General features: G+C 56.5%; 53 protein-coding genes, 1 pseudogene and 1 riboswitch (2 of these 55 cut by a window edge). Of the genes and pseudogenes, 27 read left to right on the forward strand and 27 right to left on the reverse strand.

Going from position 1 to position 57,671, the window contains the following annotated elements; all coding sequences use genetic code 11:
- Together C1N64_RS20465 and C1N64_RS20470 are read right to left on the reverse strand one after the other, a co-directional pair.
- A protein-coding gene (locus tag C1N64_RS20465) for an aminotransferase-like domain-containing protein (RefSeq protein ID WP_054633191.1) crosses the window boundary here: on the reverse strand, positions 1–694 show its start. The gene continues 713 nt to the left of window position 1, outside the view; 694 of the gene's 1,407 nt are visible here — the first part of the coding sequence; it begins with the start codon at positions 692–694; its stop codon lies beyond the left edge, outside the window.
- A 72-nt stretch (positions 695–766) separates the two neighbouring features.
- The gene (locus C1N64_RS20470; protein WP_006118157.1) at positions 767–2,863 is read right to left on the reverse strand and encodes a putative bifunctional diguanylate cyclase/phosphodiesterase; all 2,097 of its coding nucleotides are present in this window, start codon (positions 2,861–2,863) and stop codon (positions 767–769) included.
- Between the two features lie 638 nt (positions 2,864–3,501).
- On the opposite strand from C1N64_RS20470, the gene C1N64_RS20475 reads away from it, so the two are divergent.
- From C1N64_RS20475 to C1N64_RS20495, 5 genes are read left to right on the forward strand one after another with little or no spacing between them, the layout of a single operon-like run.
- Positions 3,502–4,068 carry a spore coat protein U domain-containing protein gene (locus tag C1N64_RS20475; RefSeq protein WP_006118158.1) on the forward strand — a complete coding sequence of 189 codons (567 nt, stop codon included), beginning with the start codon at positions 3,502–3,504 and terminating at the stop codon, positions 4,066–4,068.
- A 24-nt stretch (positions 4,069–4,092) separates the two neighbouring features.
- Complete coding sequence (locus tag C1N64_RS20480) at positions 4,093–4,614, forward strand: Csu type fimbrial protein (RefSeq protein WP_006118159.1); 522 nt, start codon at positions 4,093–4,095, stop codon at positions 4,612–4,614.
- Positions 4,615–4,632: 18 nt separating this feature from the next.
- The gene (locus C1N64_RS20485) at positions 4,633–5,331 is read left to right on the forward strand and encodes a fimbrial biogenesis chaperone (protein ID WP_394515163.1); all 699 of its coding nucleotides are present in this window, start codon (positions 4,633–4,635) and stop codon (positions 5,329–5,331) included.
- A 6-nt stretch (positions 5,332–5,337) separates the two neighbouring features.
- The gene (locus C1N64_RS20490) at positions 5,338–7,785 is read left to right on the forward strand and encodes a fimbria/pilus outer membrane usher protein (protein ID WP_394515164.1); all 2,448 of its coding nucleotides are present in this window, start codon (positions 5,338–5,340) and stop codon (positions 7,783–7,785) included.
- The gene (locus tag C1N64_RS20495; RefSeq protein ID WP_033739775.1) at positions 7,782–8,756 is read left to right on the forward strand and encodes a Csu type fimbrial protein; all 975 of its coding nucleotides are present in this window, start codon (positions 7,782–7,784) and stop codon (positions 8,754–8,756) included. Before C1N64_RS20490 ends, C1N64_RS20495 begins: the two co-directional genes overlap by 4 nt.
- Here C1N64_RS20495 and C1N64_RS20500 read toward each other — a convergent pair.
- On the reverse strand, positions 8,753–10,075 hold the full coding sequence (locus tag C1N64_RS20500) for an MFS transporter (protein ID WP_394515165.1): 1,323 nt from the start codon (positions 10,073–10,075) through the stop codon (positions 8,753–8,755). The genes C1N64_RS20495 and C1N64_RS20500 overlap by 4 nt on opposite strands.
- A 52-nt stretch (positions 10,076–10,127) precedes the next feature.
- Between C1N64_RS20500 and C1N64_RS20505 the strand changes: the two genes are divergently transcribed.
- A complete protein-coding gene (locus tag C1N64_RS20505; RefSeq protein WP_255421309.1) occupies positions 10,128–10,262 on the forward strand; it encodes a hypothetical protein in 135 nt (44 codons plus the stop codon).
- Positions 10,263–10,390: 128 nt separating this feature from the next.
- Here C1N64_RS20505 and exbD read toward each other — a convergent pair whose 3' ends face one another.
- Positions 10,391–10,813: a TonB system transport protein ExbD gene (gene exbD, locus C1N64_RS20510; RefSeq protein WP_006118163.1), complete on the reverse strand. Its 423-nt coding sequence runs from the start codon at positions 10,811–10,813 to the stop codon at positions 10,391–10,393.
- A 5-nt stretch (positions 10,814–10,818) separates the two neighbouring features.
- On the reverse strand, positions 10,819–11,544 hold the full coding sequence (exbB, locus tag C1N64_RS20515) for a tol-pal system-associated acyl-CoA thioesterase (protein WP_199227862.1): 726 nt from the start codon (positions 11,542–11,544) through the stop codon (positions 10,819–10,821).
- A gap of 695 nt (positions 11,545–12,239) precedes the next feature.
- Here exbB and C1N64_RS20520 point away from each other — a divergent pair.
- Positions 12,240–12,755 (forward strand): hypothetical protein, encoded by a 516-nt coding sequence (locus C1N64_RS20520; RefSeq protein ID WP_226375859.1) that lies wholly within the window; start codon positions 12,240–12,242, stop codon positions 12,753–12,755.
- Between the two features lie 15 nt (positions 12,756–12,770).
- Here the strand turns inward: C1N64_RS20520 and C1N64_RS20525 are convergent, their stop codons facing one another.
- Positions 12,771–14,147, reverse strand: coding sequence for an MFS transporter (locus tag C1N64_RS20525; RefSeq protein ID WP_039342179.1), 1,377 nt, complete (start codon positions 14,145–14,147; stop codon positions 12,771–12,773).
- Positions 14,148–14,426: 279 nt separating this feature from the next.
- Positions 14,427–16,319 (reverse strand): bifunctional sugar phosphate isomerase/epimerase/4-hydroxyphenylpyruvate dioxygenase family protein, encoded by a 1,893-nt coding sequence (locus C1N64_RS20530; protein ID WP_162285896.1) that lies wholly within the window; start codon positions 16,317–16,319, stop codon positions 14,427–14,429.
- Between the two features lie 233 nt (positions 16,320–16,552).
- On the opposite strand from C1N64_RS20530, the gene pcaH reads away from it, so the two are divergent.
- From pcaH to C1N64_RS20545, 3 genes are read left to right on the forward strand one after another with little or no spacing between them, the layout of a single operon-like run.
- Positions 16,553–17,293: a protocatechuate 3,4-dioxygenase subunit beta gene (pcaH, locus tag C1N64_RS20535; protein ID WP_033739780.1), complete on the forward strand. Its 741-nt coding sequence runs from the start codon at positions 16,553–16,555 to the stop codon at positions 17,291–17,293.
- A complete protein-coding gene (gene pcaG / locus C1N64_RS20540; protein ID WP_033739781.1) occupies positions 17,290–17,910 on the forward strand; it encodes a protocatechuate 3,4-dioxygenase subunit alpha in 621 nt (206 codons plus the stop codon). Before pcaH ends, pcaG begins: the two co-directional genes overlap by 4 nt.
- Before the next feature lie 60 nt (positions 17,911–17,970).
- Positions 17,971–18,903 (forward strand): LysR substrate-binding domain-containing protein, encoded by a 933-nt coding sequence (locus C1N64_RS20545; protein ID WP_367143638.1) that lies wholly within the window; start codon positions 17,971–17,973, stop codon positions 18,901–18,903.
- 9 nt (positions 18,904–18,912) lie between these two features.
- Here C1N64_RS20545 and pcaC read toward each other — a convergent pair whose 3' ends face one another.
- From pcaC to C1N64_RS20575, 6 genes and pseudogenes are all read right to left on the reverse strand, one after another.
- The gene (pcaC, locus tag C1N64_RS20550) at positions 18,913–19,299 is read right to left on the reverse strand and encodes a 4-carboxymuconolactone decarboxylase (RefSeq protein ID WP_206536933.1); all 387 of its coding nucleotides are present in this window, start codon (positions 19,297–19,299) and stop codon (positions 18,913–18,915) included.
- A pseudogene (gene pcaD, locus C1N64_RS20555) lies at positions 19,300–20,055 on the reverse strand (3-oxoadipate enol-lactonase); the annotation flags it as partial.
- Positions 20,052–21,392, reverse strand: coding sequence for a 3-carboxy-cis,cis-muconate cycloisomerase (locus C1N64_RS20560; RefSeq protein ID WP_039342170.1), 1,341 nt, complete (start codon positions 21,390–21,392; stop codon positions 20,052–20,054). The gene C1N64_RS20560 and the pseudogene pcaD, both read right to left, overlap by 4 nt.
- Positions 21,393–21,395: 3 nt before the next feature.
- Positions 21,396–22,598, reverse strand: a complete 1,203-nt coding sequence (gene pcaF / locus C1N64_RS20565; RefSeq protein WP_394515166.1) for a 3-oxoadipyl-CoA thiolase — start codon at positions 22,596–22,598, stop codon at positions 21,396–21,398.
- 10 nt (positions 22,599–22,608) lie between these two features.
- Complete coding sequence (locus C1N64_RS20570; RefSeq protein ID WP_033739788.1) at positions 22,609–23,265, reverse strand: 3-oxoacid CoA-transferase subunit B; 657 nt, start codon at positions 23,263–23,265, stop codon at positions 22,609–22,611.
- Between the two features lie 10 nt (positions 23,266–23,275).
- On the reverse strand, positions 23,276–23,965 hold the full coding sequence (locus C1N64_RS20575) for a 3-oxoacid CoA-transferase subunit A (protein ID WP_054633141.1): 690 nt from the start codon (positions 23,963–23,965) through the stop codon (positions 23,276–23,278).
- A 186-nt stretch (positions 23,966–24,151) separates the two neighbouring features.
- On the opposite strand from C1N64_RS20575, the gene C1N64_RS20580 reads away from it, so the two are divergent.
- The 3 genes from C1N64_RS20580 to C1N64_RS20590 all read left to right on the forward strand — a co-directional run bounded on the left by C1N64_RS20580 (position 24,152) and on the right by C1N64_RS20590 (position 27,105).
- A complete protein-coding gene (locus tag C1N64_RS20580; protein WP_039342159.1) occupies positions 24,152–24,958 on the forward strand; it encodes an IclR family transcriptional regulator domain-containing protein in 807 nt (268 codons plus the stop codon).
- Between the two features lie 78 nt (positions 24,959–25,036).
- Complete coding sequence (gene metC, locus C1N64_RS20585; RefSeq protein ID WP_058708795.1) at positions 25,037–26,227, forward strand: cystathionine beta-lyase; 1,191 nt, start codon at positions 25,037–25,039, stop codon at positions 26,225–26,227.
- A 218-nt stretch (positions 26,228–26,445) separates the two neighbouring features.
- On the forward strand, positions 26,446–27,105 hold the full coding sequence (locus C1N64_RS20590; RefSeq protein WP_006118175.1) for a DedA family protein: 660 nt from the start codon (positions 26,446–26,448) through the stop codon (positions 27,103–27,105).
- A gap of 11 nt (positions 27,106–27,116) precedes the next feature.
- Here the strand turns inward: C1N64_RS20590 and C1N64_RS20595 are convergent, their stop codons facing one another.
- The gene (locus C1N64_RS20595) at positions 27,117–28,025 is read right to left on the reverse strand and encodes an AraC family transcriptional regulator (RefSeq protein WP_033739797.1); all 909 of its coding nucleotides are present in this window, start codon (positions 28,023–28,025) and stop codon (positions 27,117–27,119) included.
- A 193-nt stretch (positions 28,026–28,218) separates the two neighbouring features.
- On the opposite strand from C1N64_RS20595, the gene dkgA reads away from it, so the two are divergent.
- Both dkgA and C1N64_RS20605 read left to right on the forward strand, forming a co-directional pair.
- A complete protein-coding gene (dkgA, locus tag C1N64_RS20600; protein WP_006118176.1) occupies positions 28,219–29,046 on the forward strand; it encodes a 2,5-didehydrogluconate reductase DkgA in 828 nt (275 codons plus the stop codon).
- 478 nt (positions 29,047–29,524) lie between these two features.
- Entirely contained in the window at positions 29,525–30,457 is a 933-nt protein-coding gene (locus tag C1N64_RS20605) for a flagellin N-terminal helical domain-containing protein (RefSeq protein ID WP_058708794.1), read from the forward strand.
- Between the two features lie 44 nt (positions 30,458–30,501).
- On the opposite strand, the gene ftsP is transcribed toward C1N64_RS20605, so the two are convergent.
- From ftsP to parC, 3 genes are all read right to left on the reverse strand, one after another.
- Entirely contained in the window at positions 30,502–31,932 is a 1,431-nt protein-coding gene (gene ftsP / locus C1N64_RS20610) for a cell division protein FtsP (RefSeq protein ID WP_039342152.1), read from the reverse strand.
- 146 nt (positions 31,933–32,078) lie between these two features.
- A complete protein-coding gene (locus C1N64_RS20615) occupies positions 32,079–32,816 on the reverse strand; it encodes a 1-acylglycerol-3-phosphate O-acyltransferase (protein ID WP_039342149.1) in 738 nt (245 codons plus the stop codon).
- A 45-nt stretch (positions 32,817–32,861) separates the two neighbouring features.
- Entirely contained in the window at positions 32,862–35,135 is a 2,274-nt protein-coding gene (gene parC, locus C1N64_RS20620; RefSeq protein ID WP_033739803.1) for a DNA topoisomerase IV subunit A, read from the reverse strand.
- A 392-nt stretch (positions 35,136–35,527) separates the two neighbouring features.
- On the opposite strand from parC, the gene C1N64_RS20625 reads away from it, so the two are divergent.
- The 6 genes from C1N64_RS20625 (at position 35,528) to C1N64_RS20650 (ending at position 40,825) form a co-directional block, all read left to right on the forward strand.
- Positions 35,528–37,090, forward strand: a complete 1,563-nt coding sequence (locus C1N64_RS20625; protein ID WP_110268408.1) for a BglG family transcription antiterminator — start codon at positions 35,528–35,530, stop codon at positions 37,088–37,090.
- 18 nt (positions 37,091–37,108) lie between these two features.
- The gene (locus C1N64_RS20630) at positions 37,109–37,579 is read left to right on the forward strand and encodes a PTS sugar transporter subunit IIA (RefSeq protein WP_033739808.1); all 471 of its coding nucleotides are present in this window, start codon (positions 37,109–37,111) and stop codon (positions 37,577–37,579) included.
- 20 nt (positions 37,580–37,599) lie between these two features.
- Positions 37,600–37,914 (forward strand): PTS fructose transporter subunit IIB, encoded by a 315-nt coding sequence (locus C1N64_RS20635; RefSeq protein WP_006118182.1) that lies wholly within the window; start codon positions 37,600–37,602, stop codon positions 37,912–37,914.
- 11 nt (positions 37,915–37,925) lie between these two features.
- Positions 37,926–39,017, forward strand: a complete 1,092-nt coding sequence (locus C1N64_RS20640) for a PTS fructose transporter subunit IIC (protein WP_058702274.1) — start codon at positions 37,926–37,928, stop codon at positions 39,015–39,017.
- 9 nt (positions 39,018–39,026) lie between these two features.
- Positions 39,027–39,878 (forward strand): class II fructose-bisphosphate aldolase, encoded by an 852-nt coding sequence (locus C1N64_RS20645; RefSeq protein ID WP_033739812.1) that lies wholly within the window; start codon positions 39,027–39,029, stop codon positions 39,876–39,878.
- Positions 39,879–39,964: 86 nt separating this feature from the next.
- Positions 39,965–40,825 carry a ketose-bisphosphate aldolase gene (locus tag C1N64_RS20650; RefSeq protein WP_006118185.1) on the forward strand — a complete coding sequence of 287 codons (861 nt, stop codon included), beginning with the start codon at positions 39,965–39,967 and terminating at the stop codon, positions 40,823–40,825.
- Positions 40,826–41,112: 287 nt separating this feature from the next.
- Here C1N64_RS20650 and C1N64_RS20655 read toward each other — a convergent pair whose 3' ends face one another.
- On the reverse strand, positions 41,113–41,862 hold the full coding sequence (locus C1N64_RS20655) for a transporter substrate-binding domain-containing protein (RefSeq protein ID WP_394515167.1): 750 nt from the start codon (positions 41,860–41,862) through the stop codon (positions 41,113–41,115).
- Between the two features lie 177 nt (positions 41,863–42,039).
- Between C1N64_RS20655 and C1N64_RS20660 the strand changes: the two genes are divergently transcribed.
- Together C1N64_RS20660 and C1N64_RS20665 are read left to right on the forward strand one after the other, a co-directional pair.
- Complete coding sequence (locus tag C1N64_RS20660) at positions 42,040–42,621, forward strand: NAD(P)H-dependent oxidoreductase (protein ID WP_033739814.1); 582 nt, start codon at positions 42,040–42,042, stop codon at positions 42,619–42,621.
- A gap of 31 nt (positions 42,622–42,652) precedes the next feature.
- Positions 42,653–42,961 carry a putative quinol monooxygenase gene (locus tag C1N64_RS20665; protein ID WP_033739815.1) on the forward strand — a complete coding sequence of 103 codons (309 nt, stop codon included), beginning with the start codon at positions 42,653–42,655 and terminating at the stop codon, positions 42,959–42,961.
- Positions 42,962–43,025: 64 nt separating this feature from the next.
- Here C1N64_RS20665 and parE read toward each other — a convergent pair whose 3' ends face one another.
- From parE to nudF, 5 genes are read right to left on the reverse strand one after another with little or no spacing between them, the layout of a single operon-like run.
- Positions 43,026–44,921, reverse strand: coding sequence for a DNA topoisomerase IV subunit B (gene parE, locus C1N64_RS20670; RefSeq protein ID WP_006118187.1), 1,896 nt, complete (start codon positions 44,919–44,921; stop codon positions 43,026–43,028).
- 48 nt (positions 44,922–44,969) lie between these two features.
- Entirely contained in the window at positions 44,970–45,551 is a 582-nt protein-coding gene (gene yqiA / locus C1N64_RS20675; RefSeq protein ID WP_033739817.1) for an esterase YqiA, read from the reverse strand.
- A gap of 3 nt (positions 45,552–45,554) precedes the next feature.
- Complete coding sequence (gene cpdA, locus C1N64_RS20680; RefSeq protein ID WP_006118190.1) at positions 45,555–46,382, reverse strand: 3',5'-cyclic-AMP phosphodiesterase; 828 nt, start codon at positions 46,380–46,382, stop codon at positions 45,555–45,557.
- A 42-nt stretch (positions 46,383–46,424) separates the two neighbouring features.
- Positions 46,425–46,850, reverse strand: a complete 426-nt coding sequence (locus C1N64_RS20685) for a DUF1249 family protein (RefSeq protein ID WP_006118191.1) — start codon at positions 46,848–46,850, stop codon at positions 46,425–46,427.
- Complete coding sequence (nudF, locus tag C1N64_RS20690) at positions 46,847–47,482, reverse strand: ADP-ribose diphosphatase (protein ID WP_033739821.1); 636 nt, start codon at positions 47,480–47,482, stop codon at positions 46,847–46,849. The genes C1N64_RS20685 and nudF overlap by 4 nt, the downstream gene beginning before the upstream one ends.
- Positions 47,483–47,693: 211 nt before the next feature.
- Here nudF and tolC point away from each other — a divergent pair, with 211 nt between their 5' ends.
- From tolC to C1N64_RS20705, 3 genes are all read left to right on the forward strand, one after another.
- Positions 47,694–49,166: an outer membrane channel protein TolC gene (gene tolC / locus C1N64_RS20695; protein ID WP_006118193.1), complete on the forward strand. Its 1,473-nt coding sequence runs from the start codon at positions 47,694–47,696 to the stop codon at positions 49,164–49,166.
- A gap of 142 nt (positions 49,167–49,308) precedes the next feature.
- Positions 49,309–49,977: a DUF1190 family protein gene (locus C1N64_RS20700; RefSeq protein ID WP_033739822.1), complete on the forward strand. Its 669-nt coding sequence runs from the start codon at positions 49,309–49,311 to the stop codon at positions 49,975–49,977.
- A gap of 8 nt (positions 49,978–49,985) precedes the next feature.
- The gene (locus C1N64_RS20705) at positions 49,986–51,146 is read left to right on the forward strand and encodes a glutathionylspermidine synthase family protein (RefSeq protein ID WP_006118195.1); all 1,161 of its coding nucleotides are present in this window, start codon (positions 49,986–49,988) and stop codon (positions 51,144–51,146) included.
- A 40-nt stretch (positions 51,147–51,186) separates the two neighbouring features.
- Here the strand turns inward: C1N64_RS20705 and ygiD are convergent, their stop codons facing one another.
- Entirely contained in the window at positions 51,187–51,969 is a 783-nt protein-coding gene (gene ygiD / locus C1N64_RS20710) for a 4,5-DOPA-extradiol-dioxygenase (protein WP_205953679.1), read from the reverse strand.
- Between the two features lie 182 nt (positions 51,970–52,151).
- Complete coding sequence (gene ribB, locus C1N64_RS20715; RefSeq protein ID WP_006118197.1) at positions 52,152–52,808, reverse strand: 3,4-dihydroxy-2-butanone-4-phosphate synthase; 657 nt, start codon at positions 52,806–52,808, stop codon at positions 52,152–52,154.
- Between the two features lie 110 nt (positions 52,809–52,918).
- Positions 52,919–53,067: riboswitch (FMN riboswitch) on the reverse strand.
- Between the two features lie 171 nt (positions 53,068–53,238).
- Here ribB and C1N64_RS20720 point away from each other — a divergent pair.
- Positions 53,239–53,577, forward strand: coding sequence for a ubiquinone biosynthesis accessory factor UbiK (locus C1N64_RS20720; protein ID WP_006118198.1), 339 nt, complete (start codon positions 53,239–53,241; stop codon positions 53,575–53,577).
- A gap of 38 nt (positions 53,578–53,615) precedes the next feature.
- On the opposite strand, the gene hldE is transcribed toward C1N64_RS20720, so the two are convergent.
- Together hldE and glnE are read right to left on the reverse strand one after the other, a co-directional pair.
- Positions 53,616–55,040, reverse strand: coding sequence for a bifunctional D-glycero-beta-D-manno-heptose-7-phosphate kinase/D-glycero-beta-D-manno-heptose 1-phosphate adenylyltransferase HldE (hldE, locus tag C1N64_RS20725; protein ID WP_033739825.1), 1,425 nt, complete (start codon positions 55,038–55,040; stop codon positions 53,616–53,618).
- Between the two features lie 61 nt (positions 55,041–55,101).
- On the reverse strand, positions 55,102–57,671 hold the 3' portion of the coding sequence (gene glnE / locus C1N64_RS20730; protein WP_367143637.1) for a bifunctional [glutamate--ammonia ligase]-adenylyl-L-tyrosine phosphorylase/[glutamate--ammonia-ligase] adenylyltransferase. The gene runs 283 nt beyond the window's last position; 2,570 of the gene's 2,853 nt are visible here — the last part of the coding sequence; its start codon lies off the right edge, out of view; the stop codon is at positions 55,102–55,104.

Genomic DNA, 57,671 nt, shown 5'->3' on the forward strand with positions numbered 1-57,671 from the left:
GCGCGTCTTCAAGCTGTTGCAGGTCGATGCCGTGCTGGGTATCGCTCGGGATCGCCAGCGCCTTGAGCTTAAGGCGCTCAATGGCCTGCAGGGCACCATAAAAACTGGGCTGTTCGATCACCACATAGTCACCCGGTTCGGTGAGCGATTGCAGGCTGAGGTTCAGGGCTTCCAGTGCGCCGCTGGTTATCACGATTTCGTCGGGCGACAAGGTGATGCCCTGGCGGGCATAGCGCTGAGCCAGGAGCTGGCGCAATGTCGCGTTGCCCGGCGGCAGGTTATGCAGCGCATCCGTGGGCGTGAGCTGATGCGAGACATTTGCCAGCGAACGCATCAGCGGACGTTGCGGGAACAGCGCCGGATCGGGAAAAGCTGAGCCAAACGGCACAATGGCGGGATCGCGCGAGGCCTGTAACACATCGAACACGAAGTCATTAATATCGACCCGTTCGCTGATGGCAACGCTGAGCGGCGCGGCGGCAAGGGCACGGGGCGCGACGTAATAGCCTGACTGCGGACGCGAAACGATCCAGCCCTGACTTTCCAGCAGTTCGTAGGCGTGCAGCACCGTCATCAGGCTCAGCCCCTGACGCGCGACTTGCTGGCGCAGCGACGGGAGCCGGGTACCCGGCGGCCAGATACCGGCTTCTATTTGCTGCTGAATGTCATCCATTAATCGCTGATATTTCGCCACGGCCTGTCGCTCCTGATGCAGAGGCGCCACTTTAGCATGTTGATCAGCGCTAACAAAAATCCCTGGCGGGCCTTACACTTCCAGTGCGGCAGGCTCAGTAGCGTGCGGGCCGACAAACTCCTTCAGCTCATCGATCCGATCGGGTGGCAGCGGTTTACCGAGCAAATAGCCCTGCAGCGTATTACAGCCAAGCTGGGTCAGAAACGCTTGCTGTTCCGACGTTTCCACGCCCTCTGCCACGACCTTTAACTGCAAAGACTGCGCCAGTGCCACAATGGCCGACACAATGGTGGCATCTTCAGAATGATGCTCCAGTTCGTTGACGAAGGCGCGGTCAATTTTCAGCTCACTTGCAGGCAGGCGTTTAAGATACAACAGGCTGGAATAGCCGGTACCAAAATCATCAATCGAGGCTTTCACGCCCAACTGCGTCAGTTCGGTCAGAATCCGCACGCTTTCATCGGGATTACGCATGGCGGTGGTTTCGGTCACCTCCAGCGTCAACAGCTCCGCCGGAATCTGGTGTGTCGCCAGTGCCAGCTTAACGGTGTCGATCAGATTGCTTTGCTCAAACTGCAGCGCCGACAGGTTGACCGCGACTGACCACGTCTGATGGCCCTGCAGGTGCCACTGATGCAGCTGGCGACAGGCTTCGTTAATGACCCATCCCCCAATATTCACAATCATGCCAGTTTTTTCCGCTATCGGCAGAAAGCGATCCGGCGACAGCAGGCCATGCTGGGGATGCTGCCAGCGCAGCAACGCTTCGAAGCCCAGAATCGGGCCGTGTGGTGCGCAGTACTTGGGTTGATAAAACAGGCGCAGTTCATCATTGTCCAGCGCATGCCAGAGGTCGTTGTTCAACTGTAACTGGCTCTGTGCCAGCAGATTCATAGAAGGCTGGAAAAAGGTGTAACCGTTTCGGCCATTGTTTTTGGTGTGGTACATCGCGGCATCGGCATTAAACATCAGCTCGCGCTCATCCTCGCCATCACCGGGATAGACAACAATGCCAATGCTCAGTGACACCACCAGATCGTAACGCGAAATGGGGAACGGGCGGTCAACGGCCTTAACCAGCTGATCGGCGACCGCCGCCGCATCATTCGGCTCGGTAATTTCAATCAGCAGTACAAACTCGTCGCCGCCCAGACGTGCCAGCGTGTAGTAGCCTTTCATCTGGTCACTCATTCTTTTGGTGACGCTGATCAACAGGCTGTCACCGATGTGGTGACCAAAGGCATCGTTTACGGCCTTGAAGCCATCAAGGTCCATAAACATCAGCGCAAACTGCGTGCTTTCACGATTCGCTTTATTGATGGCCTGCTCAAGGCGATCTTCGAGCAGAATACGGTTTGGCAACCGGGTCAGGTTGTCGTGCAGCGCCAGTTGTGCCAGCTCACGGTTGGCTTCAGCCAGCGAGCTGGCCAGGATCGAGGTGCGCGCCTGCATACGGGCATCCAGCATGGAGACCAGCAGCGTAATCCCCAGTATGGCGAGGGTTACTACCGTGACGACAATCGCCAGCCAGTTGCTGTTGACGCCGGATGACATCGTGTGGCTCCCCATCGGGAACTCCGCCGCCATCATGCCGGTATAGTGCATGCCGGCAATCGCGGCCCCCATTACGATAGAGGCACACAGCCGCAAGGCGGCAATTCGCCCCTGTGGGCCTTCGCGCAGTTTAAAAGCCAGCCACAGTGCGGCCACCGAGGCCACAAGGGCAACAATGACTGAAGCCGCGACCCAGCCCCAGTTCCAGCGAATACCCGGTGAAAGCATCAGCGCGGCCATGCCGGTGTAGTGCATCGCGACAATGCCGCAGCCCAGGACAATCGCGCCGCCCAGCAAGCGGAACAGCGGCAGGTTGCCCTGGCAAACCAGCCACAAGGCGAAGATGGATGCGCACACCGCAATGCCGGCGGACAGCGCCGTCAGCGAGGCGTCGTAACTCATCATCATGTTCAGGTCCATGGACAGCATGCCAATGAAGTGCATGGCCCAAATCCCTATCCCCATGGCAAAGCCACCGCCAAAGAGCCACGCCAGGGCCACTTTACCGGTTGAGGTCGCAACCCGTCCCGCCATATCCAGCGCGGTGAATGAAGCCAGCATCGCCACTAAGACCGAAATGACGACAATGAATGAGTTGTATGAGGCCACTAACATAGTGATTTCCGAATAGCGCCGAACACGCCGCTGTTAAAGAGATGATGAAAAGGAATTTTCGCCTTGTTACCCTTTTATCGGCGCGGGAAACGACTAAATTAGGCTTTTTTAATAGCGCTTTCCGATACCTGCAAGCGTCCGGCTCAATCAATTCTTTTAGCTGGCATATGAGCCGCCGTTTTGCTGCCTGACCACAACGTTATGCCTGCACTGACGACCTTTACCGCACGGGCAGACAGCAGCTATTCAAAGATAGCGCATCTGCCGCTTTTCAGCCTCACATCCCGCATGCGCTTCTTTCTCATACCAAACTGACGGAGACATAACAGCGACACCACAGACAGGCAAAACAGTTCTGCGGCTCTGCGTCTTCAGCCCGTGATCGCCTGTCGATTCGCCGTTGCGGCAGGCAATGTAACAAAATAATAAAAAATTTATCGATGAGTTTCGCCACTTTGCCTGCGCTGATGTATAGTAAAAAAAAAATAATATAAATCAGCACCCCTTTTTTCTGGGGCGCTGGAGAGAGTGACGGCAGGTTGCTGTTATCTGGCGATTTAATGTTATTTTTTCGAGGTTTTTGCATTATACCATCAGGTGAAAAAGCACTGACCCTAAATAATCAGTAAGGAATGGTTATGAAATTCAAGCTTTTTCTGTTAGCTGCCGGTGTTGCTACCACCCTGCCGTCCGCGACGTTTGCTGCCACTACCACGGGTGCAATTAACGCTACGCTAACATTAACCACGGGATGTCTGGTGAACGGCCAGTCGGCCACCTCTGGCGTCAACTTCGGTTCGTTGAACTTCGGTAGCAGCGCAGCCACCTTTGGTACGTTGAACGCTACGCTGGTCGGCGCGGCGGGTAACGGCATCTATGTGCGCTGTACGACCGGCCAAACGTTTAACGTTCAGGTGACCAGCAGTAACGCAGCACCGGGAACCGTCTACGGTACCGTTTCTTCTGCGCCACGCTACCTGGTGCTGGGCGCCGATAATACTCAAGGCATCGCTTATACCCTCTACAGCGATGCGTCCTTTACGACCGCCATCGCCAACAACACGAATATTGCGCCCAGCGGGACGACCGATCCGACCCTCGGCACCAATTACGCGATCTATGGACGTGTGGTAGGCGGCGGATTTAATCCGGTGATCCCGGCCGGGACTTATACCGACACGATTAACGTTGCCGTGAACTATTAAGTGCCTGTGTTGGCGTAGATGCAGATGACGGTAAGACGGTCACCTGTTTCGTTCACCGCTGGCGGGTTGCTGCTGATCGTGTGTATGAATGGGTGGAGCATTACGACCAGCTCCACAACATTCCAGGTTTCAGCGTCAATCGTGGCAGGTTGCGTGATCTCCGGCACCAATACGGGGATCTTCGGCACGCTCAATTTTGGCACCCAGTCGGGGCTGGCCAGTAGCAGCGTCAGCGCCAGCTATGTACAAAGTTCCACGATTAACCTGGCCTGCACGCCGGGTACGACGCTGAGTATGACCATCAACGGCGGCAGCAATTACACCACGGCCCGTAACCTGAAGCTGGCGAACAATACCAACACGATTCCTTATTACCTCTACAGCAATGCTGCACACACCACGCCGATTCCGGTGAACACAGCCGTGCCATTGAGTTACAGCAACGCGAACAACATTACGTTACCTATTTACGGCTTGCTGCAATTACCCGGTCCGACAAGCGCCGGGGTTTATTCTGACACCCTCAGCGTCACGCTGACCTGGTGATGAAAAAGGAGCTTTACCATGCCATCCCTGCGTGCCCTGTTTTTTCTGTTCGCTTTTCTGGTGTTGCCTCAGGCTCAGGGTGCAAATTCCGTAATGATTTGGCCCATCGATCCGGCCATCGATCCGGAAGATAAGGCCAGTGAACTGTGGCTGGAAAACCGAGGCAATACTACCACGCTGATGCAGGTGCGCATTTTTGCCTGGCAGCAAACGAACAACCAGGAGCAGTATCAGACCCAGCAGCAGATTGTTGCCAGTCCCCCGTTAGTGCGCATTGAACCGGGGCAAAAGCAACTGGTCCGTCTGATTAAACAGATCCCGCCTGCCACAGGACAGGAGATGGCCTATCGCGTTGTGCTGGATGAAATCCCCACGCCACGTGCCGTTGGCGATAATCAGGCCGGGCTCAATTTTCAGATGCGCTATTCGGTGCCGCTCTTTGTCTATGGCAACGGTCTGGTGCGCGACAATGCAAAACCCGCCCTGAGCTGGCGTCAGGTGAACGCGGGCGGTAAGCGCTACCTGGAACTGACGAATCGCGGTAACGGCCATGCCCGACTCAGCAATGTCACCATTGGTGGCCAGCGGCTCGGCAACGGCCTCTATGGTTATGTGCTGGCGAACAGCACACAGCGCTTTCCGCTCAGATCCGCCGTCAGCGGTGAACTGCGCGCAGAGACCAACACCGGACAGTGGCGCAGCGCCGCGGCGCAGTAAATCGCAATGAAGCCGTATTCCCCGCATCCCGTTGCGCTCGCCATTGCGAGTCTGTGTTGTCTGGTGCCCACGTTTGTGTGGGCAGAAACGTTTACGTCGCTTCCCCCGCCGCCGCCCGTTGACAACGGGGCCACGGGCCAGCGCTATATGCTGGAGTTGGTGGTGAATCAGCTGTCACGTGGCGATATTGTGCCCGTGGAGCAACAAAACGGCCACTTCCTGGTGCGGGCAGGCGACTTACAACGCGCGGGAATCCCGGCGGAGAAGATTCAGGGGCAACAGCAGGTCGATGTGAATCAGCTCGCCGGGGTCAACGTGGAGTACGACGATCGCCGTCAGCGCCTGTTGCTGACCGTGCCGCCCGGCTGGCTGCCTGAACAGACCATTGGTGAGAAAAGGAACGGGTCGCGCTTCCCCGGACGTGTGAGTACCGGGGCGCTGTTCAATTACGATCTCTATGCCACGCGCACCGATGTGGCAGGCACGCGTCTGGCCGCCTTTAATGAGCTGCGCGTGTTTGGTCCCGCCGGGCACTTCTCCAGCAATGGCGTTTTACAGCAGCAGCTGGAAGGACAGAATCGCTACCAGAATGACGGCTACATTCGCTACGACACCTGGTGGAGCAATGAAGATGAAAACGCCATCCTGAGCTGGCGGGTTGGGGACCTGACTACCGATGCGCTGTCATGGAGCAGCAGCGTGCGGCTTGGCGGCATCCAGATTGCCCGCGACTTTAGCGTGCGGCCGGATCTGATCACCTATCCCTTGCCTGCCTTTTTTGGCCAGGCGGCGGTGCCGTCAACGGTGGATCTGTTTGTCAATGGCTACCGCTCTACTCAGGCGAATGTCCAGCCTGGCCCCTGGTCGCTCACTAACGTGCCTTTCGTTAACGGTGCCGGTGACGCCGTGATTACAACAACGGATGCGGTGGGCCGTCAGGTCGTCACGACGCTGCCGTTCTATGTGTCCAGTAACTTGCTCAAGCCAGGCCTGTCTGACTACGCCTTTTCAGCCGGTGCGCTTCGGCAAAATTACGGCATCAAAAACGCCGATTACGGTGCGGCCGCGATGAGCGGCTCGTGGCGCTATGGCCTGACAGACTGGCTCACACTGGAAACCCATGGTGAAGGGAGCCGCGATTTGGCCATGGGCGGCGCAGGTGCTCTGTTTAAAGTCGGCAGTTGGGGCGTGATCAACGGAGCCGCCGCACAGAGCCACCTGGACAGCGAGTCGGGCAATCAGTACAGCTGGGGTTATCAATACAACACCAGCCGTTTCAGCCTGGGCACTCAGCATACGGTGCGCAGCGCGGGCTTTGGCAACCTGGCGTTGGTGAGTAGCCAGAGCAACGCCCTCTATGCAGATAACCGCTACAGCCTGGCACGGCGCACGGCGCAGTACACCGCCAGCGTGTCGCTCAATCGCTATGGCAGTCTGGGCGCGGCCTGGATCGACATTGCCAGCGGCGATAACCAGCGTACCCGCCTGTGGAACCTCTCCTGGAGTAAAAATTTGTGGGGCAATGCCAGCCTGTATGTCTCCGCCAGCCGCGACAGAGAGCAGGGAGAATGGAGCGGCGCAGTCTCGCTGGTGATTCCGTTTGGTGAAAACAGTAATGCTTCCCTGAGCGTCGAACGCGATCAACAGGGTCAACAAAGCCAGCGGGCGTATTTATCCCGCGCCATGCCCAGCGATGGCGGATTCGCCTGGGATGCCTCCTGGGCGAACCAGGGCGGCAACAGTGGCGACTATCGCCAGGGCAGTCTGCGTTACCGCAATAACAAGATCGATACCTCTGCCGGCTTCTACGGCGATGACGACAACCTCACCCAGTGGGCCGATGTGTCCGGCTCGGTGGTGTTAATGGACAGCCAGGTGTTTGCCGCTAACACCATTAACGATGCGTTTGTGGTGGTGAAAACCCATTACCCTGACGTGAATGTGCGCTATGAAAATCAGTCGATGGGACGCACTGACCGCCAGGGCTATCTGCTGGTGCCGTCGATCAGCAGCTACTATCCCGCTAAATACGACATCGATACGCTCGATCTGCCCGCCGATATGACGGTGCCCAACGTCGAGCAGCGCTTTGCCGTTAAACGGCAAAGTGGGTTTTTGCTGAACTTCCCGGTCGAGCGGTTGCGCGCCGCCAGCGTGATACTGCATGACGGTCAGGATAAGCCGCTGCCCGTGTCCAGCCAGGTGATTCGGCCGGGACGGGCTACGGGCTATGTGGGTTGGGACGGTATTGTCTGGATGGAAGAACTGGGTGCCACCAATCCCATCCGCGTGATCGCCCCTGATGGTCGCGCCTGCGAAACGATCCTGACGTTGCCTGGCGGTCAGCCGCAGGCACTCAAAACGTATGGCCCGCTTACCTGCCCGTTGCCGCCGCTCCCCAGAGGCGCATCCGTGCCTAATCCCGATAACGCCACTGCCGGAATCACCCCATGAAAACGCTAATGTTGCTGCTTTGCCTGCTGCTGTTACCCTCGCTGAGTTACGCCGCCTGTGCTCTGCCCGCCTCCAGCGCCAGCTTTGGCAGTGTGACCACCTTTGTGGCTAACACCACGGTCAGTAGCACCTCGACCAATGCTGACGTCAACTGCGGGGCCGGCAGCGCGCTGTCGCTGCTGAGCAATAACCAGATCACCTTTCAGCTGACCAGCGCCAGCAACGCCAATGGGACGCGCGGCATCCTCAAACGGAGCGGCGATACCGGCAGCGACAACATTCCGGTGCGGTTATGTACCGACAGCGCCTGTGCCAGTGAGCTCACCATTGGCGGACCTGCGTTTGTCTACAACTCCGCCACCTTAATCAACCTGGCGGGATTGCTGGGTAGTCTCAACTTTGCCATTCCGGTCTATTTGCGCACCCTCACCGGGCAAACCGTGGCCGCCGGGACCTACACGGTGACGCTGAATATGACGGTCACCTACAACATCTGTACCAGCGTTTCGGCTGTTGGCCTGTGTCTCACACCGCAAACCGGCAGCGGCGTCATTCCCATTACTGTTACCGTGGTGCTCAGCAACGACTGTACCGCCATCACCGCGCCCAATATCAGCTTTGGCAGCGCACCGCTGGTCGCCAGTTTTGGCAGCGTGTCACAAACCATCAATGTCCTGTGCAGTAAAGGCAGCACCTATACAGTGGGGTTAAGCAACGGCAATAACGCGGTAAGCAGCGTACGTAATATGGCGAGTGGGACGAACCAACTGAGTTACGAGATTTATAAAGGAACGACCAGTAATCGCTGGGGACCGAGTGGCACGGAACGGGTAAGCAGCACGGCGGCGGATACCGTCAGTACCGATGGGCTGACGCGCAGCTACAACTACACTGCGCGTGTCCTCACCACCCAAAATACGCCGCCTGCAGGGAATTATACCGACAGCGTCGTGGTGGATATCGCGTTTTAGAGCGGCGCGCTGACGGGGGTTCCGCTATGCCGGGCGCGATACTGTTTCACCATGCGGCCAATCAGTAATGTCCCGATTAATCCACAAATGGCCGCAAAGGTCAGCCACGCGCCGGGCATCGCCTTATCGCCGCTGGCGTGGATCAGATAGCTGGAAACGGCGGGCGTGAAGCCACCGAACAGCGCCGTGGCCAGGCTGTAAGCCAGCGAGAAACCGGCGGCACGCACCTCAGCGGGCATAATTTCTGCCAGATAAACCACCATCGCGCCGTTGTAGCTGGCGTACAGGAAGGAGAGCCAGAGCTCCGCCGCCAGCAGGTGGCCGAAGCTCGGCGCGCCAACCATCCAGTGCAGCACAGGCCAGGCGGTGGCAATCATCAATACCGTAAACGTCAGCAGCAGCGGACGACGACCTACGCGGTCAGACAGCGCGCCCATCACCGGGAGCCAGAACAGGTTGGAAATCCCCACAAACAGCGTCACCATAAAGGCCTGTTTGTCACTCATCATTAATACGGTCTTGCCGAAGGTTGGCGTGAACGCGGTGATCATGTAAAACATCACCGTGGTGGTCACCACCATCAGCATACCGGCTAGCACCAGTGCCCAGTTGCTGGCGACGGAACGCATAATGTCGGTCATTGATGGATGGTGTTTACGCTGACTAAAGGCTTCGGTCTCTTCCAGCATGCGACGAATATAGAACAGGAAAGGGACGATCAGGCAGCCCACGACAAACGGAATACGCCAGCCCCATTCGGTCACCTCATCATGTGAGAGTAGATGATTCAGCCCCAGCCCCAGCAGAGCCGCGAAGATCACCGCGATTTGCTGGCTACCGGACTGCCAGCTGACAAAGAACCCTTTACGCCCTTTCGGTGCCACTTCGGCCAGATAAACCGAAACGCCGCCCAGTTCTACCCCGGCAGAAAAACCCTGCAATAAGCGACCAAGTAAAATGAGTATCGGTGCGGCGGCACCCAGGGTGGCATAACCCGGGACCAGTGCGATAGTCAGCGTGCCTAACGCCATCAGCCCAAGCGTTAACAGCAGTCCTTTACGACGGCCATGATGGTCAATGTACGCTCCCAGAATAATCGCCCCCAGAGGACGCATCAGAAAGCCGGCACCGAAGGTCATCAGTGTCAGCATTAACGAGGAGAAGGGATCGTCTCCGGGGAAAAAGGTTTTGGAAATGGCCGTGGCGTAGTAGCCAAACACCATAAAATCGTACATTTCAAGGAAGTTACCGCTGGTAACATTGAAAATGGTTCTGGCCGCACCTTTTGGCGACTTTTGTAAAGTTTCACTTTGGCTCATAACTGCTTCCTTGGTTTTTTATCCCTTTTAGCCTGCCAGAGGTGAGATTAATGTGACCTCCATCACCATTGCACTTTACAAACTCTCTGGTTTAAGTAACAAGAAATTAACAGAAGGGTTACAGCAGCATAACTGCCTGCTCGGCGCAGGATTTGCCAGACAAGATGTGGCAAAAATTCAGGCATAAAAAAAGCGCGTCGGGCTGAACGCGCTGTCTTACAAAACAAGGGATAAACGGATGAAGGAGAAACAGGCGAAACGCACTCAATGCAAGGCTGTGCAGGACGGGTTTAGCCTGCGCATATCAACGACGCGTTATTTTTTTACCGTTTCCATCCCCATCAGGCCGATCTTGAGATAACCCGCCGTGCGCAGTTCATCCATCACGCTCATCAGGGTTTCATAATCGACCGATTTGTCGGCCTGGAAGAAAATGGTGGTATCTTTGTTGCCTTGCGTCTGCTGCATCAACACGTTGATAAGCGCGTCCTTGTTCACCTGATCGTTACCTACGTAAAGCTGCTTATCGGCTTTAATCGAGAGATAGACCGGTTTTTCCGGACGCGGTTGCGGCGCACTGGTGGACGCGGGCAGATTCACACGCACATCCACCGTTGCCAGGGGCGCAGCCACCATAAAGATAATCAGCAGTACCAGCATCACGTCGATAAACGGCGTGACGTTGATTTCATGCATTTCACCATCGGTTTCTGAGCTGTCGTTAAATCGCATTGCCATAACGCTTACCCCAGACGCAGTTTTTGCGCGGCGGCAGGACGGCTGACCTCAGGCTGAGCCAGGTTTCCCAGGTCGATATCGCGACTTTGCAGCAGCATGACCTGCGCGGCAACGTCGCCTAAGGAGGCTTTGTAATTAGCGATCATACGGGCAAACACGTTATAAATCACAACCGCCGGAATCGCCGCGACTAAACCAATGGCCGTCGCCAGCAGCGCTTCGGCGATACCCGGTGCCACGACCGCCAGGTTAGTCGTCTGGGTTTTGGCAATACCGATAAAGCTGTTCATGATGCCCCAGACGGTACCAAACAGGCCGACGAAGGGGGCCACCGAGCCAATCGTGGCCAGGAAGCCATTCCCGCGCCCCGCATGACGGCAGAATGCCGCAACCCGACGCTCAAGACGAAACGCAGTGCGTTCTTTAATGCCGCCGGTTTCTTCAACGCCTGCGGACAGGTCCAGCTCGTTTTGCGCATCATGTAACAGCACCGCGCTGTGGCTGGCCGCATGGAAGCTCTGGGCCGCGCGCGCGGCATCATTGAGACTGCGGGCTTCGCCTAATGCCAGCTGTTCACGCTTCAGGCGACGTCTGGCGGCGCTCAGCTCAGCGTACTTCCCGAAGAAAATGGCCCAGGTCACGACCGAGGCCAGTAACAGACCGATCATGACAACCTTCACCACAATATCGGCATGCTGATACATGCCCCACACGGAAAGGTCCGCTTGCATTAAATCACTGGCTACCACGCTGCTTCTCCAACTTCATATACAGGATGCGGAATAAGGGCAAATGATAGCAAAAATCAATCGAATTGATAGTGGTTCTCATTAGTATTTACAATCAAATAGCTGGACATCGCTGGAAGAAGGGATAACGCGTAGCCGTATCTGTCGCACCGCGTTGTCTGTATCCGGACAGTATGCAACGCAGCGATGAGGGCGGTCAGAAACTGCCTGGTCGATGGCTGATGCGCATGGAGAGTGAGTTGATCCGCAGCCCGCCCTGCTGAGCACGCTAACCGCAGACGCAGGGAAAGTGTTTTGTGGCGTTTAATAAGCCATCGGGCGTCATAATGGCGCGAGAAAAATAATTTTATCCGGTCCAGCATCAATCTGAATTTTCATTGTCAGATAAGCCAGCACGTAAAACATTGAGGCCGCCAGTCAGGGTTTGCCTGTTGTAAGTGGCCGTTGCGCAAACATAATGAAAACAGCCGATGAGTAACCTCTTTATCGCCAGCCTGATGACGTTTTTTCGTCGAATAAAGCAGCAGGGCCGCTGTGCTTCACATAACAGGATCGCTGCCTGCAATCGCCACGCTGATCGGCAATCCGTCCGGGCCCATCCGGAAGATGCGTCACTGAGTGCCGGCGCGCGCCGGTCCTCTTTGGTATCTGTACCAGGCGCTGAGGACTCGCCACAAATGCCGGGACGCCCAGCCTCTCTCTGGCTGTCGCGCGTCTTCCTGCTTATCTCACTGCTGTTGCCGGGATCGGGCATGGTTTCACCCTGTTCAGGGGCGTGCTATGCCGCGACGAACACCTTGATTACGTTGCACTTCTTCAGGCGCTGCTATGAATCGGGCAAGCCCTCATCCGGTATGGTGAAGTGTTTCAGTCGTCAGCTCCGCACGGTCGCGCTCATTCGCTTTATTCATGCTTCACGCAATGCGGCACCGCCGGGCAAACTGAAGCGTTTTCACTATGCGCATCACGCCGGTAAAAAGTCCGTCCGGCCGCCATTCCGTGCAGACAGCGGGGAAGCGCCAACACCGGTAAGTACGTCAACCTCCCCCCTGTTCCAGCCTGATACCTTACTGCGTCAGCGCCCTGCGCAACCGCAGCCGCCCTGCCTGAGTCAGGCAGACAACGCGGCACAGCAAAATCTGTTTGTGCCGCAACGGGACATGGACGCGGGCTTACTGCCCTGTCTGCATTGACCGCGGCTGGGCAGGTTAATGGATATCCCCCGGGCTGACGCCCCAGCGGGAGACGGTGCCGCTGTCCGCGCGCTGACGCTGCTGATAGCGTCCTTTCGCCGCAATCATTGCCACCGTCAGCAAGGCCGGAATCGCTAATACCGCGAAAATCGTGGTAACGCCCCATCCCAGCGCCAGCATTTCCGCGCCCGCCAGCGCACTCAGGATTGCGCCAACGCGCCCGACGCCGTGCATCCAGCTGGAACCGGTTGCCCGCGCCTCGGTGGGATAAAAGCTGGCCGACAGGGCATTCATTCCCGTGTTCGCGCCACCAATGCAAAAGCCTATCATCAGTGCGCAGCCGCCGAGCAACACCGGATGCGTCATCGACAGCCCCATACAAACAGTAAACAGTCCACCCGCACCGTAAATCAGCGATAAGGCACGATGCGATTCAATACGATCCATCAGCCAGCCGGAAAACAGAGAACCGCAGGTGCCGCCAGCCTGGAACAGGGCCGTAATAACCGCCGCCTGAACCACGCTAAAGCCGTTGTCTTTAATCAGCATCGGCAGCCAGCTGCCCAGGGTGTAAAACAGAAACAGTGCGGTGAAATAGGCGCCCCACAGCATCAGGCTGCCGAAGCGGTAGGTGTCATTGAGGACGACTTTCACAGGTTGCGCGTGAGCCCGACTGACCGGGGGCAACGCCAGCGTACACTGTTGCAGATCCAGATCCGGGGCCAGTTTCGCCAGGATACGGTGAATTTTTTGGCTGGCCGCGCGCCTGACCACCAGAAAGCAGACCGACTCCGGCAGCGCCCACAGCAGTAACGGCACAAACAGGATCGGCAGGATACCGCCCAGCAACAGCACAGCATGCCAGCCAAAGTGCGGCATCAGCCAGGAGGCGGCGAAACCGCCCAGTGCCGCGCCAAAAGTAAAGCCACAAAAAACGACGGTGATAAGAAAGGCGCGCCGTCTGGCCGGGGCAAACTCCGCCACCAGCGTCCCCACATTCGGCATCGCCGCGCCTAAACCCAGGCCGGTGAGAAAGCGAAACAGGACCATCTGTTCCATATTTTGCGAGAAGGCGGTGATCAGCGTCCACGCGCCAAAAAAGAACACGCTGTTAATGATGACCACTTTTCGGCCCAGCTTATCGGACAGCGGACCCGAGAGCATCGCCCCCAGCGCCAGTCCCACCAGCGCCGCGCTGATAATCAGCCCCAGTTCGCGATTCGTGATCCCCCAGTCTGCTTTCAATTCAGGGGCAATAAACCCCATGATGGCGATATCGAACCCATCAAGCGCGATGATGCAGAAGCCGAACAGCACCACCATCTTTTGCCACATCCCCAGCGGGCGGCTGTCGATTAACGCCCGAACATCAATTGCTTTGCTTTCCGCCACGGTGACTCTCCGGTGAAATAAGTAATGTGCAGTTACTATATGCAGGCGCTGCAGGGCAAGAAATGGCGATAATCGAAATTTTGTGCGTTTATCGCGCAACCTGCGCCAGTGCAGGCAGCTGAAATGCGTTAATGGCTTGTTAAAAATAAGGAATTTTCTGGAAAGTCTGTCTGGACTGTCCGGTGAGGATTGTGAGCGTGATCGGCGTGATGCCAGGAAGGGGAAAGAGAGAAAACGCGGGATTGCGGTAACGGGGCCAGTCAGCCTGGCCCCTGTGAATTACCGCATGGCGGTCAGCCGTACCGGCGCGTTTGCCGCACCGAAGCCGTGATAGCGACGCCGCCGCTCCAGTAATTCAAAGAAAAAGCGCCCTTTTTCATAGGGTTCCGTATAGACGTGAAGCAGCTCTCCGCCCTGTTCATCGCGATCATACATCACGTCAAAGCGCTGTAACTGCGCCAGAAAATCCGGGTCGAGGTCAAAGCGCGCCAGCAGATCCTGATAATAGTTAGCGGGGATGCGCAAAGTTTTCAGGCCGCGTTCGCGGGCGGCTTTTACTGCGCTGAACAGATCGTCGCAACCAAACGCCACGTGCTGTAATCCCGCCCCCTGGTAGGTCGTCAACGCACGGGCGATCTGCGTTTCCCGGCTGACCGACATATTCAACGGCAGACGGATAGCATCATTCGGGCTGCGTAAAACGCGGCTGCGCACCAGCCCAAGCGGATCAGGCAGTTCCCATTCGGTATCCTGAACAAAGCCCGGTACGCTGCGCAGGAACATAATCCAGTTGTCGCGCGTTTCATCCGGCAACGCGATCGCCAGATGATCCAGGGTCTGCATCGCAGGCTGAGGCGCGCTGCGATGCGTTAAATTGAAATCACTGTGGTAACCGTCCTGACCGGCGGGCTCGTCTTCCACCAGATAAATCAGGCTGCCATCCGGCGCGCATAAAGCCGGTATCTGACGTTCATTTGGGCCGGTTTCGCCCTGCCAGATAGCGTAGCCATAATCCTGCGCCCGCTGAATCAGGTTCTCCACGCCGCGTACGCGCCAGGCCACTGCACAGAGGGAAATACCATGCTGATGGTAGTAACCGCTGGCCTGGCTGTCGGGCTGCGCATTCAGAATGACGTTGACCTTGCCGTTGCGATAAAGCGAAACCTGTTTCGAACGGTGCTCGCCCGCGTGCACCAGGCCAAGCTGCGTGAGCCACTGCCCTAACGCCAGCGCATCGTTATGGCTGACGGCAAATTCAATAAACTCCAGTGCCAGCAGCGGCGGCTGAGGCGCTGAGTGAAATAATTCTTCTCCCGCCAGTGAAGCCAGCGCGCTGGGCAGCAGCGGTTGTCTGACCAGCCAGTCGCGGGTTTGCTCCTCCAGCCACAACAGCGATCGGTAGCCGTCCTGCGCCGTCGGCACTACCGGTGAAGCGCGGAATCCGTCGTTAAAAATCTCCAGCGACCAGGCATCGCGATAGCCATGTGCTGACAGCTGCGTCATAAACTGCGTCAGATTCAGTTCCCCCTGGCCGGGGAAGCAGCGGAAGTGACGGCTCCAGGAAAGCACGTCCATTTTCAGCAGCGGCGCATCTGCCAGTTGCACGAACACTATTTTTTCGGGCGGCACGATGTCCAGGCCGTCAAGGCTGTCGCCGCGAGACAAAATATGAAAACTGTCGAGCACAATGCCAAAGGAGGGATGGTCCACCGCTTCCACGCGGGCCCAGGCATCACGCCACAGGCTGACATGTCGGCCCCAGGCCAGCGCCTCATAACCGAGGGTAATACCGTACTGCGCGGCCAGCTCCGCCAGCGCACGCAGATCGCTGACCTGGGTGTTGAAATCATCGCTGCAGTCGGGTGACACATTACTGCATACCAGCATCCGCTGGCAGCCCAGTTGCGTCATCACCTCAAACTTGCGCGCCGCACGGGCCAGATTTTGTGCCAGCCTGTCACGCGGGCCGCCTTCGAAGTCACGGAAGGGCTGGAACAGTAAAATTTCCAGGCCCAGCTCTTCGCACAACTGGCGAATCTCCACGGGTGAGCCGGGATAATAGACTAAATCGTTATCGAAAATTTCGACACCATCAAAGCCGGCGGCGGCGATTGCGCGCAGCTTTTCCGGCAGCGTGCCCGATACCGAGACCGTTGCGACAGAACGTTTCATTATTGCCTCCTGATAAACGGTCACAGGGTGACCTTAAAGCAGCCAGTCAGCAGCGAGGCGTTCTGCTAACGGAGATTGGCAATTGTTATGAACCAGATGGAACATTTCGTCAATGTGACAGGTCATGATTTTTGGTTATGAGTACAGTTACGTTTTTTCACTTTTCTTTTACAAGTTACGCTTCCTACACTCGTTCCTCTGTACGCGAAAAACAAAACAATAAGGATGCCTGGATGAAAAATGACTGGCCCGCCCGTGAACTGGTACACCGTGATTACCGCCATCACCCGCCGGCGCTTGCGCCGTTGTACAAAACCAGCATACTGCGCTCGCCGCGCAATGCGCTGATTTCGCTGCAAAATTCCTTATCGGAAATCACCGCACCGGTGTTCACCCGTCAGGAGCTGGGCCCCCGGGACAGCGATCTGATTCTTAATTATGCGAAGGACGGCCTGCCGATTGGCGAGCGCATCATTGTGCATGGCTACGTGCGCGATGCGTTTGGTCAGCCGGTGCGGAATGCCCTGGTTGAGGTATGGCAGGCCAATGCTGGCGGTCGCTATCGTCATAAAAAAGATCAGTATCTGGCCCCCATCGATCCGAATTTTGGCGGCTGTGGTCGCATGCTGACCGACGACAATGGCTACTACTGCTTTCGGACCATTAAGCCCGGCCCCTATCCCTGGCGTAACCAGGTCAGCGACTGGCGTCCAGCCCATATTCATTTTTCCCTTTCTGGCGAAGCCTTTGCTCAGCGCTTGATTACGCAGATGTATTTTGAGGGCGATCCGCTGGTAGGACGCTGTCCTATCCTGCAGTCGGTAGGCAGCGAAGAAGCCGTCCGCACCCTGATTGCAGAGCTGGATACGCATTCGGCGATTCCCCTGGACTGTCTGGCCTACCGCTTTGATCTGGTATTGCGGGGTCACCGCGCAACCTGGTTCGAAAACCGCACTCAGGGAGCCGCATCATGAAAAACTATCTGCCTGAAACGGCCTCACAAACTGCCGGCCCTTACGTGCACATTGGCCTGGCACCGCATGCCGCGGGCTTTGATATCTTTGAACATAATTTCAGCGAGGTGCTCACGCAGCCGGAAACGCGCGGTGAGCGCATTACCGTTGAAGGCTGTGTTTACGATGGTTCTGGCACGCCGGTGCGCGATGTGCTGATTGAAGTGTGGCAGGCCAATGCCGCCGGGCGCTACCAGCATCCCGCTGATCAGCAGCACGACAAGCCGCTGGATCCGGCGTTTCGCGGCTGGGGGCGCACCTGCTCCGATTTTGACAGCGGCATCTGGCGTTTTGAAACCATCAAGCCCGGCAGCGTGACCGGCCGCGACGGACGTCCCATGGCGCCTCACCTCAACTTATGGATTGTGGCACGAGGTATCAATATCGGCCTGAACACCCGCCTCTATTTTGCCGATGAGCAGGCGGCAAATGCCCGGGATCCGGTGCTGAATCTGATTGAGTGGGAGAAGCGGCGCAACACCCTGCTGGCACACCGTGAACAACGCGGCAGCGAAACGGTTTACCGTTTCGATATCGTTCTGCAGGGCGAAAACGAAACCGTGTTTTTTGATGTCTGACGCTTAACAAAGTCGCTACATTGTCCTTGCCGCTGCGGCGGCAAATTCTTACCATGAGCCATGGATAGTGTTTCCCGGTTCAGTCAGCGCGTGCGCCTGCGTCATCTTCACGCTTTTGTTGCCACCGCGCAGCAAGGGACGCTGGGCCGTGCCGCCCGCCAACTGGGTATTACTCAGCCCGCCTTATCGAAAACCCTCAGCGAACTGGAATACCTGACCGGTGAACAACTGCTGGTGCGCAGCCGCCAGGGAACAGCGCTGACCGCCAGCGGGACGCGCTTTCTGCATGACGCCATTCGCATCCTGGATGCACTTACGCTGGTCGATCAGGTCATGCGTCCGGACAGCGCGCCACCTCTCGCGCCTCTGCATATCGGTGCCTTGCCGACCGCCATCGGCAGCGTGGTTGCGCCGGTGCTGGCCAGCCTGCAGCAGCACTATCCGGGCTGGCGTATACAGGTCACTACGCTTTCGAACGACGCGCTGCTGATGGCGATAAAGTCGGGGCAAATGACGCTGGGAATCGGACGGATGGCGGAACCGGTTCTGATGGACGGTCTGAACTTTGAACTGTTGTATCTGGAAACACTGCGTCTGGTCGTGGCCCCGCACCATCCCTTGCTGCATGCGGGCGTGACCCTGGCAGAAGCGCTCAGTTGGCCGTTGATCCTTTCGCCACGCGGCACCGTACCGCGTCAAAATGCGGAATCGCTGATGACCAGCCATGGGCTGACCCTGCCCGAAGGCGCGGTAGAAACCCTGTCAACGACGCTGGCGCGGCGGCTGACGCAAAACCACGGTTACGTCTGGCTGGTGCCCTACGGCGCGGTGCGCGACGACTTAACGAGTAATCAGCTTCGGGCTCTGCCGCTGCCGAACCAGGGCATGGCCGAAGCGGTGGGCATCCTGACCCGTCAGCAGCATACACCGCCCCCTGAACAACAACATCTGGTGGCGGCATTGCGTCAGCGGGTGCTGGATGTCCCGGTCTGACGCCGCGATTTAACGGGCACTATCCCGCTCGTCGAAAATGCTTTGCGCCAGGTGGAACGCCGCGTTCGCCGCAGGCAGGCCACAATACAGCGCGGCATGCATCAGTACCTCTTTGATCTCATCCCGACTGACCCCGTTATTGAATGCGGCCCGCAGATGCATTTTCAGTTCGGCTTCACGGTTAAGCGCAATCAGCATACCGATGGTGATCAGGCTGCGCGTGTGGCGCGACAATCCGGGCCGGGTCCAGATCTCTCCCCAGGCGTAACGACTGATGAAGTGTTGAAATTCGTCGTTCAGAGGGGACAGATTCTCCAGGGTGCGGTCCACATGCGCGTCACCGAGTACCGCGCGGCGCACCGTCATTCCCTGCTGATAACGCTGCTGCTGCGTCAGTTGCGCGTCAATAAACGGCTGCAGGGCACGATTAAACGCCAGCCACACCTCCACACTGGAGAGATGCGACGCAGGCAACACCACCAGCTGCGCGCCGTGGATGTGCGCCACCATGGCTTCTGCGTCGGCCACCGTCGTCACGGCATCGTCCCGCCCCGCAATGACCAGCACAGGAAGATGAATGGCCGCCAGTTCGTGACGTAAATCTGCGGCAGCCAGCGCATCGCAGCAGTCCGCATAACTTTCTGCATCACAGGCACGCAGTTGCGTGAGCAACGCCTGCACGGTGGCGGGTGCCCGTTCGCAGAATGCCGGCGTAAACCAGCGTGCGGCGGCCCCGTCAGCAATCGCCGCCACACCGTACTGACGCACCTGCGCTGCGCGCTGCTGCCAGGCCGCAGACTCACCGATCTTCGCGGCGCTGTTGGCGACCGTGAGCGTGATCAGGCGATGAGGATGGAAACGGGCCAGCCAGAGTCCGGTCAGCCCGCCCATCGAAATGCCGCAAAAATGCACCCTGTCGATAGCCAGCTTATCCAGCAGCGACAGCACCGCCATCCCCAGCTGTTCCAGCGAACGGGTTTGTCCGTTCGGTGCCGAGGCACCGTGCCCCGGGACATCGTAACGCAGAATGCGATAATGACCGATCAGCGCATCGCGCTGGGGCTGCCACATGTCTGCCGCCGTTCCTAAGGAGTTGCTGAATAACACCACCGGAGCATCGTCTGGCCCCTCAAGGATGTAATGAAGTGTCATGATTCCCTCGCCGCCGCTAAAACCTGTTGAATAAAGCGCGCCGCACTGCCCGTGGCATTGGCCGGGTCGAGCAGCGCCTCCAGCGTTGAATGACTCAGGCGCGTTCTGACCGTTTCATCCGCGCTCAGTACGGACAACAAACTCTGCTGTGTGTCCAGCGCCCGGCGGCAGCACTGCTCAATATGATGGTGCGCCTGCTGGCGTCCCATCTCGTTCGCCAGCGCCAGCGTGACCGCTTCCGCCATAATTAATCCCTGCGTCAGGCCAAGGTTACGTTGCATGGCATCTTCATGCACCTCCAGCCCGTCGATCAGTTCCGTGCTGTGGGCCAGCGCCGCGCCGCTCAGTACGATCAGCTGCGGCAGGCTCTGCCACTCGGCCTGCCAGCCACCCAGCGCACGCTCGTGTTCCTGCACCATCCCGGCATACAGACCGGACATCAGCGCCGGTACCCGATTGGCCGCGCTGAGAATGGCGGCGCACAGTACCGGATTACGTTTATGCGGCATGGTTGAGGAGCCGCCCCGCCCTGCCGCCTGAGGTTCGCTGATCTCCCCTACCTCGCTCTGCATCAGCAGCGACATATCCCGCGCCAGCTTGCCCAGCGTCCCGGTCAGGCCGGCATACCAGCCTGCCAGCTCGGTAAGCCTGTCGCGCTGAGCATGCCAGGGCGTGGCGCTACGCGGCAAATTCAGCGCATCGGACAGTGCCTGCTCGACCTGCTCGCCTTTATCGCCCAGCGAGGCCAGCGTGCCTGCCGCCCCGCCAAACTGCAACGCCAGTACCCGCGTCTGCATCGCCCTGAGGCGTTGTCGATCGCGTACCAGGGCGTCCAGCGTGCCTGCCAGCTTCAGCCCAAGGGTAACGGGCAAGGCATGTTGCAACCACGTGCGTCCGACCATCAGCGTTTTGCTGTGCCGTTCGCACTGCGCGCTCAGCACGGCAATCAGCCGATCCAGCAGCGTAGCCGTACCGCTGAGCGCCGCGCGCAGTTGCAGCATCAGTCCGCTGTCGATTGCGTCCTGGCTGGTTGCGCCCCAGTGGACATAGCGCGCCGCCTCGGGCGATCGGGCAGCCACCAAAGCGGTCAATTGTTTGACGAGGGGAATCGCCAGGTTGCCGGCCAGCCCTGCGGCCTGGGTCAGCGCAGCGGCATCGATCGCGTCAGCACGACAGCAGTCCTGAATGATCTGCGCAGATTCGCGGTCCATCAGCCCCGCACTGGCAAGCGCCTGTGCCAGGCCAGCTTCAAAATCCAGCATCCCCTGCAGCAGCGCCGTATCGCTGAAGCCCTCACTGAGAGGAGAAGCCATAAACATGGCGCGGTAAAGAGACATTAATTATACCCGTTCCAGAATAAGTGCGATTCCCTGCCCGACACCGACGCACATAGTGCAGAGTGCGTAACGTCCTCCGGTGCGCCGCAGGTGATAGGCCGCGGTCATGGCCAGCCTGCCACCGGATGCGCCGAGCGGATGGCCCAGCGCTATTGCGCCGCCGTTAGGGTTCACCTGCGCGGCATCGTCGGCCAGCCCGAGCGCCCGCGTCACAGCCAGCGCCTGGGCAGCAAACGCTTCATTTAATTCGATTACGTCCATTTGTGCCAGCGTCAGGCTACTCTGGGCCAGCACTTTGCGTACCGCAGGTACGGGACCATAACCCATGATACGCGGTTCAACGCCGCAGGCAGCCATCGCGACCACACGCACCAGCGGCGTGAGGCCGTGGGCGGCAACCGCGTTTTCACTGGCGAGTAATAAGGCGCAGGCCCCGTCATTGATGCCCGAGGCGTTGCCTGCCGTCACGCTGCCGTCCGGCGTCACGACGCCTTTTAATCCCGCCAGCGCCGCCAGGGAGGTACTGCGCGGATGCTCATCGCAGGCAACAGTGATAGCTTCCCCTTTGCGCTGCGGGAGAGTGACGGTCATCAGCTCGTCACTGAACAGGCCCATCTCCTGCGCACGCGCGGTACGAAGCTGGCTGCGTAGCGCAAAGGCATCCTGATCGGCGCGGCTGATAGCAAAATCGCGTGCCACGTTTTCCGCCGTTTCCGGCATGGTTTCAACGCCAAAGCGGGCGCGCATCTGCGGGTTGATGAAACGCCATCCCATGGTGGTGTCTTCCATTTTCAGGCTGCGACTAAACGCGCTTTCTGCTTTTCCGGTCACGAAGGGCGCGCGCGACATACTCTCTACGCCGCCTGCGATCATGACCTCGGCTTCGCCGCATTTTATTGCCCTGGCCGCCATGCCGATGGCATCCAGCCCCGAACCGCAAAGACGATTGATCGTCGTGCCAGGCACGCTGGACGGCAGCCCGGCCAGTAACAGGGCCATACGCGCCACGTTACGATTGTCTTCGCCTGCCTGATTGGCGCAGCCATAGATCACATCATCGATCGCCTGCGCGACAGAAGCAGGCTGACGGGCAAGCAGCGCCGCCAGCGGTAAGGCCGCCAAATCGTCTGCCCGAATTCCCGCGAGCGCGCCGCCATAACGGCCAAATGGCGTGCGGAGCGCATCACAAATAAAAGCCTGTTGCATTCGCGGTTCCTCAGGCGGTGGTCGCCAGTTCAGGTTGCAGTAAACGCACCGGCGTGACCGCCTGGAGCGCCTCGAAACTCAGTCCGGGGCAGCACTCGACCACCAGCGGACCGTCCGGCGTAATATCAATCACGGCCATATCCGTATAGATCCGGCTGACGCACCCCAGCCCGGTGAGCGGATAGCTGCACTGCTTCACCAGCTTGCATTCCCCTTTTTTCGTCAGGTAGTCCATCATCACGTAAACTTTGCGCGCGCCAATGGCGAGATCCATGGCGCCGCCGACAGCAGGAATTGCATCCTGCGCACCGGTACTCCAGTTCGCCAGATCGCCGCTGACGGATACCTGGTACGCGCCCATGACGCAGATATCCAGATGCCCGCCACGCATCATGGCAAAGGAGTCGCCATGATGGAAAAAGCAGCCGCCCGGCAGCAGGGTTACCAGCTCTTTTCCGGCATTGATCAGCTCCGGATCGGCGTCTTCCGGCGCAGGCGCTGGCCCCATGCCGAGCAGTCCGTTTTCGCTGTGCAAAAAGATTTCTTTGTCCGCAGGCAGATAGTTCGCAATGCGGGTCGGCAGGCCAATCCCCAGGTTAACGTAAGCCCCTTCCGGAATATCGCGCGCCACGCGCTGTGCCAGTTGGTCACGGGTGAGTTTTTGCATTGCCGACTCCTCAGGCTGAAACGGTCAGGGTAACGGGATGGGGAACGCACACCAGGCGCTGGACAAAAATGCCCGGCGTGACGACGTTTTCAGGATCGAGCTGGCCCAGCGGCACCAGCTCTGCTACCTGGGCAATGGTCGTGGTAGCGGCCATCGCCATCACGGGGCCAAAATTCCGCGCCGCTTTGCGGTACACCAGGTTGCCCCAGCGGTCGCCCTGATGGGCTTTGATAAGCGCGAAATCGGCTTTGAGCGGTTTTTCGAACACGTAATGGCGGCCATCGATTTCCCGCGTTTCCTTGCCTTCCGCCAGCGGCGTGCCAAAGGCGGTGGGGGTGAAAATGCCGCCTAAACCGCTGCCTGCGGCCTGCATCCTGGCGGCAAGGTTGCCCTGTGGCACCAGCTCCAGTTCAATCTCTCCACGACGATAGCGCTCATCGAACACCCATGAGTCAACCTGGCGCGGAAATGAACAAATCATTTTATCAACGCGGCCTGCCTTAAGCAGCGCGGCCAGGCCGCTGTCACCGTTGCCAGCGTTATTGCTGATCACCGTCAGCCCGCGAGCGCCGCTTTCGATCAACGCATCGATCAGTTCCAGCGGCTGACCGGCAGGTCCGAATCCGCCAATCATGATGCTGGCCCCGTCCGGGATGACCGCCACGGCCTCTGCCAGTGTTGCCACACTTTTATTGATCATTAGCTGTTCCTTTAGCCCGGCATCAGCCGGTTAGTAGTGAATAGCCAAAAAGTAGATCGCTCTGTGAGTGCAAACAATACCGATTATCGAAATAGTGTGCGATTATCGGTCACTGGCAAAACCAAATGGCACAATGTGATCGTTCGCACAGTTGCAGGACGATCCTGTTAATCTCGGGAGAAAAGCATGATGGATGACGATCAGACGCTGCGCGGCAGCAGCGATCCCTGGAAAGGGGATCCGAACTTTATGGCTTCACTGGCGCGTGGGCTGGAGGTCTTGCAGGCATTCACCCCACAGCGACGCGTGATGTCCGTGTCGCAAATCAGTCAGCGCACCGGTATTCCGCGCGCAGCCGTGCGGCGCTGTCTGTACACCCTGAGTAAGCTGGGTTTTGTCTACGCCGAAGATGGTAAAAACTTTGAACTGCGTCCGCGCGTGCTCACTCTGGGTCATAACTGGCTGGGCGCCACGCCGCTCGCCAGCGCCTCACAGCCGGTTTTACGCCAGCTGAGCCAGACGCTGAACGAGTCCTGCTCAATGGCGGTGCTGGACGGGGATGACATTCTCTATATCGCCCGCGCGTCCGCGTCGCGCATCATGACGATCGACCTGCATATCGGCAGTCGTCTGCCCGCCAGTACCACCTCCATGGGCAGAGTGCTGCTGAGTGGGCTTGCCGCTGAGCCATTGAACGACTATCTGGCGCGGCTGACCCAGCTGCGTTATACCAGCCACACGCTGGTCAGCAGCAGCGCACTGCGTGAAGAACTGACCCGCGTCCGGCAGCAGGGTTACGCCATTAACGATCAGGAACTGGAAATCGGTCTGCGTTCGCTTGCCGTGCCGCTTTGTGGCGCGGACGGACGCATCGTGGCCGCTCTGAACGTCGGCGTCCATGCCGGACAGGTTTCTGCGGATACGCTGCGTCAACACCATTTGCCGCTACTGCAGGAGGCCGCACGGGAAATCTCCCTGTTGCTGCGCGAATAATCTGTTTTGCCCCTCAACGTCATCGCCGAATTCGTGCTAACGTGAAGGCTCAGGTGCAAGCGGCAAGGCAGGGAGTTCATGACCACAAAAAAAATTGATACCACATTCGTCAGCGCAGGACGCGATAAACGTTATACCCAGGGTTCGGTGAATGCGGTCATTCAGCGAGCCTCGTCGCTGGTTTTCGATACCGTTGCGGAGAAAAAACGCGCGACCGCAGGGCGGGCAAAGGGCGAACTGTTTTATGGTCGTCGTGGCACGCTGACCCACTTTGCCTTGCAGGACGCCATGACAGAGCTGGAAGGCGGCGCGGGCTGTGTGCTGTATCCTTGCGGCGCCGCAGCGGTCTCTAACGCTATTCTGGCGTTTGTTGAAGCAGGCGATCATGTGCTGATGAGCGGCGCGGTGTATGAACCAACACAGGATTTCTGCACCAAAATCCTTGCTAAACTTCAGGTCTCCACCACCTGGTTTGATCACGGCATCGGCGATGCGATCGCCACCCTGATTCAGCCCAACACGCGCGTGGTGTTCCTGGAGTCGCCCGCCTCCATCACAATGGAAGTGCAGGACGTCCCCGCCATTGTGGCGGCGGTGCGCGCAAAAGCACCGGACGCGATTATTATGATCGACAACACCTGGGCGGCGGGCGTGCTGTTTCGTCCTCTTGCGCTGGGCGTGGATATTTCGATTCAGGCTGGCACCAAATACCTGATTGGTCACAGCGATGCCATGATTGGGACCGCCGTCGCCAATGCCCGCTGCTGGGATCAACTGCGCGAGAACAGCTACCTGATGGGGCAGATGGTGGATGCCGATACCGCCTACATGGCCAGCCGGGGGTTACGTACGCTGGGCGTACGTCTGCGGCAGCATGAAGAAAGTGCACTTCAGGTCGCGGAATGGCTGGCCGCCCGCCCGGAGGTCGCCAGAGTGAATCATCCGGCGCTGCCCTCATGCCCCGGTCACGCCTTCTGGCAACGCGACTTCAGCGGCAGCAGCGGATTATTTTCGTTTGTGCTGAAGGAAAAACTGAGCCGCGAGCAGTTAGCGATGTATCTTGATCATTTTCAGCACTTTAGCATGGCGTACTCATGGGGCGGTTATGAGTCGCTGATTTTAGCCAGTCAACCCGAAGAGCTGGCGGCTATTCGCCCGGCGGGCGGCGTTGATTTCAGCGGTACGCTGGTACGGCTGCACATCGGTCTGGAACATGTGGATGATTTACTGGTTGATCTTGAAGCGGGTTTTACACGCCTGACGCGCTAAAAGAGTAAACCTGATATAAACCAGATACAGACCCGTGTGATATATCGACAGGCCACAGCCAGATAGATGTTAAAATTCTCTTAATATAAAAGTGTTCAGCGAGCAGAAGAACCCCCGCAGGTTAAGGTTGTAGCCCACTCTGGGGCAGGCGACAACCAAGAGGTCAGGCCGATCTGAACACTATAATTCAGCATGATTGTGACGTAATGGGATAGCTAATGGGTGTTTTACATGAGATTGTGCACGCGCTTTGGCATCAAGACTTCGCCGCGCTGGCCAATCCGGAAGTGGTATGGATCGTCTACAGCGTGATGTTTATGACGCTATTCCTGGAAAATGGTTTACTGCCCGCCTCTTTTCTGCCCGGCGACAGTCTGCTGCTGCTGGCTGGCGCGATGGTAGCCAAAGGCGTGATGGATTTTTTCCCCACGCTTTTGATCCTGACCACCGCCGCCAGTCTGGGCTGCTGGCTCAGTTACCTGCAAGGCCGCTGGCTGGGTAATACCCGACTGGTTAAGAGCTGGCTGATGCAGCTTCCGGCACAATATCACCAACGCGCATGGAATATGTTTAATCGTCATGGCCTGATGGCGCTGCTGGTGGGACGTTTTCTGGCCTTTATTCGTACCATTTTGCCAACAATGGCGGGCATTTCCGGCCTGAAGAACAGCCGTTTTCAGCTGTTTAACTGGCTGAGCGGTCTGCTGTGGGTGGGCATTGTGGTGACGCTGGGTTACGGCATCAGCCAGGTGCCGTTTATTAAACGGCACGAAGATCAGGTCATGGCTGTCCTGATGGTATTACCGATGGTGCTGCTGGTCGTCGGGCTGGTTGGCAGTATCGTGGTTATCTGGAAAAAACGTCGTCAAAGAGCCTGACCACGCGTGCGTCAGGCGGGCGGTTCGGCCACCGTCTGACGCACCCGATTCACTTCCTCACCCGGCGTCACGCCAAAGTAGCGCTTAAACTCCCGCGAAAACTGCGACGGACTCTCATAACCGACGCGCACCGCCGCGACGCTGGCTTTCAGGCCATCCTGCAGCATCAGTAAACGCGCCTGATGCAGGCGATAACGCTTGAGATACTGCAGCGGCGACGTCTGCGTCACCGCTTTGAAATTATGATGAAACGCTGAGACACTCATGTTCACCTCTGCCGCCAGCGTGTCCACGCTGAGGTTGTCGGCATAGTGATTCTCTATACGGCGCAGTGCCCGGGCAATCTGGCTGAACTGCGTCTGACGACTCACCAGTGACAGCAGTGCCCCCCCAATCGGCCCGGTCAGCACATAGTAAAGAATTTCCCGCACAATCTGTGGCCCCAGCACCCTTGCATCACGAGGCTGGGTCATCACATCCAGCAGGCGTTCTGCCGCACACAGCATCGGCTCCGTGAGAAAGGCAGAGTGAATGCCCGAGGTCAACGGCTGAGGCTGAAACCCTTCGTCATCACCGATGTCCATCAGCAAATCCTGCAGGCTGGCCGTATCCACGCGCAGGCACATCCCGGCCAGAGGCTGCTCGGGTGACGCCCAGGTTTCACACTCGACCGGGAGCGGCACGGTGAGCATCAGGTATTTTGTGGCGTCGTACTGAAAAACCGTACTGCCCAGGTAACCGGTTTTGCTGCCCTGAAACAAAATGACAATGCCGGGCTGATACATAATGGGCTCACGCGGTCGGTGCTGCCCCGCATAAATCAGTGAGACATTTTCCACCGGACACAGCTGTTCGCGTCCGTTCGTCATCAGCGTGACCACCTGTTGAGCCAGCCGCTGACACAGTAAGTCGTGGGGCATCATCACTCCTGAAAATAAAAAGCGCAGTTTGCCGCGCGCCAGGTTAAATCGCCAGCAAAATGGAGAATCAGGCAAGAAGTTTACAGGATCAGGCAGGGTTATCCTCGCCTGTTCGCAGGCAGCCTGAAAATTGTTAGCTAGACTTAAGCACAGCGAAGATTCCCTGGTTTACTGCAAATGTAAGGAGCAGGATATGGCAGACCAACCTATTATCAAACTGCACGACGGTAACATGATGCCACAGCTTGGACTTGGCGTGTGGCAAGCCAGCATGGAAGATGCGCGCAACGCCGTGCTGAAAGCGCTGGACGTTGGCTATCGTTCAATTGATACCGCCGCCGCGTACAAAAACGAAGAAGCGATTGGTCAGGCGTTACAGGAAACCGATGTCGCGCGTGAGGATATTTTTATCACCACTAAACTGTGGAATGCTGACCAGCAAAATGTCCAGCAGGCACTGGAAACCAGTCTGCAAAAACTGAAGCTGGAGCAGGTAGATCTGTATCTGATGCACTGGCCGTGCCCGGAGAAAGATCAGTATGTTGACGCCTGGAAGAACATGATTGCGATGCAGCAACAAGGCCTGGTCAAAAGCATCGGCGTCTGTAACTTCAACCAGCCGCACCTGAAACGTCTGCTGGAAGAAACCGGTGTAACCCCGGTGATCAACCAGATCGAGCTGCATCCGATGCTGCAACAGCGCACGCTGCATGCCTGGAACGCCATGCACCAGATTCAGACCGAGTCCTGGAGTCCCCTGGCTCAGGGCGGCGAAGGCGTATTCGATCAGGAAATCATCAAGTCTCTGGCCAAAAAATACGGTAAGACGCCGGCGCAAATCGTTATCCGCTGGCATCTGGACAGCGGGCTGGTGGTTATCCCGAAATCCGTCACGCCGGCACGCATCGAAGAAAACTTCAATGTGTTCGATTTCCGCCTGGATAAGGCAGAAATGAGTGAGATTGCCCAGCTTGATACCGGTAAGCGTTTAGGTCCTGACCCGGATACGTTTAACGGCTAATACGGGCGCATCGGACCCGATGCACGCCTCGTGCAGGCCTCTCCTCCGGGAGGGGCTTTTTTACGGTTAGCGCCCACGCAAAATGTTAAACGTCCTTAAAATGTATGACAAAACGCATAATAATTACGCAACGCCTTTCTGGGCAGTGCGCGGCGCCGGGCAAAAAAACCCTTTCCTGACCGAAATCCCCCTGTCTTTCCGCTCTGTTAAATCAAATTTTTTGCGCTGAACGCTGACACCTTAATCCCGCCCTGAATTTTGTCTTTTAAATCAAAAACTTAAAATTCTAATCACCTCACCTTACCTTGTTATAACAGGTAAAATTTTGCAACACACCGAAGCCGCTCCGCTTTTGTGAAAACGACGTTGTGCAGGTAATACTGTTTTCTGTCACACCTGTCGCGTGATCCCGGCTACCACCATTGAACGTCATTTCACGGTTTTCAGAACGTTAAGCGACTTAACCAGGGAGCGTATCATGTCGGTTATCAATACCAATATCGTGTCGTTGATCGTTCAAAACGATCTGTATAACTCTCAAAATGCTTTATCGACCGCCATTGAGCGCCTGTCTTCAGGTTTGCGCATTAACAGTGCGAAAGATGATGCGGCGGGAATGGCGATTGCTAATCGTTTGACCTCAAACATCAACGGCATGACGGTAGCGGGCAGGAATGCCAATGATGCGATTTCGCTATCACAAACCGCTGAAGGGGCGCTCTCCACGATTAACGACAATCTGCAACGCATACGTGACCTGACGGTGCAGGCGCAAAATGGCAGCAACTCCGCTGCGGATATCGACTCTATTCAGACAGAAGTGAATCAGCGAATGGAGGAGATTAACCGTATTACCGCACAAACGAATTTTAACGGCATTAGTATGCTGAATACCGGATCGGGCTCTGCTGCGTATCGCTTTCAGGTCGGTGCGGAAGACGGCGAAACAATCACGATCGAGCTGGATGCCAGCGACAGCTATAACCTTCTGAAAGCGGGTACCACCGGCTCAACACTTAATATCCGGCAAATGACCTCAGGAGATACCGTAAATGGCGTGGCCCGTACGGTTGCGGCAGAAGGCTTTGACGTTTTAAAAGGGGATGTTACCGGCGGAGCAAGTGGAACCGCGACAGACGGTACGCCTTTGGCCGATCTCGATCGGGCGATTAAATCCGTTGATAGTCAGCGTAGTATGCTGGGTGCCTATGAGAACCGCTTTCAGTCGGTTATCGCCAACCTGAACAATATGGTCACAAACCTTACCTCTGCCCGTAGCAGGATAGAGGACGTGGACTACGCTGCGGAGGTATCGGCGATGTCACAGGCGCAGATTTTACAGCAGGCCGGTACCGCCATGCTGGCCCAGGCAAATCAGATGCCCCAACTGATGTTGCAGCTTCTGCGCTAGCCAAACGCAAAAGCTGAAAGCCCTGCCCGGCACAGTCTGCTCCGTTATGCCGTGGCAGGCTGCACCAGCAGCTGACCTGCCGTTCCCCGATCCGCCAGCTCCAGCGTCTGACTGTAATAGACAAACGGGAAATGGTCTGAAGAGCTTTGGGTAAAGTTGACCAGCAGTTCGACCTCGCCGTCCACCCAGACGGTGTCTTTCCAGCCCCGGTCTTCCCCCATCGACTGCGCACCGTTCACGCTCTTAATGAGGAACATTACGCCCTGAATATGCAACGATTGCGGACGATCGGCACGGATAATCCAGCGCTCAAATGTGCCCTGCTGCGCGGTGGTATCAATGCGGTTCATATCCCACACGGCACCGTTGATGCCGGGCATACTGTCGCCAATACGAAACTCCCGGGTACGCACCGAAGCGCCGTCCAGAATCTGATCGGCCAGTAAACGCATTGGCAGGTTATCCGTCACCAGCGGCAGCAGGCCAGTGGGGCGAAGCGTGAGCACCAGCGTTGAGGTCAAAATCGTCGAAGGCTCGAAGAAACCGCGCAGGCGATCCATGATGCCAGCCGCGGTGCCCGCCGTAATGGAGACCTCATCCCCTTGCGACATATCCACCAGAACTTCGCGCCGCTCACCGGGAGCCAGCGTTAACCGCTGTACCGCTACCGGAGACGGTAAAAAACCCTGATCGCTGGCGATGACCGTAAACGGTCGGTTATCACTGATGCTGAGTTCGTAACGTCGGGCATTGGAGGCATTGAGCAACCGCAGGCGCACCCAGCCGCGTGATACCTCAATAAACGGATTGCGTACGCCATTAACCAGCAGCGTATCGCCCAGGAAACCGCCGTCAGCGGGTGGGTCATAAACCGGTGTCGCAAAGTTATCCAGCCGCTTGTCCTGAATGATCAGCGGAAAGTCATCCACGCCATAGTGTTTTGGCAACGGAAGCTGCTTACTGAGGTCGTCCTCGATCAGCCACATGCCCGCCAGGCCGTTATAGACGTGCGGTGCCATGCGGTTTGGCGTGTTCGCGTGATACCAGCAGGTGGCGGCGTTCTGACGAATCGGTAACACCGGTGCCCAGTCGACGCCCGCTGACATCATCCGCGGCGCGCCGCCCATCAGTGCCCCTGGCACCTGCAGGCCGCTGACGGTCATCGAAACCGGTTCATTGAGGCGGTTGCTGTAGATCAGTTTGACATCATCGCCGCTGTAAACACGGACAGTTGGCCCAAGGTACATGCCATTGATGCCCCAGACCGGCACCTTGTTATTGTCACCGTTAAACGACCAGTGGCTGCGCTGTAAGGTCAGAAACAGCGGCTGACCCCGGCGGGATTCGATCAACGGCGGAACGGGAAGCGGCGTGTCACCACGCAAGGAAGCGGCACGTGCCGCATGCGGCATTACCGTGGCACTGAGCGCCACACCGGCAGAAAGCTGGATAAACTGACGTCTGCTGAAAGACATGAAATTTCAGACCTTTTACGCGTGGCGCTGAAACGCCAACCCTGTTTTTATTGCTGTCATTGCTGTGCTGCTTTCACGGCGAGCGACGCAGGACGTCACTCGCCGTGGGGCATCCATGCAGAATAGTCCGACAACGGATTTGCCGGTTAGATTTTACCGTTTTTTTCGCGTTCTTCGACTTCGGCGTTAAGCTCTTCCAGCTTCGCCGCCATCAGTTCACGACAGTGGGTAGCCAGTTTGCGCACAGACGACGACTCAAATTGTTTGACGTCTACCGGCGGCAGCATTTCCACAATCACCAGGCCGTTTTTCAGGCGGTTGAGGTTAATTTTATTGTGCGTATTGGACACCACAATCGGAATGATCGGGACGCCGGCCGCCACCGCAGCGTGAAACGCACCGGTTTTAAACGGTAATAATCCCCGCCCGCGACTGCGCGTACCTTCAGGAAACATCCAGAACGAAATCCGTTTTTTATTGAACTGCTCAACCAACTCGCCAATGGTGCCGTGTGCTTTGGCCCGGTTGTCACGGTCAATCAGCAGATTACCGGTCAGCCAGTAAAGCTGACCAAAGAACGGTATCCACAGCAGGCTTTTTTTCCCCACGGTCACGGTGGTGGGCTGCACAATTTTAGCGGCCGTCACCATATCGTAGTTGTTCTGGTGATTAGCGATATAAATCGCATTACCGTAATTATCCGCGCCCTCTGGGCGACGAAGTTCAACCTTCAGACCGAACAGCGTCGATAATTTGCCAAACAGATGACCAAAGGTGGCGACGTGACGCGGATTACGCGGCGAGAACAGACACCAGATGCAGCCAAATACACAGACCAGAATCGAATAAATTACCACAATAATCGTGCGTAATATCAGTAACATAGCTTCCTCAATGTAACACGGCTGGCGATGAACCAGCCGGATGAATTACGCGTCGCTGTCAGCGCTGTCAGGACGTGCCGGGGCATCCAGTTCGACCCGATCAATTTTTTGCAGACCGCGCGGTAACAGCGTGCCACGGCGACCCCGATCGGCACGGAATTTCTGCAACTCTTCACTGCGCAGCAACAGCTTGCGTTTACCGACGTGCAGCGTAATCGCGCTGCCTGGTGGCAGAATCATGAGCCAGGCCAGTTTATCCGTGCCCGCTGCGGCATCTGCCGACGGAATCGAGATAATCTTGTTGCCCTTGCCTTTCGACATTTGCGGCAACTCGCCGACCGGGAACATCAACATCCTGCCCGCCTGAGTGATCGCTAACAGCATGTCGTCTTCATGATGCACAGCCATCGGCGTCATGACGCGCGCATTCTCCGGCAGAGTCAGCAGCGCTTTGCCCGCACGGTTGCGCGAAATCAGATCGTTGAAGGTGCAGATAAAGCCATATCCGGCATCCGAAGCCATTAGCAGGCGCTGCTCTTCCGGCTCCATCAATACCTGTTCAACAACTGCACCCGGTGGTGGCGTCAGTTTACCGGTCAGTGGCTCGCCCTGGCCGCGTGCCGACGGCAGCGAGGTGGGGTCCAGCGTATAGCTGCGACCCGTGGAATCGATAAAGGCCACAGGCTGATTACTCTTGCCGCGTGCCGCCGCCAGGAAGCTGTCACCGGCTTTATAGCTCAGGCCCGCCGGGTCGATATCATGTCCTTTGGCGCTGCGCACCCAGCCCATCTGCGACAGAACAATCGTAACCGGCTCAGACGGAACCAGCTCGGTTTCGCTGAGCGCTTTGGCTTCCTCACGTTCACGCAGAGGCGAACGGCGATCATCACCAAAACTGTTGCTGTCTGCCTGCAGCTCTTTTTTCAGCAGCGTATTCATTTTGCGTTCAGAGGCCAGTGTCGCCTGCAGCTGATCGCGCTCTTTTTCCAGTTCGCTTTGCTCACCGCGAATCTTCATCTCTTCCAGCTTCGCCAAATGGCGCAGCTTGAGTTCAAGAATCGCTTCGGCCTGGGTTTCACTGATCTCAAAGCGCGACATCAGCACTGGCTTTGGTTCGTCCTCGGTACGGATGATGTGAATGACTTCATCAATATTAAGGAAGGCCACCAGCAAACCGTCCAGGATATGCAGACGGCGCAGCACGCGTTCTAAACGATGATTCAGACGGCGACGAACAGTATCGCGACGGAACACCAGCCATTCAGACAGGATTTCCAGCAGGTTTTTCACGGCCGGACGGTTATCCAGTCCGATCATATTCAGGTTGATACGGTAGCTTTTTTCCAGATCGGTCGTGGCGAACAGGTGGTTCATAACCTGATCCAGATCGACACGGTTTGACCGGGGCACAATCACCAGGCGAGTCGGGTTTTCGTGATCGGACTCATCACGTAAATCCTCGACCATTGGCAGCTTTTTATTGCGCATCTGGCTGGCAATCTGCTCCAGTACCCGGGCACCGGACACCTGGTGCGGCAGCGCGGTGATCACCACCTCGCCGTCCTCTTTTTTCCACACCGCACGCTGGCGAATCGAGCCGCGCCCGTTCTGATAGATTTTGCGAATCTCGTCGCGTGGCGTAATGATTTCGGCTTCGGTCGGGAAATCCGGCCCTTGCACAATCTCCAGCAGCGCATCCAGGCTGGTTTTCGGATCGTCAATCAGGGCGATAGCGGCCTGCGCCACTTCGCGCAGGTTATGCGGCGGAATATCGGTTGCCATGCCCACCGCGATCCCAGTGGTGCCGTTCAGCAGAATGTTTGGCAGGCGCGCCGGCAACATCTTCGGCTCCTGCATCGTGCCGTCAAAGTTTGGCACCCAGTCTGCCGTGCCCTGCCCCAGCTCACCCAGCAGCACTTCGGCATACTTCGACAGGCGAGACTCGGTATAACGCATGGCGGCGAAAGATTTAGGATCGTCAGGTGCCCCCCAGTTTCCCTGGCCATCGACCAGCGGATAACGGTAGGAGAACGGCTGTGCCATCAACACCATGGCTTCGTAACAGGCGCTGTCACCATGAGGATGGTATTTACCCAGCACGTCACCCACGGTACGGGCCGATTTTTTAAATTTGGCGGTAGCGTTAAGCCCCAGCTCCGACATGGCATATACAATGCGGCGCTGGACGGGTTTCAGGCCGTCGCCAATGTAAGGCAACGCACGGTCCATGATGACGTACATGGAGTAGTTTAAGTACGCATTCTCAGTAAACGTATGCAGGGCAAGACGCTCTGCACCATCCTGCGTCAATTCGCTCATTAAGTCCTCATCCTCACATCGTGACCCGCAACGGCGGATCACCCGGCGGTTGTTTGGCGAGGATAGTACCTTATTCGTGGGTATTAGTCACAGTCCTGGAGCGGGCTGGTCACTCTTTTTTCCCTGTTTTCCGGTCGCCGAAAAAACCACACCGGTAAAAATCCCCGTGCGCTTATTTTTAATAGTTTGTGACCTTCCTCGCAATTAATTATCAGCTTATTTATAGCGTATTAATCCTGTCCCGTTCCCGGGACAACATTTAGTATTGTTGCTTTTTCTTTCACCACCTAAATTCAATTTCAGCGACATATACCGGTTTTATTTTATGCCCTGGTTGGATTTAACGAATTGCCACTTAAGCACCGCTAACGAAATAATAGACAGGTGACTGAATGCAAAATCTGACTTCACGACAACACCGATTACTGAAATTACTGTTACAGGCGGGCACGCCGCTGGCGTTAGCGCAATTAGCCCAACAGTTAACCGTTTCTGAAAAAAGTATTTATCGCGATTTACAAAGTCTGGAACCCTGGCTGCATGGCTGGCAGGCGCAACTGGTGAAGCTGCCTGGCCGCTGTGTGGCGCTGGAAACACACGATCATGAACAGCGGCTGCGCTTGCAGCAGCATGTTGCCAGCGACGATAACTGGTCTGCGGGCTTAAGCAACAATGCGCGGCGGGTAAAAATCCTGTCCCAGCTGCTACGAGACGCGCCACGTGAAACCTCGATCAGTAAGTTATCTGAACGTTATTTCATCAGTCACGCTTCGATTGTTAATGACCTCAAGGTGATTGAAGAGTGGTTGCAGCCGCTGGCGCTGGAGCTGGTCCGTAGTCAGAGCGGCACGCATGTGGCAGGCAGCGAGCAAGCACTGCGCCAGGCCATGGTTTTGCTGATTAACGACGTTATGCAGCATAACACGGGCAGCAATATGGCCCTGCCGCGGCTCGACCCCGGCAGTTATCAGGCGCTGATCCACTATTTTGGCGAAGAGGACGTGGCCTTTGTGCAGCGCTTACTGCAGCAAATGGAGCAGCAGCTTGGCTACCCTTTGAGCGATGCGTATTACCTCAATCTGTCCACCCATATTCTGATCATGATTCACCGTATGGCGCAGGGCAAAGCCTTGTCCCTGCCGCTGGCTCTGAGCGCGTCAGAAATGGACAATCGCATTCTGAAGATTGCCCGCCAGATGGTAGTACAGATTGAACAGCGGCTGGGGCAATCCGCGCCCGCAGATGAAGTGGGATTTATTTATCAATATATTATTTCATCGGGCATTGTAGTCGAAGAACGCGGCAGCCACATGCTATCGCACTCTCCTTTTTCAAATGCAGCATCGCGCAATATTACGCTCGAATTAATTCATTGCTTTTCCGCATTCATCCAAAAGGATCTGTCGACCGATTCTTTATTATTTGAAGGTTTGCTATTCCATATTAAGCCGCTACTTAACCGGCTTAAATATCATATTACGATTCGCAATCCCTTACTCGATGACATAAAAGCGGAATTACAGGATATTTTCACGCTGACCCAACGCGCCATGCAGGTAACGGCCGAGCGGTTTCATTATGGGCCAATCGCTGACGATGAGATCGGTTATCTGTGCGTGCATTTTCAGGCCGCGCTTGAACGGCAAATAGCCCATAAACGTATTTTGCTGGTGTGTTCCAGCGGCGTCGGCACGTCGCATTTGCTGAAAAGTCGCATCCTGCGCGCCTTTCCGGACTGGATTATCGTGGGCGTTATTTCGGCCAGCACGCTGGACGACTTTTGTCAGCAGGAGCCGGTGGATCTGGTCATCTCCACCATTCATCTCGATATCAGCACCTTGCCCACCGTGTATGTTACTGCGTTTTTTAACGACGACGATATTCGCCGGGTGACGGACGCCATGATTGGTCGCCAACTGCCACAGGCCGCAACGCGCGCGCTGGCAGAACATTAACTGAATGAGGTCTGATTAATGGATATTTCTCGCATTCTCACGCCACGCCGCGTCAATCTCAATCTGCAGGCCAGCAGCAAAGAAGCGGCCATTATCGAACTGACGGAGTTGCTGTTCAGTGACGGTGCCATTAGCGATAAAGAGGCCTTTATCCGCGATGTCTGGCTACGCGAGGCGGAGGGATCGACCGGGTTTGAGAATCATATCGCCATTCCTCACGGTAAGTCCTCTGCCGTTAAGCAAACCACGCTGGCCATCGGGCGCAGCCAGCAGGATATCCCCTGGGAGACGCTGGATGGCAGCAAGGTGCGCTGCATCATCCTGTTTGCCGTGCGGCTGGAAGATCAAAACACGACCCATATTCGCCTGCTGTCACAGGTGGCCAGTGCGCTGGCCGATGATGAGGTGATTGCGCAACTGCTGGTGGAAAACGATCCCAGCGAAATCATTCGGCTGTTTAGTCAGTACGCCGAAACCGACCTCTGTTAACCCTGGAGTCCGAGGTAATCATGAACATTGTCTGTGTTGCCGCCTGTACGGCGGGCATCGCGCATACCTACATTGCGCGTGAAAAAATGATCAAAGGCGCTCACGCCCTTGGCCACACCATCCATGTGGAAACGCAGGGCACCATCGGGACAGAAAACGCCCTGGATGCCGAAACGATAGCGGCAGCCGACGTGGTGATCCTGGCGGTGGACGTGAAGATCACCGGCGAGGAACGTTTTCGTGGCAAACCGATCGTGCGGGTGAAAACCGAAGTGGTGATCAAGTCGCCCATCAAGTTTCTGGAAAAAGTGGCGGATTCACTGGCGCGTGCCTGAGGAGATCCACAATGAACGCTAACAAAAGCCAGTACGGGCAAGCGATCAAAGGCCATCTGTTAACCGGGATCTCCTGGATGATCCCGCTGATTGTCGCCGCCGGGATCTGCATTGCGCTGGGTCAGGTGATTGGCGGGCCCGATGTGGGTAAACATCCCGGTACGATCGCCTGGATGCTGAACCAGATCGGTGGCTGGGGCATGGGCTTAATCGTCCCGTTGATCAGTGCGGCTATCGCTTACTCGATTGCCGACAGGCCGGGCTTCGCGCCGGGTTTGATCGTCGGGTTTATCTGCGGACAGATTGGCACCGGCTTTATCGGTGGCATCCTGGGTGGCTTCCTGGTGGGTTACACGGTGATTCTGCTGCGGCGCAGTATCCGGTTGCCACAATCGATGCAGGGGCTGATGCCGATCATGGTCTTGCCCGTACTGAGCACCATCATTGCCGGGCTGCTCATGATGACGTTTATCGGTCAGCCCATTGTCTGGCTGCAAAAGGCGCTGATCGCCCTGCTGGAATCAATGCAGGGGGGCTCTAAGTTCATCATGGGGGCGATTCTGGGGGCGATGGCGACCTTTGACTTCGGCGGGCCGGTCAATAAAACCATGTCGCTGTTTGCGGATGGCATGCTGGTGGACGGCATTTACGGGCCGGAAGCGGTCAAATTTGCCGGTTCGATGATCCCGCCCTTTGGCATCACGCTCTCCTGGCTGCTCACGCGCCATAAGTACACCCGCGCGGAAAAAGAAGCCCTGAAAGCGGCCTTACCGATGGGGATCTGCATGATCACCGAAGGTGTGATCCCCATTGCCGCACGCGATCTGTTCCGGGTCGTCGGGAGTTGTGTGGTTGCCTCAGCCGTTGCTGGTGGCCTGATCATGGTCTGGGGCGTGGAAGCGCCGGTGCCTCACGGCGGCATGTTTGTCGTACCGCTGTTCACCAAACCCGGGTTGTTCTGCCTGGCGCTTGGTATCGGCACCACGATCTGTGGCGTCATGCTTTCGCTGCTGAAAAAGCCCGTCACTGAAGCCGACGAAGAGTTTGACGACGTGGAAGATCACACCGTTCGCGACGACGACATTAAATTCACACTGGAATAAGGAGTGAGTATGTACGCGGCAATGAACGACCTGATAAGCCAGGCTGCGCAGAAAAAATATGCCGTTCTGGCCATCAACTGCTTCAACCTGGAAAGTGCCCGGGCGGCGGTTAAGGCGGCGGAGCAGCAGCGTGCGCCCCTGATACTGAATGTGTATCAAGGCCATAGCCGTCATTTTCCGCCAGCCATCGCGGTGCCGCTGGTGCAGGCGCTGGCGGCGGAGGCCAGCGTACCAATCGCGCTGGCGCTCGATCATGGCAAGGCCTTTCCGCTGATTGGCCAGGCCTTTCGCGCAGGCTTTACCGGGCTGATGATCGATGCTTCGGCGGAGCCGCTGGCCGAAAACATTCGTCAGACGGCCCGCGTGGTCGACATGGCCCACACCGCCGGGGTTTGCGTCGAAGGCGAACTGGGCCATATCGCCGATGCGCCCACCTACGCGCTGGCCGACGCGGCGGTCAAAATGACCCAGGTGGCGGATGTCCTGCCGTTTCTTGAGCAGACCCATATCGATCTGCTCGCGGTTTCGGTTGGCACCGCGCATGGGCTTTATCCCGCTGGGGTGCAGCCGACAATCGATTTCCAGCGTCTGGCAGACCTGCACGCGGCCTCATCGCGCCCGCTGGCGCTTCACGGCGGCAGTGGCACGCCAGCGGACGATATTCGGCGCGTCAGTCAGCACGGCGTCGCCAAGATTAACGTTGGCGCGGCGGTATTTGAAGCCGGTAAACAGGCGCTGCACCAGGCGCTTAAACACCCTCCCACCACCGAACTGCCGGACTTACTCGCCCTGATGGAGTCCGCCTGTTGTGAAGTCGTCAGTGACTATCTGAGCTGGTCTGGCTCCGCCCGCCAGGCCTGATGGCTTTCTGCTGTAACCCGGTGCGCGTCTCTGAACGTCAGCGCAGGGCAACCCTTTGTCATAAAACAAGCTGAGGAAGATTTAACATGTTGATTTCCATGAAAGAGATGTTAAGACCCACCCGTCAACATCGCTTTGCGATTGGCGCCTTCAATGTCGCTGACAGCTGTTTTATCCGCGCGGTCGTGGAAGAAGCCGAAGCCACTCAAACCCCGGCCATTATCTCGATTCATCCCAGTGAACTGGAATTCGTCACCGATGCATTTTTTGGCTATGTGCGGGAGCGCACACTGAAAAGCAGCGTGCCGTTTACGCTGCACCTGGATCACGGTGCATCGGTGGCCCATGTGCTGCGCGCTATTCAATGCGGTTTCACGTCGGTGATGATTGACGGTTCCCTGCTGCCTTATGAAGAAAACGTGGCGCTGACGAAAGAGGTGGTGAAGCTGGCCCATGCGGTGGGCGTGTCGGTTGAGGGCGAACTGGGGACGATTGGCGATACCGGGACGACCGTGGAAGGCGGCGTGAGCAAAGTGATCTATACCGACCCGGCTCAGGCCGAAGACTTTGTGCAGCGAACCGGCGTGGATACCTTAGCGGTCGCCATCGGCACCGCGCATGGTATCTATCCCAAAGATATGAAACCGGAGTTGCAAATGCATATCCTGCGCGACATTTCACAGCGCGTTTCCATTCCACTGGTGCTGCATGGCGGCTCGGCGAATCCCGATGCCGAAGTGGCCGAGGCGGTGACGCTGGGCGTGGGTAAAATCAACATCTCCAGCGACATGAAATATGCCTATTTCCAGAAGGTGCGTGAAGTGTTAACCCGTGAAACCTGGTGGGATCCGAACGTAATTTATCCCGAAGCGATTGAGGCGGCAAAAGCGGTCATTCGCTACAAGATGAATTTGTTTGGTGGGCTGGGTAAAGCGTCGTTGTATTGAGCATCTTCGCTTTTTTGATTCAGATAACCGCACCGTGGCGTTTCAAAGCCATCTGACAGAAAGTCGGAGCAGGCAATCCGTAGCGCTGAACAGAACGATAAAGCCAGGATTTGCCTGCAGGACGCGGGCAAAAGACGGAGCCGGTACAGGCTGTATCGTCTCCGTCGGTCCGTCAGGCTGAAGCGCGACGTGAAGGCAACCGCGACAGCGGCGTGAGGACGCCCGCTCAGAAACCCTGTCGGATGGCGTGTGCACCGCTGCAAAAAAACTGAGCGCACAAAACATGATTACTTCATCACGCCCATCCACTGCTGCGCAATCTTCGCATATTCTCCCGTGGCCGTGCTCAGGTGTAGCCACTGATCGACATACTGTTTCCAGCTCATATCATCACGCGGAAGCATATAGGCCTTCTCGCCATACTGAAGCGGTTTATCCGGATTGAGTGCGCACAGGGAAGGGAAGCGTTTTTGCTGATACAGCGCCTCTGAGGCATCGGTAATCATCACATCGGCTTTGTTATCCACCAACTGCTGGAAAATGGTGACGTTATCGTGAAACAGCGTTAACGCCGCCTGAGGAAGATAACTGTGCACAAAGGCTTCGTTCGTCCCGCCCGCGGGTTCGATTAACCGGACGCCGGGTTTATTTAGCTGGTCAACCGTCTGATACTTCGTTTTATCCGCGCAGCGCACCAGCGGAATTTTGCCGTCCACGCCAAGCGGCTGAGCAAACCAGGCGGTTTGCTGGCGCTTCAGCGTAACCGATACGCCACCCAGTGCGATATCACACTGTTTCGCTAAAAAGTCCTGCATCAGGGTTTTCCAGGTGGTAGGTACCCATTGCACTTTTGCTCCCAGTGACGCCGCCAGCGACTCCGCCATGCTGATATCCAGCCCTTCATAGTGGCCATCGGGTTTCAGAAAGCTGTAGGGCTTGTAGTCCCCGGTCGTACAGACTTTCAGGGTTTTGGTATAGAGCACGCTGTCCAGACGTGACTGGGCCTGAGCACCGCCAGCCACCAGCAGTAAAGTCATTATGAGTGTTTTCTTCATCATTCTTTTTTTTTTCGGATGTGAGTTTGCGCCGTTATGGTGACATAACCTTACGGGTTATTGCGCTAATCGCAAAAGTGTTGTGATCATTCTCGCATTTTTCTCCCGCGCGTCGCGGCCTAAGCTACTCCCTATAAACGCATACGGGAGACACGCTTAATGAGCAACATTTTAATTATCGATGGTGGTAAAACTTTCGCCCATTCTAAAGGTGAACTGAATCATACGCTGACCGACGTGGCCGCCAGCCAGTTGCGCGATCTGGGTCATGAGGTGACCGTTACCGTCGCCGACAGTGACTATGTTGTGGCAGATGAGATCCAAAAATATCTCGACAGCGATGTCGTGATTTATCAGATGCCAGGCTGGTGGATGGGCGAACCCTGGACCGTGAAACGTTATATTGACGAAGTCTTTACGGAAGGCCACGGCAAGCTGTATGCCAGTGATGGTCGCACACGTTCAGACAGCGAGAAAAAATACGGTTCTGGCGGCTTGCTTCAGGGCAAAAAATATATGCTTTCCCTGACCTGGAATGCTCCGCTGGAAGCCTTTACCGATCCTGAGCAATTCTTCGAAGGCGTCGGCGTGGATGGCCTGTACCTGCATTTTCACAAGGCTAATCAGTTCCTTGGAATGGAAGCCTTACCGACGTTCATCTGTAACGACGTGATCAAGCAGCCTGATGTGCCGCGGGATATTGCTCGTTATCGGGCGCATCTCAGCGAAATTTTTGCTTAAATAGACTTTCCCCCCGAAAGAGGAAACGTGAATGTTAACCGTCGTTGCTGAAATTTGTGTGAAGCCAGGCTACCGTCAGAAAGTACTGGAGGCGTTTCATCAGGTGATTCCGACCGTGCTGGAAGAAGAAGGCTGCCATCAGTACAGCGCGCTGGTCGATCATCAGGCGCAGGTGCCGTGGAAACACAACTCACCCGATTCGATTTTCATGCTGGAGCAGTGGGAAACCCTGCGTCATCTCGACCAGCATCAGCAAATGCCGCATATGGAAGCCCATCGCGCTGCCATTAAAGAATACGTGACAGACGTAAAAATTCTGGTGCTGGAACCCGGCCAGTAATTTCTGCAACGCTGACACGAAAAGCCCCGGTACAGGCCGGGGCTTTTTGCAGCGGGTAACCGACTCAGACTTCGATATCGGCCTTGTCGCCTTTTTCCTGTAACCAGTTGCGGCGATCTTCAGAACGCTTCTTCGCCAGCAGCATGTCCATCGTCCGCAGCGTCTGCTCAATATCGTCGTCACTGACGGTAAGCTGAACCAGACGGCGGGTATTCGGATCGAGCGTGGTTTCACGTAACTGAAGCGGGTTCATTTCACCCAGACCTTTAAAGCGCTGAACGTTCGGTTTGCCCTTCTTACGCTTTAACTGCTCCAGTACGCCCTCTTTCTCGTCTTCATCCAGCGCGTAATACACTTCTTTGCCCAGATCGATACGATAAAGCGGCGGCATCGCTACATAAACGTGGCCGTTTTTCACCAGCGTGCGGAAGTGCTTCACGAACAGCGCGCAGAGCAGCGTGGCAATGTGCAGCCCATCTGAGTCGGCATCGGCGAGAATACAGATCTTACCGTAGCGCAGCTGCGTCAGATCTTCGCTGTCGGGATCGATACCGATCGCCACAGAGATATCGTGCACCTCTTGTGAGGCCAGCACTTCATCCGACGAGACTTCCCAGGTGTTCAGGATCTTGCCTTTAAGCGGCATGATCGCCTGGTATTCGCGGTCGCGTGCCTGCTTGGCTGAACCGCCCGCCGAATCCCCTTCCACCAGGAACAGTTCGGTTTTATTCAGATCCTGTGCTGTACAGTCTGCCAGTTTTCCGGGCAACGCCGGGCCGCTGGTCAGCTTTTTACGCACGACCTTCTTCGCCGCGCGCATCCGGCGCTGGGCGCTGGAAATCGCCAGCTCTGCCAGCTGTTCTGCCGCCTGCACGTTCTGGTTCAGCCACAGGCTGAAGGCATCTTTGACCACGGCTGACACGAAGGCGGCGCACTGGCGTGAAGATAAGCGCTCTTTGGTTTGACCGGCAAACTGTGGATCCTGCATTTTCACCGACAGCACATAGGCACAGCGATCCCAGATATCCTCGGCGGACAGCTTCACGCCACGCGGCAGGATATTGCGGTATTCGCAAAACTCACGCATGGCGTCCAGCAGGCCCTGGCGCAGACCATTAACGTGTGTCCCACCCTGCATGGTCGGGATCAGGTTCACATAGCTTTCGGTCAACAGCTCACCGCCTTCCGGCAGCCACAGTAACGCCCAGTCCACCGCTTCGATATCGCCTGCAAAGGCACCCACAAACGGTTTTTCCGGCAGCGTCGGCAGGCCGTTTACGGCTTCACACAGATAATCTGTCAGGCCATCTTCGTAACACCAGCGCTGCTCGGTATTGTTGAGCTTGTCTTTAAAGACGATTTCGACACCCGGACACAACACGGCTTTCGCTTTCAGCAGGTGAGATAAGCGGGAAACCGAGAAACGCGGGCTGTCAAAGAAGTGTTCGTCCGGCCAGAAATGGACGCTGGTGCCGGTGTTGCGTTTGGCAACCGTGCCGGTGACGGTCAGATCCTGCACCTTTTCACCATTTTCAAAGGCGATAGTGTAGATCTCGCCGTTACGGCGCACATTCACTTCAACGCGTTTGGACAGGGCATTAACCACCGAAATCCCGACGCCGTGCAGGCCACCGGAAAACTGGTAGTTTTTATTGGAAAATTTACCGCCCGCGTGCAGCCGGCACAAAATGAGTTCAACAGCCGGAACGCCTTCTTCCGGGTGGATGTCCACCGGCATGCCGCGCCCGTCGTCGATGACTTCCAGCGACTGATCGGCATGCAAAATCACCTCTACCCGTTTGGCATGGCCCGCCAGTGCCTCATCGACGCTGTTATCAATGACTTCCTGACCCAGGTGGTTAGGGCGCGTCGTATCGGTATACATTCCCGGGCGACGGCGAACCGGCTCAAGGCCAGTCAGGACCTCAATGTCACCCGCATTATAGCTTGATTGACTCATGGTAACTGTCTGATTAGATGAAGAAAATGGTTGCGATTTCCACGTTGCTCAAGCGTGATTCAGGCCCAGAAAGTCCAGAATTTGCGGGAAATGGCGCTCGAATCCAGTAAATGCATGATTTCCGCCCTCTTCAACCGTATGACGGCACGCGCTGTAATAGTCGAGTGCCTGGCGGTAGTCGAGCACTTCATCGCCGGTTTGTTGCAGCAACCACAATAAATCAGGCGCTTCCAGCGGATCAACTTGCATCACTTTCAGATCGTAAATGTGGCGAGACTCTAACACATATTGCTGACCGGTGTAGGGATTCTGATTTTCACCCAAAAAATCCACCAGCAACTCAAACGGGCGAACGGCGGGATTGACCACCACCGCCGGCAGCATAAAACATTGTGACAGCCAGGTGGCGTAGTAGCCGCCCAGCGAAGAACCGACGAGGCCCAGCTGTCGTCCGCTGTGGCTGAGCACAATATCTTCCAGCATAGCTGCCGCATCCGCAGGAAACGTGGGCAACTGCGGCACAATCATCTCAATATCGGGATGATGCTGGCTCAGCCACTGTTTAAACAACGTCGCTTTTGCTGAACGCGGTGAGCTGTTAAAGCCGTGCAGATAAAGCAGCGCCTTCATCCGTTAATATCCTTCAGCATCCAGATCGGGGCGAAAAGCCTGTGTGGTGAGTCGGTTGACTTCGGTCTCAAGCTGACCGTCATTGTGCAGCGTAAACCAGCGCCAGCCGGGCGCAACGGTATCGATGGTAAAGCTGGTACAGTGCGGTTTGAACTGCACGCAGGTCGACGGCGTTGCCAGCACACGGCGGCCCTGCCAGGGTACATCCATTTCCTGATGAATATGGCCGCAGACCAGCGTTTTTGCCAGCGGATAGTGCTGCAACACGGCGTCTAACTGATGCGGATTGCGCAGGCTGTGTTGATCAAGCCAGGTGCAGCCCGACGCTAAAGGATGATGGTGCAACAGCACCAGCGTATGGCGCTGCGGATAACGGGCAAGCGTGGTATTCAGCCACTCAAGCTGGTAGTCACTTAACATGCCATGGGGCACGCCGAAGACCTGGCTGTCCAGCAGAACAACCTGCCAGTGCTCGCCTAACAGCACATGCTTGTGCGCGTTAATGCCGGCCTCTGCCAGCGTATCGACCATCGCAGGTTGAAAATCATGATTCCCCGGCAGCCAGACGCAAGGTTTAGGCAGGCGCGAAATGCCCTCAACAAAATGCTGATAGGCTTCGACTGAGTGATCCTGAGAGAGATCGCCGGTGGCAACGATAAGATCATAATCACGCTGCTGCGCGATGATCGCATCCAGTACCGCGTCATAACTGGCCCAGGTATTCACCCCCAGCAGGGATTCGTGTTTTCCTGCGAACAAATGCGTGTCCGTTACTTGCAGAATCCGAACCTCAGATTCTGTTGTCGCAGGAAGAGTTAGCAGGCTATCCAAAGCGTTTCCTTCGTCTCTACGCCATTCAGTGCATTATACGCATCAGCAAACCGGTACTGCCATCGCGCCGTGCGTCAGGCAATAACGTAACCAGTCAGCAAGAAACTGATTGATTTGATGCTTCTCATCACGCTGATTCATTTTTTTATTCGGATAATCATAACGTGCTTTGAACCGATAGATCTGCTGTGTCGAACACACTTCAGCCACCATCGCGTCATGATACAGCCTGACAGACATTGACGGCAGGCTCCAGTAACTTACGGCTGGGGCCGTCTGACGGATATCGACCAGGGTAGTATAACGCGTTGATTCTTCAACGGTTACCTGGTAGCGGGCGCCACTCACCTGATAGATCACCGATGCGCCTGCTGCGTCATCACGTGGTAGCAGACGACGTAACTGGGCGAAATTGGTTTCGCACAGCCTCATCATCTCGGGGAAATCAGGGATATAGCGCTGTTTCATTTTTGCGTCCACTCTTCTCGAAGTTTTTTATGGTGCAGTGCCAGCCATTGCAAGGCGATGACAGATGCCGCGTTATCAATAATCCCCTGTTCCACCCAGTGGTAAGCCTGTTCACGACTGACCACATGGACAAGAATATCCTCATTCTCTTCCTCCAGACCATGGCATCCTTTTGCCTGGCTGGCATCCACTTCTCCGACCATTACCGATAACCGTTCGCTGGTGCCGCCGGGGCTGGCCAGGTAGTTCAGCACCGGTTTGACCCGGCCAACCGTCAGATCCGCTTCTTCGACGGCCTCACGGCGTACCACCTGCTCCGGGGTTTCACCCGGTTCAATAATGCCTGCCACCATTTCCAGCAGCCAGGGCGTGGGACTGCAATCGAAAGCCGGGATGCGGATCTGTTCAATCAGCACCACTTCATCACGGACGGGATCATAAGGTAGCAGCACAGCGGCATGACCGCGCTCAAAAACTTCACGCGTCACTTCCCGGCTCATTTGGCCATTAAACAACCGATGACGAAAGCGATAACGCACAATGGAAAAAAAACCCTCGTACGCGGTTTCTCGTGCAATAATTTCTACATCATTTTTTGTGAAAGTCACAGGTGATGTTTTATTGTCCTTCATCATTAAGTTCCTTATGCAGATTGGGATAACACAGATAAAACACAAGCCCAGATGCCATCCAAAGGGTTATTACTGAGTTATTTACCTGAAACACACAAATATGGCACGTTCAGCCACCTTATCTCACAGTTGCCCTCTGCTAGAATCTGCGATAATTTTTGGCTTACAGGCGGCACAGTCACTGCGATTTGCTGCAACAAAAGGAATGCAAATGAAAAAACTGCTCCCATTTTTTATTGGGCTGAGCCTGGGCGGTTTCAGCTTCGCCAGCCAGGCGGAAAACCTGCTTCAGGTTTACCAGCAAGCGCGTTTAAGCAACCCTGATCTGCGTAGCTCTGCGGCGACGCGTGATGCGGCGTTCGAGAAAATTAACGAAGCGCGCAGTCCTTTATTACCCCAACTGGGTTTGGGTGCAGACTATACCTACGCAAACGGCTACCGTGATAGTAGCGGTATTCACTCCAATACCACCAGTGGCTCGCTGCAATTGACGCAAACCATTTTCGATATGTCAAAATGGCGTGCGCTGACGCTGCAGGAAAAAGCAGCCGGTATTCAGGATGTGACCTACCAGGTCGCCCAGCAGGATCTGATTCTGAACACCGCGACGGCCTACTTCAATGTGCTGAAAGCCATTGATACGCTTTCTTACGTCGAAGCGCAGAAGATGTCGATTTATCGCGAACTGGATCAAACGACCCAGCGCTTCAACGTGGGCCTAGTCGCCATTACCGACGTGCAGAACGCCCGCGCGCAGTACGACAGTGTCCTGGCGAATGAAGTGACCGCGCGTAATGACCTGGACAACGCAGTGGAGTCTCTGCGTCAGATTACCGGTATGGATTACCTGGCGCTGGCGTCGCTGGATATTGATCGCTTCAAAACCACTAAACCTGAAGCGGTTAACTCGCTGCTTAAGCAGGCTGAAAGCCGCAACCTGAACCTGCTTTCTGCCCGTCTGAACCAGGACTTAGCCCGTGAGCAAATCCGTTCAGCGGAGGCGGGCCATTTACCGACGCTGGATCTGACCGCCTCGACTGGCCTGTCCAACAGCAAATACGGCGGAAGCCGTGCTGAGCAAAATGCCAGCTCGACAGATTCCATCACCGGCAACAACAAAGTGGGCCTGAGCTTTACCCTGCCGCTTTACAGCGGTGGCAGCGTGACCTCGCAGGTGAAACAGGCGCAATACAACTTTGTCAGCGCCAGTGAGCAGCTGGAAGCCGCGCACCGTTCAGCCGTGCAGACCGTGCGCTCGTCTTACAACAACGTCAATGCGTCAGCAAGTAGCATTGCCGCTTACAAACAAGCCGTGGTGTCCGCGCAAAGTTCATTAGACGCGATGGAAGCCGGTTACCAGGTGGGAACCCGTACCATCGTTGACGTGCTGAATGCGACATCAACGCTTTATAACGCTAAGCAGCAGTTGTCGGATGCGCGTTACAGCTATCTGATTAACCAGTTGAATATCAGCTATGCCCTGGGCACGCTGAACGAGCAGAGTTTGGGTGTGCTTAACAGTCAGTTAGGTAAAGAAATCTCAACCTCGCCGGAAACGGTTCAGCCACAAAATGTACAGCAGGTGCTGGGTGAAGATCACATCTCCACTTCCGAAACGGCACCAGCACCGGCCCCCGTACATAAGGCCGCACATAAGAGCAGCCGTAATCCGTTCAGTCACTAAGCCTGTTGCGGGCTGCTTTGCGGCCCGCCTCTCTGCAAAACGTATAACTACGTAAAGATCCCCGTCCTGCCTGGCCGTTAGCTTCATTTCTCACCACTCATCCCCTATTCTATGCACTACCTTTGGGCACAGGATATTTATAATGAAACGGACTAAAACGATCCGCTATGCCGCCTTTCGTAAGAGCTGGCAAGCAAGACACTTAACGCCTGTTGCTATCGCTGTTTCAGCGGTATTTATGCTGGCAGGTTGTGAGCAAAACGACGAAACCGTCACCCTTTATCAAAACGCGGACGACTGTTCAAAAGCCAATCCGGGACAAAGTGCGCAGTGCACCACCGCGTTTAACAACGCTAAAAAGGAAGCTGAACGCACCGCGCCAAAATACGCGACACGTGAAGACTGTGTCGCCGAATTTGGTGAAAACCAGTGCCAGCAGGCACCGGCACAGGCGGGCACAGGCAGTACGAATGCCGAAGCGCAGCAAAGTGGCAGCTTCTGGATGCCGTTAATGGCAGGCTACATGATGGGGCGCATGATGGGCGGTGGCGCGGGCTTTGCCCAGCAACCGTTGTTCTCACCGAAAACCCCCAACAGCCCGGCAAACGGTCAGTTCGTGGATGCCTCTGGCCGTAACTACGGTAATGCCACTCCAGGTAAGACCATGAACGTGCCCAAAACTGCCCTGGCGCCGAAACCGACCACCACCTCCACCATCACACGTGGTGGTTTTGGCGAAACGGTTGCGAAACAAAACGCGATGCAGCGCAGCAGTGCTTCCGGCACCTCCAGCCGTTCGCTGGGAGGCTAATACCGTTTATGCAACGAATCGCGATTTCTGAGCGCCCGGGCTGGCGGGAAAAAGCCACAGAGTTTGGTTTTCGTTTTCACACCATGCACGGTGAGCCCTACTGGTGCGAAGATGCTTACTACCAGTTTACCCTGGCGCAAATCGACTATCTGGAGGAGGTGACCGCCGAACTTCATCAGATGTGTCTGCAGGTGGTGGAAAAAGTGGTAAACAGTGAAGCCCTGCTTACCCGCTTCCGTATTCCAAAACATACCTGGGACTTCGTGCGTGACTCGTGGAATCAGCGTCAGCCTTCACTCTATTCCCGTCTCGATTTGGCGTGGGATGGCCGAGGCGATGCCAAACTGCTGGAAAACAACGCCGATACACCGACCTCGCTGTATGAAGCGGCGTTTTTCCAGTGGCTGTGGCTGGAAGACCAGCTGAATGCGGGCCAGTTGCCGCCTGGCAGCGACCAGTTTAACAGCCTGCAGGAAAAGCTTATCGATCGCTTCACGGTGCTGCATCAGCAGCACGGCTTTAACTGGCTGCACTTTGCCTGCTGCCGGGATACCGAGGAAGATCGCGGCACGGTGCAATACCTGCAGGACTGCGCCACGGAAGCCGGCTTACCCAGCGAATTTCTCTATATTGATGAGATAGGGCTGGGTGAGAAAGGCCAGTTTACTGACCCGCACGATCAGGTGATCAGTAATCTGTTTAAGCTTTACCCGTGGGAATTTATGCTGCGCGAAATGTTTTCGACCAAGCTGGCGGATGCGGGCGTGCGGTGGCTTGAACCCGCCTGGAAAAGCATTCTGTCAAACAAAGCGTTATTGCCAATGCTGTGGCAGATGTTTCCCAATCATCCCAACCTGCTGCCTGCCTGGTTTGCTGAAGACGACGTGCCGCCTATGGACAAGTATGTGGTCAAACCGCTGTTCTCCCGCGAAGGCGCTAACATTCGTATCGTGGAAAACGGCAAAGAGATCGCCCGGGTGGATGGTCCATACGGCGAAGAAGGCATGATTGTGCAGCAGTTCCATCCGCTGCCAAAATTTGGTGACAGTTATACGCTGATTGGCAGTTGGCTCATCGACGATCAACCGGCCGGGATTGGCCTGCGGGAAGATCGGGAGTTGATCACGCAGGATCTGTCGCGTTTCTATCCGCACGCCTTTATTGAATAGCCTTTTAGCTCCAGGCCAGTTCGCTGGCCTGTCTTACGCGTTAACCGACCTGTACCGACAACATACTGATTGCGCCCATCTCCATACCTTCCACCGGAACGGTCACAGGCTCATCTGCGTGACGGGAGCCCAGCACATACAGCAATGGCAGGAAGTGTTCCGGCGTCGGGTTGGATAAGGCCGCATCCGGATGCTGCATAAAACTCACCAACGGATGTGCATCCGCTTCGGCCTGCACCGCCAGATTGTCCCGCACGAAGTTATTGAACCCCGTCGCCCAACTGTAAGCTTCGCCGCCGCCCCAGAGAACTTTACGCAGGTTGTGCACCACGTTACCGCTGGCGACGATCATCACGCCGCGATCGCGCAGCGCAGACAGCTTTCTTCCCATCCCGTAATGCCAGGCGGCGGGCTTGCCGCTGTCGATACTGAGCTGGACGACCGGGATATCTGCGTCGGGATACATCTTAATCAGCACGCCCCACGAGCCATGATCCAATCCCCATGCGTGATCCAGATGAACCGGCACCGGGGATAACTGTTCCGCAATCTCTTCCGCCAGTGCGGGTGAGCCCGGCGCGGAATAACGGGTATCAAAAAGCGCCTGAGGAAAGCCGCCAAAATCGTGAATAGTGCGTGGATTGTCCATCGCCGTTACGGCAGTTCCCTGTGTGTACCAGTGAGCCGAAACCGCCAGAATCGCACGTGGCCGTGGCAGGATTTCACCGGCTTTACGCCAGGCAGCGGTATAGCGGTTTTCTTCTAAGGCATTCATTGGGCTGCCGTGTCCCAAAAACAGCGCCGGCATGCGAACCTGACTCATAGTGATCCTTGATGTGTTCATTCTGTGAACACCACGATACGCTTTTTACCGGCGTGATCACGCGGATAAGCATGATGTTCTCTGTCAGAAATTTTGAATAAAAATGGCAGGGACTGAGGAAGCGCACAGACAGGACAAGGCGAGACGATCAGGCCAGAGAACTGGCCTGATTAAGACGAAAACTAGCTGGCCTGACGCGTTTCGTGTTCGCGACGGTAGGCTACCAAATCTTCGATGGTGACGACGGGCATGGCGTGTTGTTTCGCGAACGCGATCACTTCCGGCGCATGCGCCATGGAACCGTCGTCGTTGGTCAGTTCACACAGAACGCCTGCGGGCTTGAAGCCTGCCAGCGTCACCAGATCGATAGTGGCTTCGGTGTGGCCACCGCGCGTCAGAACGCCGCCATCATGGGCACGCAGCGGGAAGACGTGACCCGGACGGTTTAAATCTTCAGGTTTTGCGTCATCGGCAATCGCGGCACGGATAGTGGTAATACGATCCTGAGCAGATACGCCGGTGGTTACGCCTTTTGCCGCTTCAATCGTCACGGTGAAACCGGTGCCGTAGGCGCTGGTGTTGTTTTCCACCATCATCGGCAGCGCCAGTTGCTGGCGACGTTCTTCAGTCAGGCACAGACAAACGATACCGCTGCCGTGACGAATGGTTAACGCCATCTGCTCCACGGTCATGGTTTCCGCGGCGAAAATCATGTCACCTTCGTTTTCGCGATTCTCATCGTCGAGAACCATAACACCACGGCCTTCGCGTAAGGCTGCAATAGCACGTTCTACACGCTGTTTCGGCGTGCCAAATTCAGAAAGTAGAGTCTGATTCATGGTAATAAAACCTTATAAATGTGTTGGGTTACCAGAATCAGGGCAAGCTTAGGAGTGACGTCGTAAAGACGTAGCAATGACGCAAAACAGACATAATGCCTGACAGATGTCGTTACCCTCTCCCATCCGGACTTTAACCGTCGGCCCCGGAATTACACCGGATCTGCTGACCTTCACCATTACAGCGAAGCGCTCGCGGGCTTTCAGCCTGGGCTGATTTACCGCCGGTGGGGAATTTCGCCCCGCCCTGAGAATAAGCGTTTTAACTATAACGTTTCCCCGTCAGGGCAGCAATCCACAAAGCCATTATTGCTTTAGCTTTTTTTGCGCTATGGATTTCAGGTTTAACCTTTTCAATTCAGGCATTACACTTAAGTGACTCTAGCGTTGGTAAAATGCTGCCACAGCAACCCGTAACCAGGAAATCATCATGATCGACACGAAAAAAATTGAACAAATTGCCCGTCAGGTTCATGACGCGCTGCCGAAGGGAGTTCGTGAATTTGGCGATGATGTTGAAAAGAAAATACGGCAGACTCTGCAGGCCCAGCTGACCCGCATGGATCTGGTCAACCGTGAAGAGTTTGATGTACAGACTCAGGTTTTACTGCGTACGCGGGAAAAACTGGCGGCGCTGGAACAACGTCTGGCCCAGCTGGAAAGCAAAGGAACCGGGACCGCATCGTCTGCACCCGCGGTGCCCACCACGCCAGGCCCGGCACCGGCGATTGTCCCGGCGGCGAACCCTGCGGATAAATCCGGCGAGTGATGCTGGCTGGCGGGAGCGCAGGCTCCCGCCATCACGACTCAGTTGCCGCGAATGGTTTTAATGATATTGGTGGTTGAAATGCCATCTTCAAAGTTCAGCACCCGCACGTCACCGCCATTCGCCCAGACTTCCTTACTGCCTGCAATGTCTTCTGGCTTGTAATCCCCGCCTTTCACCAGTAAATCCGGTAATATGCTGGCGATCAAACGCTGCGGCGTATCTTCTTCAAACAGCACGACCCAGTCTACGGCTTCCAGCGCACCCAGCACGATCATCCGGTTTTCCTGCGGATTCACCGGACGGCTGTCGCCTTTAAGACGTTTCGTCGACGCATCGCTGTTTACCGCCACAATCAGGCGATCGCCCAGTTTACGGGCGTTTGCGAGGTAGGAAACATGACCGGCATGCAGAATGTCGAAGACGCCATTGGTCATGACCACTTTTTCGCCGCGCTGACGGGCCATAGCGACGGCCTCTTTCAGTTCAGCTTCGGTCATGATGCCAAACCCGCGCTCCGGACGGGCATGAATGGCGTTTTCGAGCTCCACGATGCTGACGGTTGAGGTTCCCAGTTTACCCACCACCACACCGGCTGCCGCGTTGGCCAGGAAACAGGCTTCTTCCAGCGAATCCCCCGCCGCCAGAGCAGCAGCAAGCACACCAATCACCGTATCCCCGGCGCCGGTAACGTCAAACACTTCCTGTGCCTGCGTGGGCAAGTGCAGCGGCGCTTTCCCCGGCTGTAGCAGCGACATGCCATTCTCAGAACGCGTGACCAGCAGCGCGGAAAGGTCGCAATCGGCAATCAGTTTCATGCCGCGTTCAACAATTTCCTGCTCCGTCCTGCATTTACCGACAACAGCTTCAAATTCCGACAGGTTGGGCGTCAGCAGCGTCGCGCCGCGATAGCGGGCAAAATCGGTGCCTTTCGGATCGATCAGGACAGGCACACTGGCTTCACGCGCCAGAGTGATCATCTGCTGAACACTGTCGAGCGCCCCTTTGCCGTAATCCGACAGCACCACCGCGCCACTGCTGGCCAGCGACTGGCGCATTTTTTCGTGCATCGGTGCGGCATCAACCTGCTCAAAACCTTCTTCAAAATCCAGGCGGATAAGCTGCTGGTTGCGGGACAGCACACGCAGTTTGGTGATCGTCGGATGGCTTTTTAACGTGACAAAATCGCAGTCAACACGAACGTCCTTCAGCGTTTTACTCAGGACCTGAGCCGCATCGTCCTCACCGGTCAGCCCGATCAACCGTGAACCGGCACCCAGCGCAGCAATATTCATCGCCACGTTAGCGGCGCCGCCAGGGCGTTCTTCAACGGTCTCCACTTTCACCACCGGCACCGGGGCTTCAGGGGAAATACGGCTGGTAGGGCCATACCAGTAACGATCCAACATGACATCGCCAACGACCAGTACCGAAGCCTGGCCGAACGCGGGCAGAGTAACTTTCATTCCAGACACTCCAGACTGCATTCAAAATAGTGCGCGGATGATAGCACAGTTGCTATCAGCATCACGCCGTGAGAGATTCTGATGACTGCAACCACCGCTGCCAGCTGGCGTTGACCGACGCTCTTTCCTGCGCAAAGGCATCCGGTTCGACGTGTCCCGGCAGCGCCTGCAGCGCCAGATGGTGCAAGGCATCGCGCAGCGTGACATAGGCATGGGTTAACGCCGCCGCTTCGTCGTCTGCCATTTTTTGATGGTTTGCCATCAGTTCAAAGATCCGCACATTGTCCGACCAGCGCGTTAAGGCAGGCTCTGCTGCGGCATAGCGCAGTACCAGATATTGGGCAATAAACTCGATATCGGTAATGCCGCCTTCGTCGGTTTTGATCTCCCAGCGCCCTTTATGCTTATTGCTCAGATGCGCGCGCATTTTATCACGCATCTCCCTGACCTCGGTTTGCAACGCCGCCGGTTCACGGGGCAGGCAGAGAATCGCCCGGCGAATGGCGTTGAAACGTTCGCTCAGGGCGGGCTCACCGAAGACAACCCGGGCACGCACCAGCGCCTGATGTTCCCATGTCCAGGCTTCGTTACGTTGATAGTCATCAAAAGCATCGAACGTGCTGACCAGCATGCCCGCCGCACCGGAAGGACGCAGGCGCGCATCCACTTCGTACAAAATCCCGGACGAGGTGCGGGTGCTAAACAGGTGCATGATGCGCTGGGCCAGCCGCAGATAAAACTGTCGGCCGTCAATGCTGCGTTCGCCCTGGGTCACCGCGTCCAGCGGGCAGTCGTGCAGAAAAACCAGATCAAGATCGGAGCTGTAACCCAGTTCCCATCCACCCAGCTTGCCATAGCCCAGCACGGTAAAGCCCCGCTCGTGCTCCTGCACCAGATGCGAAGGCCGACCGTAACGCTGCACCATCATATTCCAGGCCTGTTGCACCACCGATTCAATGATGGCTTCGGCCAGCCAGGTTAAGTGATCGCTCACTTTCATCACCGGCAACGTCCCTGCAATGTCGGCTGCCGCGATGCGTAACATCTGCGCCTGTTTAAACTGGCGTAACGCTTCAAGCTGTTGCTCTTCATCATCGGCGGGAATGCGCATCAGGTACTGGCGCAGTTCATCACGATAGGCATCCGTCGCGGTGGGCTGATACAGCGTGGCGGGATCGAGAAGCTCATCCAGCAGCAGCGGATAATGCGCCAGCTGGCTTGCCACCATCGGCGAGGCTGCACACAGACGGATCAAGTGCCGCAGGGCTCCGTGATATTCCGTCAGTAGCTCCAGATAGGTACTGCGCGTCAGCACGCTGAGCAGCAGCGGTGCCAGCCGGCTAAAGGTGACGGCCGCATCGCTGCGCAGACAGACTTCGCTCAGCAGGCGCGGCATCAGCTGATCCAGTGCCTGACGGCCGCGCGGACCAATGGAACGGCGGCTGATATCCTGACGAAACGCTTCCAGTGACTGATTGAGCGCCTGACAGTGTTCCGCGTCCAGTTGAGGAACCAGCGGGGCCAGCTCGCTGTCTTCCAGACTGTCCTGCCAGAGCATATTAAAATCGGCCAGCTCCGGTTGATCGCCAACATCCGGCGAATCTTCACCAATCAGCTCGTCAAAGATTGCCCGCACGGCGGCCATGTGCGTATCCAGTTTTGCGCTAAGTTCTGACCAGTCCTGACACTGCATCGCCCAGGCCATTCGGGCGCGGTGCAGGGCATCTTCCGGCAGCGTTTGCGTTTGTTCATCGGCCAGGCTTTGCAGCAGGTTTTCCAGCCGCCGCAAAAACAGGTAGGCCTCGCGCAGCGCAGCAACCTGCTCCGGTGGCAGTAAGCCCAGGGATTCAATGGCGGAAAGCGTGGGCAGCAAGGCTCTGAGCTGAAGCGAGCGCTCACGTCCACCGCGAATCAGTTGAAAGACCTGGACGATAAACTCCGTTTCGCGGATGCCGCCCGCCCCCAGCTTAATGTTATTTTTCAGGCCACGGCGGCGCACTTCACGTGAGATCATCGCCTTCATGTTACGTAACGACTGAATCACGCTGAAATCAATATAGCGGCGATAGACAAACGGCCGCAGCATCTGCTGCAACTCCTGGCTCCAGCGATCCTGATCATCGCCCATCAGTCGGGCTTTCACCATGGCATAGCGTTCCCAGTCACGCCCCTGCTCCTGGTAATAATCTTCCAGCGCGGCAAAGCTCATCACCAGCGGCCCACTGTCGCCAAAGGGCCGTAAACGCATATCCACCCGGTAAACAAACCCGTCCGCGGTGGGCTGATCGAGCACCTTGATCAGGCGCTGCCCCATACGGGTAAAAAATTGCGCATTGTCGAGTTCACGCCGACCGCCACGGGTACTGCCGTTCTCGGGCCAGACAAAAATTAAATCGATATCAGAAGAGAAATTCAGCTCGCCGCCGCCCAGTTTTCCCATGCCCAGGATCAGCAGCGGCTGAGGCTCACCCGCGGCATTACACGGCGTGCCAAACTCACGACAGCAGTCCTGATAAACCCAGTCACGCGCCGCACTGATCAGGACCTCCGCCAGTACACTCAGCTGTTGCAACGTCTGTTCTGTGCTGGCGTGATGCAGGCACTGCATCCAGGCAATGCGCACCAGCATCC

It is taken from the genome of Pantoea sp. SGAir0215, from assembly GCF_043543215.1.

Coding starts and splice junctions, on each gene's coding strand:
- C1N64_RS20470 (WP_006118157.1), bottom strand. CDS start 2,863: ATGTTAGTGGCCTCATACAACTCATTCATTGTCGTCATTTCGGTCTTA.
- C1N64_RS20475 (WP_006118158.1), top strand. CDS start 3,502: ATGAAATTCAAGCTTTTTCTGTTAGCTGCCGGTGTTGCTACCACCCTG.
- C1N64_RS20480 (WP_006118159.1), top strand. CDS start 4,093: ATGACGGTAAGACGGTCACCTGTTTCGTTCACCGCTGGCGGGTTGCTG.
- C1N64_RS20485 (WP_394515163.1), top strand. CDS start 4,633: ATGCCATCCCTGCGTGCCCTGTTTTTTCTGTTCGCTTTTCTGGTGTTG.
- C1N64_RS20490 (WP_394515164.1), top strand. CDS start 5,338: ATGAAGCCGTATTCCCCGCATCCCGTTGCGCTCGCCATTGCGAGTCTG.
- C1N64_RS20495 (WP_033739775.1), top strand. CDS start 7,782: ATGAAAACGCTAATGTTGCTGCTTTGCCTGCTGCTGTTACCCTCGCTG.
- C1N64_RS20500 (WP_394515165.1), bottom strand. CDS start 10,075: ATGAGCCAAAGTGAAACTTTACAAAAGTCGCCAAAAGGTGCGGCCAGA.
- exbD (WP_006118163.1), bottom strand. CDS start 10,813: ATGGCAATGCGATTTAACGACAGCTCAGAAACCGATGGTGAAATGCAT.
- exbB (WP_199227862.1), bottom strand. CDS start 11,544: ATGCAAGCGGACCTTTCCGTGTGGGGCATGTATCAGCATGCCGATATT.
- C1N64_RS20520 (WP_226375859.1), top strand. CDS start 12,240: ATGCCGGGACGCCCAGCCTCTCTCTGGCTGTCGCGCGTCTTCCTGCTT.
- C1N64_RS20530 (WP_162285896.1), bottom strand. CDS start 16,319: ATGAAACGTTCTGTCGCAACGGTCTCGGTATCGGGCACGCTGCCGGAA.
- pcaH (WP_033739780.1), top strand. CDS start 16,553: ATGAAAAATGACTGGCCCGCCCGTGAACTGGTACACCGTGATTACCGC.
- pcaG (WP_033739781.1), top strand. CDS start 17,290: ATGAAAAACTATCTGCCTGAAACGGCCTCACAAACTGCCGGCCCTTAC.
- C1N64_RS20545 (WP_367143638.1), top strand. CDS start 17,971: ATGGATAGTGTTTCCCGGTTCAGTCAGCGCGTGCGCCTGCGTCATCTT.
- C1N64_RS20560 (WP_039342170.1), bottom strand. CDS start 21,392: ATGTCTCTTTACCGCGCCATGTTTATGGCTTCTCCTCTCAGTGAGGGC.
- pcaF (WP_394515166.1), bottom strand. CDS start 22,598: ATGCAACAGGCTTTTATTTGTGATGCGCTCCGCACGCCATTTGGCCGT.
- C1N64_RS20570 (WP_033739788.1), bottom strand. CDS start 23,265: ATGCAAAAACTCACCCGTGACCAACTGGCACAGCGCGTGGCGCGCGAT.
- C1N64_RS20575 (WP_054633141.1), bottom strand. CDS start 23,965: ATGATCAATAAAAGTGTGGCAACACTGGCAGAGGCCGTGGCGGTCATC.
- C1N64_RS20580 (WP_039342159.1), top strand. CDS start 24,152: ATGATGGATGACGATCAGACGCTGCGCGGCAGCAGCGATCCCTGGAAA.
- metC (WP_058708795.1), top strand. CDS start 25,037: ATGACCACAAAAAAAATTGATACCACATTCGTCAGCGCAGGACGCGAT.
- C1N64_RS20590 (WP_006118175.1), top strand. CDS start 26,446: ATGGGTGTTTTACATGAGATTGTGCACGCGCTTTGGCATCAAGACTTC.
- C1N64_RS20595 (WP_033739797.1), bottom strand. CDS start 28,025: ATGCCCCACGACTTACTGTGTCAGCGGCTGGCTCAACAGGTGGTCACG.
- dkgA (WP_006118176.1), top strand. CDS start 28,219: ATGGCAGACCAACCTATTATCAAACTGCACGACGGTAACATGATGCCA.
- C1N64_RS20605 (WP_058708794.1), top strand. CDS start 29,525: ATGTCGGTTATCAATACCAATATCGTGTCGTTGATCGTTCAAAACGAT.
- ftsP (WP_039342152.1), bottom strand. CDS start 31,932: ATGTCTTTCAGCAGACGTCAGTTTATCCAGCTTTCTGCCGGTGTGGCG.
- C1N64_RS20615 (WP_039342149.1), bottom strand. CDS start 32,816: ATGTTACTGATATTACGCACGATTATTGTGGTAATTTATTCGATTCTG.
- parC (WP_033739803.1), bottom strand. CDS start 35,135: ATGAGCGAATTGACGCAGGATGGTGCAGAGCGTCTTGCCCTGCATACG.
- C1N64_RS20625 (WP_110268408.1), top strand. CDS start 35,528: ATGCAAAATCTGACTTCACGACAACACCGATTACTGAAATTACTGTTA.
- C1N64_RS20630 (WP_033739808.1), top strand. CDS start 37,109: ATGGATATTTCTCGCATTCTCACGCCACGCCGCGTCAATCTCAATCTG.
- C1N64_RS20635 (WP_006118182.1), top strand. CDS start 37,600: ATGAACATTGTCTGTGTTGCCGCCTGTACGGCGGGCATCGCGCATACC.
- C1N64_RS20640 (WP_058702274.1), top strand. CDS start 37,926: ATGAACGCTAACAAAAGCCAGTACGGGCAAGCGATCAAAGGCCATCTG.
- C1N64_RS20645 (WP_033739812.1), top strand. CDS start 39,027: ATGTACGCGGCAATGAACGACCTGATAAGCCAGGCTGCGCAGAAAAAA.
- C1N64_RS20650 (WP_006118185.1), top strand. CDS start 39,965: ATGTTGATTTCCATGAAAGAGATGTTAAGACCCACCCGTCAACATCGC.
- C1N64_RS20655 (WP_394515167.1), bottom strand. CDS start 41,862: ATGACTTTACTGCTGGTGGCTGGCGGTGCTCAGGCCCAGTCACGTCTG.
- C1N64_RS20660 (WP_033739814.1), top strand. CDS start 42,040: ATGAGCAACATTTTAATTATCGATGGTGGTAAAACTTTCGCCCATTCT.
- C1N64_RS20665 (WP_033739815.1), top strand. CDS start 42,653: ATGTTAACCGTCGTTGCTGAAATTTGTGTGAAGCCAGGCTACCGTCAG.
- parE (WP_006118187.1), bottom strand. CDS start 44,921: ATGAGTCAATCAAGCTATAATGCGGGTGACATTGAGGTCCTGACTGGC.
- yqiA (WP_033739817.1), bottom strand. CDS start 45,551: ATGAAGGCGCTGCTTTATCTGCACGGCTTTAACAGCTCACCGCGTTCA.
- C1N64_RS20685 (WP_006118191.1), bottom strand. CDS start 46,850: ATGAAACAGCGCTATATCCCTGATTTCCCCGAGATGATGAGGCTGTGC.
- nudF (WP_033739821.1), bottom strand. CDS start 47,482: ATGAAGGACAATAAAACATCACCTGTGACTTTCACAAAAAATGATGTA.
- tolC (WP_006118193.1), top strand. CDS start 47,694: ATGAAAAAACTGCTCCCATTTTTTATTGGGCTGAGCCTGGGCGGTTTC.
- C1N64_RS20700 (WP_033739822.1), top strand. CDS start 49,309: ATGAAACGGACTAAAACGATCCGCTATGCCGCCTTTCGTAAGAGCTGG.
- C1N64_RS20705 (WP_006118195.1), top strand. CDS start 49,986: ATGCAACGAATCGCGATTTCTGAGCGCCCGGGCTGGCGGGAAAAAGCC.
- ygiD (WP_205953679.1), bottom strand. CDS start 51,969: ATGAGTCAGGTTCGCATGCCGGCGCTGTTTTTGGGACACGGCAGCCCA.
- ribB (WP_006118197.1), bottom strand. CDS start 52,808: ATGAATCAGACTCTACTTTCTGAATTTGGCACGCCGAAACAGCGTGTA.
- C1N64_RS20720 (WP_006118198.1), top strand. CDS start 53,239: ATGATCGACACGAAAAAAATTGAACAAATTGCCCGTCAGGTTCATGAC.
- hldE (WP_033739825.1), bottom strand. CDS start 55,040: ATGAAAGTTACTCTGCCCGCGTTCGGCCAGGCTTCGGTACTGGTCGTT.